This is a genomic window from Streptomyces sp. H27-D2 (assembly GCF_035828615.1).
In the GTDB taxonomy this organism is placed as follows: Bacteria; Actinomycetota; Actinomycetes; order Streptomycetales; family Streptomycetaceae; genus Streptomyces.
In genome coordinates, this window is sequence record NZ_JAYMZR010000007.1 from 1 (window position 1) to 55,530 (window position 55,530).

55 protein-coding genes, 1 tRNA gene and 3 pseudogenes (1 of these 59 only partly in view) are annotated in these 55,530 nt (G+C 69.9%); 36 read left to right on the plus strand and 23 right to left on the minus strand.

Annotated features, from left to right (window positions below):
• Positions 1-21 precede the first annotated feature (21 nt).
• The gene (locus QMK28_RS04560; protein ID WP_326435669.1) at positions 22-870 is read left to right on the plus strand and encodes a class II fructose-bisphosphate aldolase; all 849 of its coding nucleotides are present in this window, start codon (positions 22-24) and stop codon (positions 868-870) included.
• A gap of 200 nt (positions 871-1,070) precedes the next feature.
• Here the strand turns inward: QMK28_RS04560 and QMK28_RS04565 are convergent, their stop codons facing one another.
• Positions 1,071-2,087 (minus strand): CBM35 domain-containing protein, encoded by a 1,017-nt coding sequence (locus QMK28_RS04565; protein WP_326435670.1) that lies wholly within the window; start codon positions 2,085-2,087, stop codon positions 1,071-1,073.
• 312 nt (positions 2,088-2,399) lie between these two features.
• Positions 2,400-4,133, minus strand: coding sequence for a diguanylate cyclase CdgB (gene cdgB, locus QMK28_RS04570; protein WP_326435671.1), 1,734 nt, complete (start codon positions 4,131-4,133; stop codon positions 2,400-2,402).
• Between the two features lie 293 nt (positions 4,134-4,426).
• Here cdgB and QMK28_RS04575 point away from each other — a divergent pair, with 293 nt between their 5' ends.
• Positions 4,427-5,017 (plus strand): flavin reductase family protein, encoded by a 591-nt coding sequence (locus tag QMK28_RS04575; protein WP_443050535.1) that lies wholly within the window; start codon positions 4,427-4,429, stop codon positions 5,015-5,017.
• 49 nt (positions 5,018-5,066) lie between these two features.
• Here the strand turns inward: QMK28_RS04575 and arfB are convergent, their stop codons facing one another.
• A complete protein-coding gene (gene arfB, locus QMK28_RS04580; protein WP_326435672.1) occupies positions 5,067-5,504 on the minus strand; it encodes an alternative ribosome rescue aminoacyl-tRNA hydrolase ArfB in 438 nt (145 codons plus the stop codon).
• Positions 5,505-5,757: 253 nt separating this feature from the next.
• Between arfB and QMK28_RS04585 the strand changes: the two genes are divergently transcribed.
• Together QMK28_RS04585 and QMK28_RS04590 are read left to right on the plus strand one after the other, a co-directional pair.
• Positions 5,758-6,333 carry a TerD family protein gene (locus tag QMK28_RS04585; protein WP_326435673.1) on the plus strand — a complete coding sequence of 192 codons (576 nt, stop codon included), beginning with the start codon at positions 5,758-5,760 and terminating at the stop codon, positions 6,331-6,333.
• Between the two features lie 220 nt (positions 6,334-6,553).
• Positions 6,554-7,051, plus strand: a complete 498-nt coding sequence (locus tag QMK28_RS04590) for a pyridoxamine 5'-phosphate oxidase family protein (RefSeq protein WP_326435674.1) — start codon at positions 6,554-6,556, stop codon at positions 7,049-7,051.
• 139 nt (positions 7,052-7,190) lie between these two features.
• Here QMK28_RS04590 and QMK28_RS04595 read toward each other — a convergent pair whose 3' ends face one another.
• Positions 7,191-7,748, minus strand: a complete 558-nt coding sequence (locus QMK28_RS04595; protein ID WP_326435782.1) for a GlcG/HbpS family heme-binding protein — start codon at positions 7,746-7,748, stop codon at positions 7,191-7,193.
• Positions 7,749-8,188: 440 nt separating this feature from the next.
• Here QMK28_RS04595 and QMK28_RS04600 point away from each other — a divergent pair, with 440 nt between their 5' ends.
• The 3 genes from QMK28_RS04600 (at position 8,189) to QMK28_RS04610 (ending at position 11,119) form a co-directional block, all read left to right on the plus strand.
• Positions 8,189-9,667: a sensor histidine kinase gene (locus QMK28_RS04600; RefSeq protein ID WP_326435783.1), complete on the plus strand. Its 1,479-nt coding sequence runs from the start codon at positions 8,189-8,191 to the stop codon at positions 9,665-9,667.
• On the plus strand, positions 9,667-10,353 hold the full coding sequence (locus tag QMK28_RS04605; RefSeq protein WP_443050542.1) for a response regulator: 687 nt from the start codon (positions 9,667-9,669) through the stop codon (positions 10,351-10,353). Before QMK28_RS04600 ends, QMK28_RS04605 begins: the two co-directional genes overlap by 1 nt.
• A gap of 268 nt (positions 10,354-10,621) precedes the next feature.
• Entirely contained in the window at positions 10,622-11,119 is a 498-nt protein-coding gene (locus tag QMK28_RS04610; protein ID WP_326435784.1) for a hypothetical protein, read from the plus strand.
• Positions 11,120-11,249: 130 nt separating this feature from the next.
• On the opposite strand, the gene QMK28_RS04615 is transcribed toward QMK28_RS04610, so the two are convergent.
• Complete coding sequence (locus tag QMK28_RS04615; RefSeq protein ID WP_326435676.1) at positions 11,250-11,936, minus strand: pentapeptide repeat-containing protein; 687 nt, start codon at positions 11,934-11,936, stop codon at positions 11,250-11,252.
• Between the two features lie 311 nt (positions 11,937-12,247).
• Here QMK28_RS04615 and QMK28_RS04620 point away from each other — a divergent pair, with 311 nt between their 5' ends.
• Both QMK28_RS04620 and QMK28_RS04625 read left to right on the plus strand, forming a co-directional pair.
• Complete coding sequence (locus QMK28_RS04620; RefSeq protein WP_326435677.1) at positions 12,248-13,528, plus strand: FAD-dependent oxidoreductase; 1,281 nt, start codon at positions 12,248-12,250, stop codon at positions 13,526-13,528.
• A 359-nt stretch (positions 13,529-13,887) separates the two neighbouring features.
• Positions 13,888-14,199, plus strand: coding sequence for a hypothetical protein (locus tag QMK28_RS04625; RefSeq protein ID WP_326435678.1), 312 nt, complete (start codon positions 13,888-13,890; stop codon positions 14,197-14,199).
• An 89-nt stretch (positions 14,200-14,288) separates the two neighbouring features.
• Here QMK28_RS04625 and QMK28_RS04630 read toward each other — a convergent pair.
• Positions 14,289-14,362 (minus strand) — tRNA-Thr (locus tag QMK28_RS04630).
• A 364-nt stretch (positions 14,363-14,726) separates the two neighbouring features.
• Between QMK28_RS04630 and QMK28_RS04635 the strand changes: the two genes are divergently transcribed.
• The 3 genes from QMK28_RS04635 (at position 14,727) to QMK28_RS04645 (ending at position 17,461) form a co-directional block, all read left to right on the plus strand.
• On the plus strand, positions 14,727-15,866 hold the full coding sequence (locus tag QMK28_RS04635) for an ABC transporter ATP-binding protein (protein ID WP_326435679.1): 1,140 nt from the start codon (positions 14,727-14,729) through the stop codon (positions 15,864-15,866).
• A gap of 353 nt (positions 15,867-16,219) precedes the next feature.
• Positions 16,220-16,636, plus strand: coding sequence for a hypothetical protein (locus tag QMK28_RS04640; protein WP_326435680.1), 417 nt, complete (start codon positions 16,220-16,222; stop codon positions 16,634-16,636).
• A 72-nt stretch (positions 16,637-16,708) separates the two neighbouring features.
• Positions 16,709-17,461, plus strand: coding sequence for a nucleotidyltransferase family protein (locus tag QMK28_RS04645; protein ID WP_326435681.1), 753 nt, complete (start codon positions 16,709-16,711; stop codon positions 17,459-17,461).
• A gap of 751 nt (positions 17,462-18,212) precedes the next feature.
• Here the strand turns inward: QMK28_RS04645 and QMK28_RS04650 are convergent.
• The 6 genes from QMK28_RS04650 to QMK28_RS04675 all read right to left on the minus strand — a co-directional run bounded on the left by QMK28_RS04650 (position 18,213) and on the right by QMK28_RS04675 (position 25,023).
• Positions 18,213-20,006: a DoxX family protein gene (locus QMK28_RS04650; protein WP_326435682.1), complete on the minus strand. Its 1,794-nt coding sequence runs from the start codon at positions 20,004-20,006 to the stop codon at positions 18,213-18,215.
• Between the two features lie 239 nt (positions 20,007-20,245).
• Positions 20,246-21,205, minus strand: coding sequence for a 23S rRNA (guanosine(2251)-2'-O)-methyltransferase RlmB (gene rlmB, locus QMK28_RS04655; RefSeq protein ID WP_326435683.1), 960 nt, complete (start codon positions 21,203-21,205; stop codon positions 20,246-20,248).
• 136 nt (positions 21,206-21,341) lie between these two features.
• Positions 21,342-22,733, minus strand: coding sequence for a cysteine--tRNA ligase (cysS, locus tag QMK28_RS04660; RefSeq protein WP_326435684.1), 1,392 nt, complete (start codon positions 22,731-22,733; stop codon positions 21,342-21,344).
• 115 nt (positions 22,734-22,848) lie between these two features.
• A complete protein-coding gene (ispF, locus tag QMK28_RS04665; protein WP_326435685.1) occupies positions 22,849-23,367 on the minus strand; it encodes a 2-C-methyl-D-erythritol 2,4-cyclodiphosphate synthase in 519 nt (172 codons plus the stop codon).
• Positions 23,357-24,136 carry a 2-C-methyl-D-erythritol 4-phosphate cytidylyltransferase gene (ispD, locus tag QMK28_RS04670; RefSeq protein WP_326435686.1) on the minus strand — a complete coding sequence of 260 codons (780 nt, stop codon included), beginning with the start codon at positions 24,134-24,136 and terminating at the stop codon, positions 23,357-23,359. The genes ispF and ispD overlap by 11 nt, the downstream gene beginning before the upstream one ends.
• Before the next feature lie 404 nt (positions 24,137-24,540).
• Complete coding sequence (locus tag QMK28_RS04675; RefSeq protein ID WP_326435687.1) at positions 24,541-25,023, minus strand: CarD family transcriptional regulator; 483 nt, start codon at positions 25,021-25,023, stop codon at positions 24,541-24,543.
• 693 nt (positions 25,024-25,716) lie between these two features.
• Between QMK28_RS04675 and QMK28_RS04680 the strand changes: the two genes are divergently transcribed.
• Entirely contained in the window at positions 25,717-26,406 is a 690-nt protein-coding gene (locus tag QMK28_RS04680) for a DUF461 domain-containing protein (RefSeq protein WP_326435688.1), read from the plus strand.
• A gap of 225 nt (positions 26,407-26,631) precedes the next feature.
• On the opposite strand, the gene QMK28_RS04685 is transcribed toward QMK28_RS04680, so the two are convergent.
• Positions 26,632-27,315, minus strand: a complete 684-nt coding sequence (locus tag QMK28_RS04685) for a response regulator transcription factor (RefSeq protein WP_326435689.1) — start codon at positions 27,313-27,315, stop codon at positions 26,632-26,634.
• Positions 27,312-28,592, minus strand: a complete 1,281-nt coding sequence (locus tag QMK28_RS04690; RefSeq protein WP_326435690.1) for a sensor histidine kinase — start codon at positions 28,590-28,592, stop codon at positions 27,312-27,314. Before QMK28_RS04690 ends, QMK28_RS04685 begins: the two co-directional genes overlap by 4 nt.
• A 416-nt stretch (positions 28,593-29,008) precedes the next feature.
• Here QMK28_RS04690 and phoU point away from each other — a divergent pair, with 416 nt between their 5' ends.
• On the plus strand, positions 29,009-29,740 hold the full coding sequence (phoU, locus tag QMK28_RS04695; protein WP_326435691.1) for a phosphate signaling complex protein PhoU: 732 nt from the start codon (positions 29,009-29,011) through the stop codon (positions 29,738-29,740).
• Between the two features lie 833 nt (positions 29,741-30,573).
• On the opposite strand, the gene QMK28_RS04700 is transcribed toward phoU, so the two are convergent.
• Positions 30,574-31,329 carry a GntR family transcriptional regulator gene (locus QMK28_RS04700; protein ID WP_326435692.1) on the minus strand — a complete coding sequence of 252 codons (756 nt, stop codon included), beginning with the start codon at positions 31,327-31,329 and terminating at the stop codon, positions 30,574-30,576.
• Between the two features lie 80 nt (positions 31,330-31,409).
• On the opposite strand from QMK28_RS04700, the gene QMK28_RS04705 reads away from it, so the two are divergent.
• From QMK28_RS04705 to QMK28_RS04735, 7 genes and pseudogenes are all read left to right on the plus strand, one after another.
• A complete protein-coding gene (locus tag QMK28_RS04705) occupies positions 31,410-31,688 on the plus strand; it encodes a hypothetical protein (RefSeq protein ID WP_326435693.1) in 279 nt (92 codons plus the stop codon).
• A 13-nt stretch (positions 31,689-31,701) separates the two neighbouring features.
• Positions 31,702-31,854: a hypothetical protein gene (locus QMK28_RS04710; protein ID WP_326435694.1), complete on the plus strand. Its 153-nt coding sequence runs from the start codon at positions 31,702-31,704 to the stop codon at positions 31,852-31,854.
• A gap of 426 nt (positions 31,855-32,280) precedes the next feature.
• Positions 32,281-33,011: pseudogene (locus QMK28_RS04715) on the plus strand (GntR family transcriptional regulator).
• A complete protein-coding gene (locus tag QMK28_RS04720; RefSeq protein ID WP_326435695.1) occupies positions 33,008-33,322 on the plus strand; it encodes a hypothetical protein in 315 nt (104 codons plus the stop codon). The pseudogene QMK28_RS04715 and the gene QMK28_RS04720 overlap by 4 nt, the downstream one beginning before the upstream one ends.
• Positions 33,323-33,797: 475 nt before the next feature.
• The gene (locus QMK28_RS04725; RefSeq protein ID WP_326435696.1) at positions 33,798-34,874 is read left to right on the plus strand and encodes a DUF262 domain-containing protein; all 1,077 of its coding nucleotides are present in this window, start codon (positions 33,798-33,800) and stop codon (positions 34,872-34,874) included.
• Positions 34,871-35,623, plus strand: a complete 753-nt coding sequence (locus QMK28_RS04730) for an MAE_28990/MAE_18760 family HEPN-like nuclease (protein WP_326435697.1) — start codon at positions 34,871-34,873, stop codon at positions 35,621-35,623. Before QMK28_RS04725 ends, QMK28_RS04730 begins: the two co-directional genes overlap by 4 nt.
• Entirely contained in the window at positions 35,620-36,726 is a 1,107-nt protein-coding gene (locus tag QMK28_RS04735) for a DNA cytosine methyltransferase (protein ID WP_326435698.1), read from the plus strand. Before QMK28_RS04730 ends, QMK28_RS04735 begins: the two co-directional genes overlap by 4 nt.
• A 351-nt stretch (positions 36,727-37,077) precedes the next feature.
• On the opposite strand, the gene QMK28_RS04740 is transcribed toward QMK28_RS04735, so the two are convergent.
• Positions 37,078-37,545: an NUDIX hydrolase gene (locus QMK28_RS04740; RefSeq protein WP_326435699.1), complete on the minus strand. Its 468-nt coding sequence runs from the start codon at positions 37,543-37,545 to the stop codon at positions 37,078-37,080.
• Between the two features lie 18 nt (positions 37,546-37,563).
• Between QMK28_RS04740 and QMK28_RS04745 the strand changes: the two genes are divergently transcribed.
• The 11 genes and pseudogenes from QMK28_RS04745 (at position 37,564) to QMK28_RS04795 (ending at position 44,794) form a co-directional block, all read left to right on the plus strand.
• Positions 37,564-38,343, plus strand: coding sequence for a GntR family transcriptional regulator (locus tag QMK28_RS04745; RefSeq protein ID WP_326435700.1), 780 nt, complete (start codon positions 37,564-37,566; stop codon positions 38,341-38,343).
• Positions 38,344-38,482: 139 nt separating this feature from the next.
• Positions 38,483-38,839 (plus strand): SCO3933 family regulatory protein, encoded by a 357-nt coding sequence (locus QMK28_RS04750; protein ID WP_326435701.1) that lies wholly within the window; start codon positions 38,483-38,485, stop codon positions 38,837-38,839.
• A gap of 2 nt (positions 38,840-38,841) precedes the next feature.
• Positions 38,842-40,196, plus strand: a pseudogene (locus QMK28_RS04755) (FtsK/SpoIIIE domain-containing protein).
• A gap of 78 nt (positions 40,197-40,274) precedes the next feature.
• Positions 40,275-40,940 (plus strand): DUF2637 domain-containing protein, encoded by a 666-nt coding sequence (locus tag QMK28_RS04760; RefSeq protein WP_326435702.1) that lies wholly within the window; start codon positions 40,275-40,277, stop codon positions 40,938-40,940.
• Positions 40,941-40,960: 20 nt separating this feature from the next.
• Positions 40,961-41,155 (plus strand): hypothetical protein, encoded by a 195-nt coding sequence (locus tag QMK28_RS04765; protein ID WP_326435703.1) that lies wholly within the window; start codon positions 40,961-40,963, stop codon positions 41,153-41,155.
• A 6-nt stretch (positions 41,156-41,161) separates the two neighbouring features.
• Positions 41,162-41,353, plus strand: coding sequence for a mobile element transfer protein (locus tag QMK28_RS04770; RefSeq protein WP_326435704.1), 192 nt, complete (start codon positions 41,162-41,164; stop codon positions 41,351-41,353).
• 12 nt (positions 41,354-41,365) lie between these two features.
• The gene (locus tag QMK28_RS04775) at positions 41,366-41,521 is read left to right on the plus strand and encodes a hypothetical protein (RefSeq protein ID WP_326435705.1); all 156 of its coding nucleotides are present in this window, start codon (positions 41,366-41,368) and stop codon (positions 41,519-41,521) included.
• Between the two features lie 22 nt (positions 41,522-41,543).
• Positions 41,544-41,852 carry a SpdD-like protein gene (locus QMK28_RS04780; protein ID WP_326435706.1) on the plus strand — a complete coding sequence of 103 codons (309 nt, stop codon included), beginning with the start codon at positions 41,544-41,546 and terminating at the stop codon, positions 41,850-41,852.
• A 134-nt stretch (positions 41,853-41,986) separates the two neighbouring features.
• Positions 41,987-43,360, plus strand: a complete 1,374-nt coding sequence (gene repSA / locus QMK28_RS04785) for a replication initiator protein RepSA (RefSeq protein ID WP_326435707.1) — start codon at positions 41,987-41,989, stop codon at positions 43,358-43,360.
• Between the two features lie 2 nt (positions 43,361-43,362).
• A complete protein-coding gene (locus QMK28_RS04790; RefSeq protein ID WP_326435708.1) occupies positions 43,363-43,563 on the plus strand; it encodes a helix-turn-helix transcriptional regulator in 201 nt (66 codons plus the stop codon).
• A pseudogene (locus QMK28_RS04795) lies at positions 43,563-44,794 on the plus strand (tyrosine-type recombinase/integrase). The gene QMK28_RS04790 and the pseudogene QMK28_RS04795 overlap by 1 nt, the downstream one beginning before the upstream one ends.
• On the opposite strand, the gene QMK28_RS04800 reads toward QMK28_RS04795, so the two are convergent.
• Complete coding sequence (locus QMK28_RS04800) at positions 44,791-45,072, minus strand: hypothetical protein (RefSeq protein ID WP_326435709.1); 282 nt, start codon at positions 45,070-45,072, stop codon at positions 44,791-44,793. The pseudogene QMK28_RS04795 and the gene QMK28_RS04800 overlap by 4 nt on opposite strands.
• Before the next feature lie 244 nt (positions 45,073-45,316).
• Between QMK28_RS04800 and QMK28_RS04805 the strand changes: the two genes are divergently transcribed.
• A complete protein-coding gene (locus QMK28_RS04805) occupies positions 45,317-45,505 on the plus strand; it encodes a hypothetical protein (RefSeq protein WP_326435710.1) in 189 nt (62 codons plus the stop codon).
• Between the two features lie 86 nt (positions 45,506-45,591).
• On the opposite strand, the gene QMK28_RS04810 is transcribed toward QMK28_RS04805, so the two are convergent.
• On the minus strand, positions 45,592-46,353 hold the full coding sequence (locus QMK28_RS04810) for a phosphoglyceromutase (protein WP_326435711.1): 762 nt from the start codon (positions 46,351-46,353) through the stop codon (positions 45,592-45,594).
• A 129-nt stretch (positions 46,354-46,482) separates the two neighbouring features.
• Here QMK28_RS04810 and QMK28_RS04815 point away from each other — a divergent pair, with 129 nt between their 5' ends.
• Positions 46,483-47,886 carry an MDR family MFS transporter gene (locus QMK28_RS04815; protein WP_326435712.1) on the plus strand — a complete coding sequence of 468 codons (1,404 nt, stop codon included), beginning with the start codon at positions 46,483-46,485 and terminating at the stop codon, positions 47,884-47,886.
• A gap of 25 nt (positions 47,887-47,911) precedes the next feature.
• Here the strand turns inward: QMK28_RS04815 and QMK28_RS04820 are convergent, their stop codons facing one another.
• From QMK28_RS04820 to mshA, 3 genes are all read right to left on the minus strand, one after another.
• Positions 47,912-49,675: a glycoside hydrolase family 55 protein gene (locus tag QMK28_RS04820; RefSeq protein ID WP_326435713.1), complete on the minus strand. Its 1,764-nt coding sequence runs from the start codon at positions 49,673-49,675 to the stop codon at positions 47,912-47,914.
• Positions 49,676-49,836: 161 nt separating this feature from the next.
• Entirely contained in the window at positions 49,837-50,448 is a 612-nt protein-coding gene (locus QMK28_RS04825; protein WP_326435714.1) for a YbjN domain-containing protein, read from the minus strand.
• Positions 50,449-50,511: 63 nt separating this feature from the next.
• On the minus strand, positions 50,512-51,876 hold the full coding sequence (mshA, locus tag QMK28_RS04830; RefSeq protein WP_326435715.1) for a D-inositol-3-phosphate glycosyltransferase: 1,365 nt from the start codon (positions 51,874-51,876) through the stop codon (positions 50,512-50,514).
• 285 nt (positions 51,877-52,161) lie between these two features.
• Here mshA and QMK28_RS04835 point away from each other — a divergent pair, with 285 nt between their 5' ends.
• Positions 52,162-52,977, plus strand: coding sequence for a class I SAM-dependent methyltransferase (locus QMK28_RS04835; protein ID WP_326435716.1), 816 nt, complete (start codon positions 52,162-52,164; stop codon positions 52,975-52,977).
• Positions 52,978-52,993: 16 nt separating this feature from the next.
• On the opposite strand, the gene QMK28_RS04840 is transcribed toward QMK28_RS04835, so the two are convergent.
• Complete coding sequence (locus QMK28_RS04840) at positions 52,994-53,932, minus strand: helix-turn-helix domain-containing protein (RefSeq protein WP_326435717.1); 939 nt, start codon at positions 53,930-53,932, stop codon at positions 52,994-52,996.
• 292 nt (positions 53,933-54,224) lie between these two features.
• Here QMK28_RS04840 and QMK28_RS04845 point away from each other — a divergent pair, with 292 nt between their 5' ends.
• Positions 54,225-55,259, plus strand: coding sequence for an aldo/keto reductase (locus QMK28_RS04845; RefSeq protein WP_326435718.1), 1,035 nt, complete (start codon positions 54,225-54,227; stop codon positions 55,257-55,259).
• Between the two features lie 125 nt (positions 55,260-55,384).
• Here the strand turns inward: QMK28_RS04845 and QMK28_RS04850 are convergent, their stop codons facing one another.
• Positions 55,385-55,530 carry the 3' end of an NUDIX hydrolase gene (locus tag QMK28_RS04850; protein WP_326435719.1) on the minus strand. The gene runs 271 nt beyond the window's last position, so only the last 146 of its 417 coding nucleotides appear in the window; the start codon falls outside the window, past its right edge; its stop codon occupies positions 55,385-55,387.

Below are 55,530 nucleotides of genomic sequence, written 5' to 3' on the forward strand. Positions count from 1 at the left end.
ACCCAGAGGCAGAGGCCCCGCATGCCACTCGTCAGCACCGCCGAACTCATCACCGCCGCCCGTGAGGCGGGCCTCGGCATCGCCGCGTTCAACGTCATCACGCTGGAGCACGCCGAGGCGATCGCCGCCGCCGCCGAGCTGACCGGGCGTCCGGCGATCCTGCAGATCTCCGAGAACGCCGTGAAGTTCCACGGCGGACGGCTCGCCCCGATCGCCGCCGCGGCGGCGGCCGTCGCCGGTTCCTCCGACGCCCGGCTCGCGCTGCACCTGGACCACGTGGAGAGCTTCGACCTGCTGCGCGCGGCCCACCCGGCGGGGTTCAGCTCGGCGATGTTCGACGCCTCGAAGCTGTCCTACGGCGAGAACGTCAAGGCCACCGCCGAAGCCGCGCGCTGGGCGCACGAGCACGGCATCTGGCTGGAGGCCGAGCTGGGCAAGGTCGGCGGCAAGGAGGGCGAAGCGCCGCTGGACGCGCACACTCCGGGCGTACGGACCGACCCGGCCGAGGCAGCGGCCTACGTCGCCGACACGGGCGTGGACGCGCTCGCGGTCGCGGTGGGCAGCTCACACGCGATGACGGAGCGCACCGCCGCCCTCGACCACGCGCTGATCAGCGAACTCCGCGCCGCGGTGCCGGTGCCGCTGGTGCTGCACGGCTCGTCGGGCGTGCCGGACGAGGAGATCCGGCGGGCGATAGCGGCCGGCATGGTGAAGATCAACGTCGGCACGGCGCTGAACACGGCCTTCACAGGGGCGGTCCGCGCCTTCCTCGACGCGGAGCCTTCGGCGGTGGACCCGCGTAAGTACCTCGCGCCGGCGCGGGAGGCCATGGCGGAGACGGTCGCGCGGTTTCAGCGGGTGGTCGGGTAGGGCGGTGGTCGGGTAGGGCGGTGACCGGGTGTCCTCAATCTCCCCCAGACTCCGTCCGGGAGGTGCCCCCACCCCAGACTCCGTCCGGGAGGTGCCCCCACCCCAGACTCCGTCCGGGGTGCCCCAACAGGCTGAGTTTTCAGCCTGTTGGGCGCTTGCGTACCTGTTGGGCCTGCTTACCCGTTGAGCGACTGCGTACCTCAGGACCCGCCCGGCTTCTCCAGCCAAACCTGGTCAAGGTTCACATCACACTTGTTACCGGTCTCACACGACAGCTTGATCGTGTTGGTGCCCTTGTTGAGCTGGACGAGGGACCACGTGTTGGTCCAGCCCTTGTCCCACTCGCCCGCCTTCGCACCCGTGAAGTTCCCCATGTTCACCGGCTTGGTGTTGGGCTTCCCGTTGACCGACAGGGTGAGGTCGCCGTCCTTGCCCGGCACCCCGTAGGTGACGCGCATCTTGTACTGACCGGCCCGGTCGACGTCCGCGGACCAGATCGCCGCGCTGCCGACCGTGTTCAGGCCGCCGACGTACGTGCCGCCGTTGGCCTTCGCGCCGGGCACGTCCTTGCCGGTGGCCGCAGCGCCTTCGAGCCGCATGGTGGCCGCGTCCGCCTTGGGCAGCTTGCCCGCGGGGGCCTTGGTGGCCTTCGGGTCCTCGCTGGGCTTGTCCTTGACGCCGCCGGCGGGCCCACCGGACTGCTGCGCCTGGTCGTCCTTGCCGTTGTCGTCGGCGTTGGAGATCATCGCGATGCCGATCCCCACGACGACCACCGCGACGACCGACAGAGCGCCGATCAGCAGGCCCTTGCTGTTGGGCCCGCGCCCGCCGCCACGGCTGTTGCCGCCGTTGCCCGGCTGCCCGGGGCCGCCGGGCTGGGGTGCCGGACCGCCGTACTGCGCGTTGGCCTGCTGCTGCCCGTACTGCGGCGGCTGCTGGCCGTGGGTCTGGCCCTGCTGGGGGACCTGCTGGCCGTACGCGCCCTGGCCCTGCTGCTGCCCGTACTGCCGCTCGCCGACCCGGCTGACCTGGTTGTACGAGGTCCGGGGGACCCCGGGCTGGGGGGTCGAGGGTCCGGGATAGCCGTAGCCGCCCCTGCCGCCCGTGGCTCCGCCGCCCGTGGATCCGTCCTCGGGGGCGCCGCCCTCCTGGTGGTACAGATAGGCGAACGGATCGTCGTTCTCGGGCGTGCCCGTGCCGTTGTTGCCGGCGGTCATCCCCTGTCACTCCCCACTGCATCTGGCCTGCGCGCGAATGCGCTCAGACAGCTCCTATCAGGACCGGGTCGGCCCACGAACCGGATGTGCTGTCCGGACGGCCAAAATTCATGATCGATTCACTGTCGGCGATCCCGCCGATCGGGCGAGCCTACCGCGACAGGACCAGCGCCCGTGGCGACCGGGCTCCGGCTGATTCCGTGGGGAAGCCGCACGGAATCCACACGGAATCCGCAGCGGAGCCGTCGCGAATCCGCAGTCGATCTTCCGGGAACCCGGGCCGGGACCCCCAGCCCGCGGGCCGGGATCGCGCTAGCCCGCGCGCCGGTGCGCCTTCGATCTGGACCGCTTCTCGACGTACATCCGCTGGTCAGCCGATTGCAGCACCTCTTCGGCCGACATCCCGCAGCCCGCCCAGCCGATGCCGAAGCTCGCGCCGACCCGGACCGCCCTGCCGTCCACCCGGATCGGCGGGATGATCGCGTTGCGCAGCCGTACCGCCAGGTCCTGGGCGTCCGCCCGGCCGAGGCCGTCCGCCAGCACGACGAATTCGTCACCCCCGAGCCGCGCGACGGTGTCACCGTCCCGTACGCCGCCGGTGAGCCGCCGGGCGACCTCGATGAGAACCGCGTCACCCGTGTGGTGCCCGAACCTGTCGTTGATCGACTTGAAGCCGTCGAGGTCGCAGAAGAGCACCGCGAGGCCCTTCGCGCCGTCGTCCACGTCACCCTCGGGCGCGACGGTGTGCACATGCTCATACGCGGCGGACGCCGGCGGCGGCATGCCCGTGCTCTCGCCGCCGAAGGTGCCCGCGACCCCGAAGCCGTCGATGCCGTCCAGGCCGGAGAGCCCGTCCAGGCCGTCGACGCGGAAGCCGTGCTCGTCCGTCTCCAGCCCGGTCATGACCCCGTACGGCAGGGTCGCGTCGCCGCCCGCCTGAGCACCGTTCGGAGCGCCGTCGGGGCGGGCGCACAGCCGGCTGCTGAGCCGGGCGCGCAGCTCCGCGCTGTTCGGCAGGCCGGTGAGCGAGTCGTGGCTCGCGCGGTGCGCGAGCTGGAGTTCGTGCCGCTTGCGCTCCTCGATGTCCTCGACGTGGGTGAGCAGGAAGCGCGGCCCGTCTGCCGTGTCGGCGACGACGGAGTTGCGCAGCGAGACCCAGACGTACGAGCCGTCCCGGCGCGCGAGCCGCAGCTCGGCCCGGCCGCCCTCGGCGGAGGTGCGCAGCAGGGTGCCTATGTCCTCGGGGTGGACGAGGTCGGAGAAGGAGTAACGGCGCATTACGGAGGCGGGGCGGCCGAGCAGCCGGCACAGCGCGTCGTTGGTGCGGTGCAGCCGGCCGTGCTGGTCGCCGCCCATCTCGGCGATGGCCATGCCGCTGGGCGCGTACTCGAAGGCCTGGCGAAAGCTTTCCTCGCTGGCGCGCAGGGCCTGCTGGTCGCGTTCCAGCCGGACCAGGGCGCGCTGCATGTTCGCGCGTAGACGGGCGTTGCTGATCGCGATGGCGGCCTGGAAGGCGTACATCTGGAGCGCTTCCTGGCCCCAGGCGCCGGGGCGGCGGCCGTTGCTCGGCTTGTCGACGGTGAGCACGCCGAGCAGTTCACCGCCGGAGGCCCCCGAGGCGTACATGGGGGCGAGCAGCCGGTCCATCGGGTGCCACTCGTCGGCGAAGCGGGGCGCGGGGCCGGTGCTGTGCCACTGCGGGACGTCGTCACCGTCGAGCACCCAGCCCTCGGTGTGCGGGATGAAGCGCAGTTCGCCCCAGCCTTCGCCCATACCCAGGCGCCGTTCCCACGAATCGCGCGAGCCGACCCGGCCTGCCATCAGCGCCTCGGCGCCGGGGCTGCCGGCGACGGCCGCGACGACGAGGTCGCCGTCCGGCCGTACGAGGTTCACGGCGGACAGTTCGAACCCGAGACCGGCTATGACGCCGTCCGCGACGGTTTGCAAGGTGTCGGCAAGGCTCCGGGCTGTATTGAGGTCCGCGACCACCGCATGCAGCTGCCGAAGGGTCGCAAGGCGGACGTACGGCTCCGACTCGGTCTCCATCGCTCGCTGCTCCCCTGAGACCTCGACAGCACTCCTGGCTTCTTTATCGTCCGATTGCCACGGCCACTGAATCACAGCGAGCTGTTCACTCGGTACACAGGGTCAACAATTACTGCCCGCTGTGACTCAAGTCACATAAGGTGATGAACGGAGGTCTGGCGTTCGTGGGAGCGCTCCTGCACTTAATCAACGCAAATTCCGGCGACACGGGCGAACTCCGCCGTCAGACCTACGACGTACCTGGTCCCAGCGCCCGATGCGAACACCGGTGGCACGGCGTTAGCGTTCACGACGTGTTGCAGAAGACTCCCTCCCCACGCGAAGAGACCGCCCCCGAGCGGGCCGCCGCCACGGCCACCCGCAGGCTGCCCCATGCTGATGGGGTGAGCAACGACGAGTTCCGCGACGCGATGTCACGCCTGACCGCCGGCGTGGTGCTGGTGAGCGCGCACGATCCGGAGGACGGACCGCGCGGCGAGGACGTCGGAATGACCGCGACCGCGTTTCTCTCCGTATCCCTCGACCCGCCGCTCGTGATGGTGAGCGTTCGCAACGACTCGCGGATGGACGACCTGTTGGAGCGACAGCCGCTCTGGGCGGTTTCGGTACTGTCGGAGAGTCAGCGGCATGTCGCGGGACGCTTCGCGATGAAGGGCCGGATCAGCGACCGGCTGCTCTTCGCGGACCTCGCGTACCACCGCGGCGAGGCTTCCGGGGCGCCGCTGGTGGGCGGTTCGCTGTCGATCCTGGAGTGCAGGACCGAGCAACGGGTGGTGGCCGGGGATCACACGCTGGTCATCGGCCGGGTGCTCACGGCGTCGAACCCGAGCCCGGACGGCGAGCCGCTGGCGTACTTCAGGGGGAAGTACCGGCGGCTGGGGTGACGGGGGGCCGGGGGGGCGGGCGGCTGGACGGGGGCTCGGCCGGCCGCGCTCAGCCCCAGTCGCTGCCGTTGCGGCCGCGCTTGGTGTCGCTGCGGGCCTTCTTGTTGCGCAGCCTGCGCTCGTTGATGCCGCGCGGGATCTTCCGCTTCACCCGTGCCTTGGGCGGCGGCGCCGTCGCCTCGGTGAGCAGCGCGAGCAGCCGCACCGTCGCCGTCTCCCGGTTCCGCCACTGCGAGCGGTGCTCGGAGGAGCGTACGGACACCACCCCGCCGACCAGCCGGCCCGCGAGCCGCTCCAGAGCGCGGTCCTTCCAGACCTGCGGCAACGCTTCGGTCTTCGCGAGGTCGAAGCGGAGTTCGACCTGACTGTCGGTGGTGTTGACGTGCTGCCCGCCCGGTCCGGACGAGCGCGAGAAACGCCACATGAGCTCGGCCTCCGGGATGGAGACCGAACCGCGGATGACATAGGGCCCGGACATGGCCCCCATGATCCCGCCTGGGAGGGGTGCCCGTCACCCCCTTATTGGCGCGGCCCGCCCGAGGGGGGCTCGCCACTGCCCCGAGGCGGGCTCGCGCTGGGCTCGCATTGGTTGCACCCGTCCCGCACCGGGGTGAAGAAAGTCTCGGGTAAAGAAAGTAAAGAGACCAGGAACCCTGCCGTCCCCCATCGGCGTTATGGAGGGTGACGGTAGCTTCGTGCGCAGTACGAAGCCCGACACGACACTTAGAAGGGGACATCCCATGGCTGTAAGCCTGTCCAAGGGCGGCAACGTCTCGCTCACCAAGGAGGCCCCGGGCCTGACCGCCGTCACGGTCGGCCTCGGCTGGGACGTCCGCACCACCACTGGCACGGACTTCGACCTCGACGCGAGCGCCATCGCTGTCAACCCGAGCGGCCAGGTCTACTCCGACGGCCACTTCGTGTTCTTCAACAACAAGGCCACGCCGGACCAGACCATCGTGCACACCGGTGACAACAAGACCGGTGCCGGCGAGGGCGACGACGAGCAGATCAACGTCAACCTCGCGGGCCTGCCCGCCGACGTCGAGAAGATCGTCTTCCCGGTCTCCATCTACGACGCCGAAGCTCGCAGCCAGAACTTCGGCCAGGTGCGCAACGCCTACATCCGCATCCTCAACCAGGCCGGCGGCGCCGAGATCGCGCGCTACGACCTGAGCGAGGACGCCGCCACCGAGACCGCCATGGTCTTCGGCGAGCTGTACCGCAACGGTGCGGAGTGGAAGTTCCGCGCCGTGGGCCAGGGCTACGCCTCCGGCCTCACCGGCATCGCGTCGGACTTCGGCGTCAGCGTCTGAGTCGGTACGTGACACGGTGATACGTGACACGTGAGCGGTGATGCGCTGACGTAGCGGTACGAACGTCCGCGCATCCCACGCACACACGTGTACGGCTACACGTGTACGGCGGCGGCATCCTTTGGGTGCCGCCGCCGTCGTCTGCGGCGCGTGCGTCATCGCTGCCACGCCGCCGGGAAACCCGACAGAAGGTGTCGGGTATCAGCGGCAGCATGGAGACATGAAAACCAGCAGTTGGGCGGAGTTCGAGGTCGCGGAGCCCGCACTCGCCAAGACCGTTCAAGCACGCTTCCAGCAGTTCAAGCACCACGTCCTCGCCACGCTCCGCGCCGACGGCTCGCCTCGCGTCACCGGTCTGGAAGTGGACTTCCGCTTCGGCGAGATCTGGCTCGGCATGATGCCCAGCTCGCGCAAGGCCCTGGACCTGCGGCGCGACCCGCGCTGTTCGCTCCAGGCCAACCCCGGCCCGGACACCGACATGGCGGGCGGCGACGTCCGGCTCAGCGGCCGGGCCGTCGAGGTGACCGACCCGGAGGCGATCGCCCGCTTCGTCGAGGCGGTCAAGCCGCCGGAGCCGTTCCATCTGTTCCGGGTCGAACTGACCGAGGTGGTCCGCACACACGTCGACGGCATGGCCCTCGTCGTGACCGCCTGGCACCCCGACCGCCCGGTGACGACGACCCGCCGGGGAAGCGGCGACCCGGCGGCGGCCTCCTAGCGCACCAGCCGTCCAGAGCGGCGCGGGCGAGCGAGGGCGGGGCGGTACGGGCCCAGGCGGTGCGGGCCATGGGTGGTGCAGGCCATGGGTGGTGCAGGCCATGGGTGGTGCGGGCGGCAGGCATCCCGCACCCAGGCCGCTACTTGCCGAGCGCGGCGACCCCCGCCTTGGCGAACTTCTCGTCCAGGTCGCCGCTCGGCGCACCCGCGACGCCGATGCCCGCGACCGGCGCGCCCTTCGCCTGCACCGGAGCGCCGCCGGCCAGGAACAGCGTGCCGGGGATGTCCTTCAGGTTCGGGGTCTGGTCGAGCCGCTTGACCAGCTCCGAGGTCGGCGCGTTCCAGGACACGGCGGTGAACGCCTTCTTCTCGGCCGACTCCTGCGACTGCGGGCCGGAGCCGTCGCCCTTGAGCAGCACGCGGGTCACGCCGTTGCGGTCGACGACGGCGACGGAGACCTTCTGGCCGTCCTTCGCGGCGGCGTCGAGCGTGGCCCGCGCGGCCTTGGTCGCGGCGTCGACGGTCAGGCCGGTGGACTGGGTGAGGTTCTTGTCGCTCGCGTCGGCCTTGACAGCGGTCCGCTGCTCGGCAGCCGGGGCGGCGGCGGTGGCGGAGACGGCTCCGAAGGTACCCGCGCCCAGAACAGCCACTGCGGCGGCACCGGTCAGGACACGAGCGCGGACGGACAGGGCGGACAGGACGGGCAGCTTCTTGATGTTCTTCACGGTGATGGCTCCTCGCCGGGTTCCGGGTGATGGTCGGCCGGTTCGTTCGTCCTGCCGATCTGTCTCCATCCTCAGCTCGCCCCAGGCCCTGCGGGGTCCTCGGACCGGCCCCTCCGGCCAGGCATGATGGTTGACAAGGGCGTCAACCGATCAGCTGATGCGGGGTGCGATCCGCGCGGGTTAGGACTGACAGGAGCAACCAGCGCAGCGAGGAGACGAGCGGCAAGACGGAGGAGACGTACGTGCAGAGCGGAAGACCGCGAGGGGGTCCGACGGGGCGGCCTGGGCAGTCCGAGGAGAGCCGTGAGCAGCCGCAGGAGATCGGGGCTGTGACCGCTGGGGCCGAGAACGCCGGGCCCATAGCCGCCACATCCGCAGCCGCCGACCCCGACGCCCGGTGGCTGGGCCCAGTGATGCACGCCGCGTTCTTCCTGCTCCTGGGCGCCTCCCTCGCCCGCTTCCTGCTCCGGCATCCGGGCGAGGCCCGCACGCCGTGGATCATCGCGCTGAGCATCACGCTGGCGCTGCTGTACGTACTCGGCCCGGCGCTCGGCCCGTCACCCGGCCGGGACCTCGCGCCGGGTCGCGTCCAGCGTCGCCGTACGAGGCCGACCGTCGCGCTCGGCGGGTGGCTCGGCGCCGTGGTGGCTGTGTGGATGGTGCTGGTGGTGCTCGCGCCGAGCTTCGCGTGGTGCGCCGTGCCGCTGTTCTACACGGGGCTGCGCACACTGCCGCCGCGTGCGGCGATCGCGCTGGTCACCGTGCTCACCGCGTTCGTGGTCGTCGCCCAGCTCCGGCTCGCCACCGGCTTCGACCCCAACCTGCTGCTCGCGCCGCCCGCCGTCGCCGCCATCGCCACCGCCGTCTTCGTCCATATGCAACGCCAGGCCGCCCGGCAGCGCCGGCTGATCGACGACCTGATCCGCACCCGCCGCGAACTGGCCGCCACCGAACGCCGCGAGGGGACGCTCGCCGAGCGGCAGCGGCTCTCGATGGAGATCCACGACACGGTGGCCCAGGGCCTGTCCAGCCAGCAGATGCTGTTGCAAGCGGCGGACCGCACCTGGGAGTCGGACCCGTCGGCGGCCCGTCGGCACGTCCGTACGGCGACCGACATCGCCGCACGCGGGCTCGCCCAGGCCCGCCGCTTCGTGCACGACCTGGCACCGCCGGAGTTCGACGGCGGGGTGCCGTTGGAGGACGCGTTGCGCGGGCTCGCCGGACGGGAGTCCCGCGAGTCCCCTGCCGAGGGCCGGACGGGCGGCGGGCCGGCGCTCGCGGTGCGGTTCCACCGGGAGGGGGCCGCCATCGCGCTCCCCCAGCGGGTGCGGTCCGCGCTGCTGCGCATCGCACAGGGCGCGCTCGCGAACGTACGGGAGCACGCGGGGGCGTCGACGGCCGCGCTCACCCTCACGTACCTCGACGATCAGGTCGTCCTCGACATCGCGGACGACGGCTGCGGCTTCACCCCGGACAGCGCGTACGGCAGCGGCGCCGGGGCCGGCCCCGGCGCCGGGGCCGTACGTGGGCATGGGCTGCCCGCGATGCGGGCCCGGGTCCGGCAGCTGGGCGGCACGCTGACCGTCGAGTCCGCACCCGGCGAGGGCGCCGTGCTGTCGGCGGCGGTGCCGCTCGCGGAGGCGCAGGCGGTGCGGACCGAGCAGGCCACCCGACCCGTGCACCCCGTACAGCCGCCGCAACCCGCCCAGCCCACACCATCCACCCAGCCCACACCATCCACCCGACCCGTACAGCCGCCACACCCCGTACAGGCCCCCCAGCCCGGCGATCCACTGCCTGCCGCCCCTGCCCCGGAGCGGTCCGCCACCCCCGAGAACCCCGAGAACCCCGCAGACGGTCGTCAAGGCCACGACCACGAGGAGCCCAGATGATGTCGCCCACCCCGGCTGCCGGCCCGGAAGGCACCCACAGCGGGCAAGGCACACCCGGCGGGGAGCCGGTCCGCATCCTGCTCTGCGACGACCACGCCGTCGTACGGGCGGGGCTGCTCGCGCTGCTCGGCAGCGCGCCCGGGATCGAGGTGGTGGGCGAGGCGGGCAACGGCGAGGAGGCGGTCGCGACGGCGGAGAAACTGCGGCCGGACGTGGTCCTGATGGACCTCCAGCTCGGCGCGGGCATCGACGGCATCGAGGCCACCCGCCGGATCGCCGCGATGCGGGACGGCCCGTACGTCCTCGTACTGACCACGTACGACACCGACGCGGACATCACCCGCGCCATCGAGGCGGGAGCCACCGGCTACCTCCTCAAGGCGGAGCAGCCCGAGGAGCTGTTCGCCGCGATCCGGGCCGCCGCCCAGGGCCGCACCGCGCTGTCCCCGCCCGTCGCGAGCCGCGTCATGGCACAGATGCGCAACCCGCGCCCCACCCTCACCGAGCGGGAGACGGACATCCTGGGGCAGCTGTCGCAGGGGCTGGGCAACCGGGAGATCGCGCGTGCGCTGTTCATCAGCGAGGCCACGGTCAAGACCCACCTGGGCAGGATCTACGACAAGCTCGCCGTCGACACCCGGGCGGGCGCGGTCGCGGTCGCGAAGGAGCGGCGGTTGCTGCCGTAGGGGGATGCGGCCGTAGCGGGATGCTGCGGTTCAGCGGGGAGGGGTGCGCGGGCAGCAGCCCGGAATCTCGCGTTGGCCGGCCTCCGCCGTGGGCCGGGCCTGAGCGGAGCCGGGTCCTATGCCGGGCCGCAGGGCCATCGCCGACACCGCCCGCCGAGCCGGGCACCGAGCCCGGCGGTCCGGCCGGCGGACCGCCGACCACCGAACGCGGTCATCGCCCGCCGAACGCGGTCATCGCAAGGACAGCTCCCATGACACCATCGACAGCGTGATCGACCTCGGCTACTCGCTCTCCCGCCGCTTCCCGGACCCGACCCAGACGGACTACCGGACGACGGACGTGCGCACTCTGCGCCACGACCTCTTCTGCGGCGACGTCTACATCGCCGACACCAAGGCGGACCGGGAGCTGTCCACAGCCTGGGGATGGGTGCCGGTGCTCGACTTCGCGTGGGCGATGTGCGACATCGTCGAGCAGCTCGACAAGGACCCGCGCGGCAACCGCTCGCACCGGCCGCAGCACGCCGAGCTGGACTTCACCGAGTCGTCGGACTGCCTGCTCTTCGACCGCCGCTTCGGCTTCGTGGACATCACCGCCGACTGGCAGTACACCGACGAGCCGCCGCTGACCTTCCAGCACGGCGCGCTGCGCCGCGAGGCCCGCGATTTCCTGCACGATCTGATCGCCGACCTCACGGACCTGCACGACGGGCTGGAGGACAACCCGGTGCTGTGGGAACTCCAGGCGCGCTTCCCCCGCATCTGAAGCGCATCTGAAGCCGCTCCCCCGGCCGCCGACCTTCCGGCACCGCTCCCCCGGCCGCCGACCTTCCGGCGCCGCTCCCCCGGCCGCCGATCTTCCGACAGCCGCTCCCCCGGCCGCTCAAGCCCCGCCCTCAAGCCCCGTTCTCCACCACCCGCACTCCGATCTGCGCCGCGAAAGCCGGTGCCAGGTCGATGAGCTGGGACGGGCTGATCACCGCTCCCGCCAGCTGGTCCACGCCCCGCGCGATGTCGAGCTGGGCCGCGTGGCGCAGGTCCACGTCCGTTATGCGCGTGTTGCTGAAATCCGCCTGCCGCAGCGTGCAGTCCACGAAGGAGACCCGCTCCATCGTGGCTCCGGCGAAGTCCGGTTCCACCAGGACGCAGCTCTCAAAGACCACGTCCTTGAGCTTCGCCTGCCGCAGGTTCAAGAAGTCGATCTTCCCGCCGCGCACCACGACGCGCTCCAGCACCGCCCCGTGCAACTGCACCCCGCCGAGCCGCGCGTCCAGCAGCTCCACATCGCGCAGGGCCGCCTCCGCCAGGTTCGTGCCGACGCCCCGTACGCCCTCCAGCACCGAATCGACGAACCGGGCCCGGCTCAGCCGGGTCTCGTCGAGCGCGCAGCGGTAGAGGCCGCAGTCCATGAACCGGGCGCCGCGTCCCTCCTGGCCGACGAAGTCGAGGTCCGTGAACTCCAGCCCGTCGTAGTCCCCCGACGCCTCCAGCCCGCCGCCCTCGTACGCCGTCAGCTGCGGCAGCCTCACCTCCGGCCGCCGGGGTGCCCGCACCGTGTTCGCGCCCTGCTTCGCCTTCGCCATCGCCATCGCTTTCCGTACTTCGTACTTCACTCAGCCGCCGGCTTCACTCAGCCGCACCGACGCCCCGGCACGACCGCCGCCCGTCGGGCCGTCATCTCTCGATCACGTCCATCGTGAAGCACGGGTCTGACAACACGGGTCTGGCAACGCCGCCCCAGCGCCCGGCGAGCCCGTCCCCGCCCCGCCCCCACCCCCGCCATGTCACATTCCCGAGCCGCCCCCCGTCGTGACGTATACGCGGCAGATACGCGGCAGACACGCAGCAGATACGCGACTGATAACCGCCACCACCCGGCCAAGGAGATCCGAACATGCAGCGCATCACCATCATCGGCGGCGGCTTCGCCGGACTCACCGCAGCGATCACTTCCGCCGAGGCCGGTGTCGAAGTGACCCTGTACGAGGCGCACCACACGCTGGGCGGCAGAGCCCGCACCGCCGACGCCCCCTACCGGACGAACGAGGGGCCGCACGCCCTCTACTCGCGCGGCCCGCACTGGACCTGGCTCAAGCAGCGCGACCTGCTCGGCCCCATGGCGAAGCTCCCGCCGCTGGCGGCCTCCCGCTTCCGTTTCCACCGCGACGGCCGGCTGCGCAGGACGCCGCCGCTCGGCCTGCTCCGGCTCACGCGCCGCCGGAACGCCCCCGTGGACGTGGACTTCACCACCTGGGCGAGCGCCGAGGTCGGCGAAGCCGCAGCCCGTGCGGCGGCGCACTTCATCGCCGCCGCGCTGTTCCACCACGACCCCGGACTGCTCTCGGCCGCCTTCGTCCAGGAGCGGCTGCGGCGCGGCACGACGCTGCCGCCGGAGGCGCGGTACCCGCGCGGCGGCTGGAGCTCCGTCATCGCGCGGATGGCCGCCCGCGCCCGCGAGTCGGGCGTACGGATCGAGACGGACGCCCGTATCACCGCCCTTCCGGAAACGGACGGCCCACTGATCGTCGCCACCTCCCTGGCCGCCGCCCGCAAGCTGCTCGGCGACCTGCGGCTGACCTGGGGCAGCAGCCGTACGGTCCTGCTCGACCTGGCCGTACGGACCCGGCGCGGCGACCCCTTCGTCATCTCCGACCTCGACACACCGGGCTGGCTGGAGCGCTTCACCACGCAGGACCCGTCCCTCGCCCCGGCCGGCGAGCAGCTGCTCCAGGGGCAGTTCCCGATCGGCCCCGGTCAGCGCAAGGCGGACGGCGTCGCGCGCGCCGAGCACCTTCTCGACCTCGGCTACCCGGACTGGCGGAACCGGCTGACCTGGCGGCGCGAGTCGCTGGCCACCGGCCGTACGGGTGCCGTGGACATGCCCGGCACCTCCTGGCGCGACCGCCCGGCGATCGACCGGGGCGACGGCGTGTACCTCGCGGGCGACCAGGTCGCGGCGCCCGGCGTACTCAGTGAGGTGTCGTTCAACAGCGCGCTGGGGGCGAGCGCGCTGGCGCTCTCGCGGATGGCTGCACGGGAGCCGGTGACGGCGCGGACAGCGACAGCGACACGGGCAGCAGCGCCGGTGTCGGCGTCGGCACGGGAAGCGCGACTGGCCGCCCGGCAGTCCCGCCCACTCGCCCCTCCCACCCCCCTTAACTTCAACCAAACTTGAGGTTGAAGACTCGGAGACGCGCTCAGCGCGGGCGTCGGGCAGGAGTGGCTCGGCCGCCGCGTCGTCGCCCACTTGGGCATGGGGCCCGGCGGCTACGCCGAACCGGCCGTCGTGGCGGTCGAGAAGTCGTGGCGGTCGAGAAGCTGCACGCGCTCCCCGACGGGCCGGCCTCCGTCCCGATGACGTGTGGGCTCGCGCGGACTTGGGCCCGCGCTGGGCCGGAACTGGGCCGGAACTGGGCCGGAACTGGGCCGACTTGGGCCGGACTTACATGAACCCGCCTGGCCTCGGGACGGACTCCCCTGGACTTGGAACAGGCATCTTGGTGGCATGCCCCCGCGCCCGCCACCATGGGGCGGGTGAGAACCCTGGGTATCGACCTCGCCGCAGGCCCCCGGACGACGGCCGCAGCCGTGATCGTCTGGGGCGGCCCGACCTCCACCGTCCATCCGCCGCAAGTGCCCTGCACGGATGAGGACCTGCTCGGACTCCTCCTCGGCCCGGAGCCCGGCGACCAGGCCGGCGTGGACTGCCCCTTCGGCTGGCCGATCCCGTTCGTGGCAGCGATGACGGCCCACGCACACCACAGGCCGTGGCCCGGCCGGGGCGAGACCAGCGCGAACCACCGCGCCACACTGCGTCACCGCCGCACCGACATAGTGGCGCCCTGAACGCCCCCGCTCACGCAAAAGGCCCCGGACACGGGGTCCGGGGCCTGCGGAGACGAGGCAAACCCCGTCCCACCTGCTGTGTTTCTCTGAGCCTCCTGTCGGATTCGAACCGACGACCTTCGCTTTACAAGAGCGGTGCTCTGGCCAGCTGAGCTAAGGAGGCGTGCCCGAGGAGTGTACCCGGCGTGCGGGGGTGGGTCCGGAGGTGGTCGGGCCGGTGGTGGTCGGGCCGGTGGTGGCCTGGCGGGTGGTGGCCTGGCGGGTGGTCGGGCAGGCGGGTGGTCGGGCAGCGGACCGGCTACGGCGCCCCGGCATCGACCCCGGCCGCAGACCGGCACACGTCCGCCGGTCCCCTCCCCCACCCCTCCCGAATTTCGTGGGCTGCGGGCTACTGACACAGCGCCCCGCCCCAGGTAGCGTCACAGCCAGCCCACGCTAGTGGACTAGACCTTCCCCGGCCGGTGGTCGGGGCCTCACCTTTACTCGGATCGTCCGGCACGTTCCTGCCGGTGAAGGGACACATCGTCATGGCCACTGTCTCGTTCGACAAGGCGACCAGGATCTACCCCGGGGGCGACAAGCCCGCCGTCGACCAGTTGGAGCTGCACGTCGCGGATGGGGAATTCCTCGTGCTGGTCGGCCCGTCCGGCTGCGGAAAGTCCACCTCGCTCCGGATGCTCGCGGGGCTGGAGGACGTCAACGGCGGCGCGATCCGCATCGGTGACCGCGATGTCACGCACCTGCCGCCGAAGGACCGGGACATCGCCATGGTGTTCCAGAACTACGCGCTCTACCCGCACATGAGCGTCGCCGACAACATGGGCTTCGCGCTCAAGATCGCCGGCGTCAACAAGAGCGAGATCCGGCAGAAGGTCGAGGACGCGGCGAAGATCCTCGACCTCACCGACTACCTGGGGCGCAAGCCCAAGGCGCTCTCCGGCGGTCAGCGCCAGCGGGTCGCGATGGGCCGCGCGATCGTGCGTGAGCCGCAGGTGTTCCTGATGGACGAGCCGCTGTCGAACCTCGACGCCAAACTCCGCGTCTCGACCCGCACCCAGATCGCGAGCCTGCAGCGCCGGCTCGGCATCACCACCGTGTACGTCACCCACGACCAGGTCGAGGCCATGACCATGGGCGACCGGGTCGCCGTCCTCAAGGACGGGCTGCTCCAGCAGGTCGACTCGCCGCGCAACATGTACGACCGCCCGGTCAACCTCTTCGTCGCGGGCTTCATCGGCTCGCCGGCCATGAACCTCGTCGAGGTGCCGATCACCGACGGCGGCGTGAAGTTCGGCAACAGCGTCGTCCCGATCTCCCGCGAGGCGCTCTCGGCCGCCGCCGACAAGGGTGACCGCACGGTCACCGTCGGCGTCCGCCCCGAGCACTTCGACCTGGTCGACGGTGAAGGCTCCGCCGCCGCGAAGTCGTTGTCCAAGGAGGTCAGCGACGCGCCGGCCGGTCTGGCCGTCACTGTCAACGTCGTCGAGGAGCTCGGCGCGGACGGTTACGTCTACGGCACCGCCGAACTCGACGGCAAGTCGCAGGACCTCGTCGTCCGCGTGCACGGCCGTCAGGTCCCGGAGAAGGGCGCCGTGCTGCACGTCGTGCCCCGCGCCGGCGAGACCCACGCGTTCTCCACCTCCACCGGCGAGCGGCTCGTCGACTAGCAGCCTCGTCGACTAGCGGCCGCATCGACTAGCAGCACGCCCCGCGCGGCGCCACCCCCTCCGAGTCCCACGAACGAGGGACGGATCGGTCGGGTGGTTCACCCGCGAGCGCCGCGCCGGCTCCGCCGCACCCCGTACGCCCCAGCGCCGCACCCCGCGTTCAGCGGTGTGCGGCGCTGCCGCGACGGGCCAGGCCGTATCGGGCGCTGTCGATGAATACCCGCACACACCCGGAACAGAGCAGTCTTTTCGATCCTTGTACGTCAACATCACAAACAGTCCGATGGGCCGAACATCCCTCGACCGGGTGACTAAATGTCTCCAAATCATCACTCCTCGCTACGATCGCGGACGTGAACCAGGTAGCCCGCCGTATCGGCAGAACTCTCGCCCTCGTCCTCCCCGTCGTCCTCGTCCTCTCCGGGACGCTCGCGGTCACCCGCGTGCCCTGGGCGGCCGCACCCTCCGAATCGCGGGTACTCACCGCGTCCGCGGAGAAGGCCAGCACCCAGGCCAAGTCCCGCGCTCCGCAGGATCTCCTGCGCGACCGGCTGCTCGTCGAACTCCAGGAGAAGAACCCGGGCGTCGCGCTCACCCACCTCCAGCAGGCGACCACCCGCCACCCCTCGCTGGCCAAGCACTGCGTCTCCATCGCGCGGGCGCTGGGCCGGGCCGCGGTCGCCAAGTACGGTGCCGCGCACCGCGCCCAGGCGTTCTCCCGACCGGTGTGCGACACCTCGTTCGCGTACGGAGTCGCCTCGACCCTGTAGCCCGCGACCGTAATCATCAGCAGCCCACCGCGCAGCGTTCCGTCCCGCGGGTCACCACATAGGGTGCACACCATGACAGGTGACCCGCGCGCGCCCACGCCCCACGCGCCCCCTTCACACCCCACCCAAGCCGTAGTGCTGGCCGGCGGCCAGGGATCGCGGCTCCGCCCGTACACCGATGACCGGCCCAAGCCGATGGTCGAGATTCCCGGAACCGGAATTCCGATCATCGGCCACCAACTCGCCTGGCTGGCCGCCGAAGGCGTCACCGACGCCGTGGTCTCCTGCGGTCATTTGGCCGAAGTCCTCCAGGACTGGCTCGCCGCCGCGGACCTGCCGCTGCGCGTCAGCACCGTCGTCGAGGACGAGCCGCTCGGCCGCGGCGGCGGCCTCAAGCACGCCGCCGCTTCGCTGCCCCGCCCCGACCAGCCCTGGTACGCCACCAACGGCGACATCTGGACCCGCTTCTCGCTGCGCGACATGGCCGACTTCCACCAGGAACGCGGCGCCGAGGCGACCCTCGCGCTCGCCCGCCCCCGCATCCCCTGGGGCGCGGTGGAGACCGACGAGTTCGGCCATGTGCTCGACTTCATCGAGTCGCCCCCCTCTCCCTATCTGATCAACGCCGGCGTCTACGTCTTCTCCGCCGCCTTCACGGCCCTGCTCCCGGACTTCGGCGACCACGAACGCACCACATTCCCCCGCCTGGCCCGCGAACGCCGCCTGGCCGGCTTCCCGCTGCCGCACGGGGCGTACTGGCGCGCGATCGACACGGCGAAGGACCTCACCGAGGCGGCGAAAGAGCTGGCGGCACAGGGGCGTTGAGCGCGGGCGCGGGCGCGGGCGCGGGCGCGGCCGCTTGAGCGCGGGCGGGCGCGGTGCGGTGGCGTTGTGGGTTCGCCGGGTGCGGCGACCACGCCCCGTGCGGCAGATGTACGCGCGGTGCGGTGGCGTTCTGCGGCGCGACGGACGCGGTCGCCTGCGGCGGGCCGGGGCGGACGGACGGCACATAAGCAACCCGGCCCCTCGCTCGGCCCCGCCCTGCCACGCGCCGTGCCGTGCCGTGTCGCAGCGCCGTGATGGCCCGGCAGGCTCCGTGGCGACCTTCCGATGCCTCTTCGTGGCTTCTGCGTGGCGTTACGGGCCCCTTCGAGGCACCCAGGGCTGTTACTTACCCGGCCGTGGGCGCGGGGATGAGCGCGCGGGCCCGCGTGCGGCGCTCTGAGCGCCGCCCAGGCCCTCGCCGAGCCTGTCCCCGGCGGTAGTTGGGCCCCGGCGCCGGCGTGCGCCACTCGGCACGACCAGGGTGTCCCAATCGCCTGGGGGCACCTCCCGGCCGAAGGCTGGGGGAAAGCTGGGGGAAAGCTGATTTCAACCTCGCACGCGTACCCGAACGCGAAGCCGCCCCACGGCACTTGACCGTGGGGCGGCTTCGCGTACGTACGTCTTGCGTATGAGGCAGATCCCGGCCGGCTGCCACGGCCCCTGACTGCCAAGGCCCCCGGCCGCCGGGCCACTTGTCGGCCCGGCAGCCCGGCAACCCCGGCAACCCCGCAGCCCAGCGGCCGGCGCCCCGTCAGCCCAGCAGCCCGCCCAACGCACCGCGGCTGCTGGAGCCCTCGCCGTTGCCGCCGCCCGTGCTGCCGCCGCCGGTGGAGCCGCCGCCGGCCGTGCCGCCACCTCCGCTGCTGGTGGGGGGCGGGGCCGCCGGGCGGACCGGGGCCTGTTGTTGCGGGACGGACTGCTGCGGGGCCTGTGTCGTCTGGCCCTGGTCCTGGCCCTGGGTCTGGCCCTGGGTCTGGCCCTGGGTCTGCTGGGACTGGCTCGGCTGCTGCTGGTCGCCGCCGACGCGGCCCGTCTCCCGTGCCGTTCCCGGCGCGGCGGGGGTCGAGGCGGAGGGCTTGGCGGAGCGCCGGGCGGCCGGGGAGCCCGGCCGCCCGGCGGTGGGGCCCTGCGAGGAGCGTTCCGAGCCCGAACGCTGCGGCATCGGGGAGCCCGGCAGATTGTTCGTCGGCGCCTCGCCGCGTCCCGGTACCTGCACGGTCCGCGAGGACCGCACCGCGCCGCCCAGCATCGAGCCGAGCAGCAGCGTCAGACCGACCACGACAGCCGCCATGACCATGCCGCGCCGCAGCACCCGGCGGCGCAGCTCCCGCAGTTCGGAGCGCGGGCCGAGCCGCCGCCAGGCCTCGCCCGCGAGCCGGGCGTCCAGCGAGTAGACCGGCGCACCCGCGATGACGAGCGGGCTCCAGGCTGCGAGGTAGATGATGTCAGGCGCGTCGTAGGCCGGTACGGTCCGCCAGCTCACCGTCATGATCAGCGCGGCGGAGAGCAGCGCCCCGAAGGAGGCCGCGAGCCGCTGCCACAGTCCGAAGACCGTCAGCACGCCGACCACGACCTGGAGGAAGGCCACGGTGAGCCCGGCGCCGACCGGGTGCCCCAGCGCGAAGTCGCGCAGCGGGGCGGCGGCGGCCCAGGGCTCCAGCGAGACCAGCCACTTGACCATCGAGCCGCGCTCGCCGCCGTCGAAGTAGACGGGGTCGCACAGCTTGCCCATGCCGGCGTAGATCGAGATGAAGCCGAGGAAGACGCGCAGCGGGAGCAGCACGACCCCGAGGTTCATCCGGCGGCCCGGGTAGTAGGCGTGCCGGACCGAGTCGCTGTTGCGCCGGCGGCGCGGCGCGGCCTCCTCGGACGCGTCGGATTCGTCGTCGTAGCGGTCGTCGCCGTACCGGTCGTCGCCGTACCGGTCGTCGCCGTACCGGTCGCCGTCGTACCGGTCGCCGTCGTACCGGTCGCCGTCGTACCGGTCGCCGTCGTAGGCGCCGACCGCGGGCCGGACGCCGCGCAGGAGTTCGCCGTCGGGAGGCCCGCCGGTGCCGGCTCTGCGTTGGCCGATGACGGTCGGAGGCAGTTCGCCGGCGGCGATCCGGGGAATCACCTGAGTGGAACCCCCGTCACCGCCCGAACTCCCGTGCCCGCCGTTGCCCGCGAGGGCGACGGCCGCTGTGTTCGCGCTGGATTTCCTTACCGCCTGCAGGAGTTCGGTCGCCGCCGGGTCCCCGGGCTCGGTCCGGCCGCTCCACACGACGGGAGCACGGCGCCGCTGGGACGCCCCCCGCCGGAGGCCGATGGCACCTGGGATCGCCGCGATCTGCGCGGTGTCCACCAGCGAGCGGGCGACAGCGGGCCCGGCGAACTTCCGCGCCACGCGGGGGCTCCGGGCCAGCTGCACGCGGAAACTCGCGTGATTGACAATGACTTGCGCGGGATCGCACGGCACCTTGACCGAGCTCAGGACCGGTTCGTCGTCGAAGCCGGGCGAGCTTCCCCCCGAAGGCGTGCGGGGTGTTCTGGTGTCCACGCTCATCTAACCGAGTGACTCTCGATTAAGACACTGCCTTGACCGAGACGATCTGTCCGAGACCCGTCAAGATCATCGGGGCGCGTCGCGGACGGGTGCGACGCCGGCCCCGGAGGCCACCCGAGCCCCGGTGCGCACAGCGCCGGCCGGGCTGAGATTCAGCCCGGCCGGCGCTTGAGGACAGCCCGGACAGCTTGACCAGCTCGAACAGCTCGCGGACAGACAGCGCGGGTCACAGCGGCGGCCTAGACCCGGCGGCGAGCCGCCTCGTACAGCACGACGCCCGCCGCGACACCCGCGTTGAGCGACTCGGAGCCGCCCGGCATCGGGATGCGGACGCGTACGTCGCAGGTCTCGCCGACCAGGCGGGAGAGGCCCTTGCCCTCGCTGCCGATCACGATCACGACCGGGCCGTCGAACGCGGCGACCTCGCCGATCTCCGTCTCGCCGTCGGCGGCCAGGCCGACGACCGTCATACCGGCCTTCTGGTAGGCCTCGATCACGCGCGTCATGTTGGCGGCGCGGGCGACCGGCACGCGGGCCGCCGCTCCGGCCGAGGTCTTCCAGGCGCTGGCCGTCATGCCGGCGGCGCGCCGCTCGGGCACCACGACGCCGTGACCGCCGAAGGCGGCGACGGAGCGGACGATCGCGCCCAGGTTGCGCGGGTCGGTGATGCCGTCCAGCACGACGATGAGCGGGACCTCGCCCTTGTCGTAGGCGGAGGTGACGAGGTCGTCCGGGTGGGCGTAGTCGTACGGCGGCACCTGGAGCACGAGGCCCTGGTGGTGGAGGCCGTTCGTCATCCGGTCCAGCTCGGGCCGCGGCGCCTCCATGAGGTTCAGGCCGCGCTCGGTGGCGAGCTGGATCGCCTCGCGCACCCGCTCGTCGTTGTCGATGTACTGCTGGACGTACAGGGTGTTCGCCGGAACGCCCTCGCGCAGCGCCTCGAAGACCGAGTTACGTCCCACGACGAGCTCGTTGGTGCCCTTGGGGCCGCCGCGGCGCGGGGCCGGACGGCGGACGGTGTCCTGCTGCGCCCTGGCCTTGGCGTTCGCGATGCGCGCCTTGGAGTGGCCCTTGCGTTCGGAGGCGTGCGGCGTCGGCCCCTTGCCTTCGAGGGAGCGGCGCCGGTTGCCGCCGCTGCCGACCTGCATGCCCTTCTTGTTGGACGTGCGGCGGTTTCTGCGCTGGCTGTTCCCGGCCATGGGTCCGTCACCTATTTCTTACTGCTCAACAAACACGTACGTATGAGAAAGTCTGCCGCGCCACGGGCGCGGGCGCCCGGCCGGAGCGCCGGCCGGGTTCCCGGACGAGCGATCGGCCGGGCCGTCGAGCGAGCCCTCAGCCCAGTGACCAACGCGGTCCCGCCGGGGTGTCCTCGATTTCGAGGCCCGACTGCTGCAATTGGTCCCGGATGGCGTCCGCGGTCGCGTAATCCTTGCGTCCACGGGCCGCCTGGCGCTGCTCCAGTACGAGCCGGACGAGCGAATCCACCACTCCGTGGAGGTCGCCGCCGCGTTCCGTACCCGCCCAGTGTTCGTCGAGCGGATCGAGGCCCAGTACTCCGAGCATCGCACGGACCTCGGCCAGCCGGGCAACCGCGGCTTCCTTGTCGTCGGCCGCGAGGGCGGAATTTCCCTGCCGGACCGCGGCGTGCACGATCGCCAGCGCCTGCGGAACGCCCAGGTCGTCGTCCATCACCTCGGCGAAGGCGGGCGGCACCTCGGCGGCCGGATCGACCGTCTTGCCGGCCTTCTCGACGACGCGCTGGACGAAGCCCTCGATGCGGGCGAAGGCGGACTCCGCCTCGCGCAGTGCTTCCTCGCTGTACTCGATCATGGAGCGGTAGTGCGGGGTGCCCAGGTAGTAGCGCAGCACGATGGGGCGCCAGCGCTTGACCATCTCGGAGACCAGCACCGAGTTGCCGAGCGACTTGCTCATCTTCTCGCCGCTCAGCGTCACCCAGGCGTTGTGCGTCCAGTACGCGGCGAAGTCGTCGCCGTAGCCCTTGGCCTGCGCGATCTCGTTCTCGTGGTGCGGGAAGACGAGGTCGACGCCGCCGCCGTGGATGTCGAACGCCGCGCCCAGGTACTTGTGGGCCATCGCCGAGCACTCCAGGTGCCAGCCGGGCCTGCCGCGGCCCCACGGGGTCTCCCAGCTGGGCTCGCCGGCCTTGACGGCCTTCCACATCGCGAAGTCGCGCTGGTCGCGCTTGCCGGTCTCGCCCTCGCCGGCGGGCTGGCGGAGATTGTCCAGCTCCTGGTTGCTGAGCGCGAGGTAGTCCGGGTACGAACGCACGTCGAAGTAGACGTTGCCGTCGGCGGCGTACGCGTGGCCCCGCTCGATGAGCCCGCGCATCATCTCGATCATCTCGGGAATGTGACCGGTCGCACGCGGCTCGTACGTCGCCGGGAGGCAGCCGAGGAGGTCGTACGCGGTGTTGAAGGCGCGCTCGTTGCGGTAACCGATCGACCACCACGGCTCGCCGCTCTCGGCGGCCTTCGCGATGATCTTGTCGTCGATGTCCGTGACATTGCGGATGAAGGTCACGCCATAGCCGCGGTACTCGAACCAGCGGCGCATGATGTCGAAGTTCAGGCCGGAGCGGATGTGGCCGATATGCGGTGCGGCCTGCACGGTCGCGCCACACAGGTAGATCGAGACACAGCCCGGGACGAGGGGGGCGAAGTCACGGGTCTGCCGGGTACCGGTGTCGTACAGGCGAATGGTCACCCGACAAGGGTAGTCGGCCGACAGCAGTGCCCCGCGACCCTTTCGGTCACGGGACACTGGAGTGTGCTGTCAGGTGCGCCACGCGGCGCGACGTCCGGCAACCTCAAGTCCAGCCTCAGCGCAGCGCCCGCCGCAGCACCAGCGCCGTGGCCAGCGCGGCCAGGCCCTCGCCGCGGCCGGTCAGCCCGAGGCCGTCCGTCGTGGTGCCGGAGACCGAGACGCGCGCGCCGATCGCCTCGGACAGTGTCTTCTGCGCCTCTTCCCGCCGCTTGCCGATCTTCGGCCGTACGCCGATGACCTGGATCGCGACATTGCCGATCTCGAAGCCCGCGGCCCGCACGATGCGTGCCGCCTCGGTCAGCAGCGCGACCCCGGACGCGCCGGCCCACTCGGGCCGGTCGGTGCCGAAGTGGGCGCCGAGGTCGCCGACGCCCGCGGCGGAGAACAGCGCGTCACACGCGGCGTGCGCGGCGACGTCCCCGTCCGAGTGGCCGGCGAGGCCGTACTCGACGCCGTCGGCGGCCTCCCAGCGCAGGCCCGCGCACCACAGTTCGCGGCCCTGCTCGAAGGCGTGCACATCGGTGCCGATGCCGACCAGCGGCATCATGACCGGCTCGTTCTCGTCAGAACCCATCGTTGGCCCTCCTGCGGGCGAGTACCGCCTCGGCGAGGACCATGTCCAGCGGCCTGGTCACCTTGAACGCTTCCTCGTGGCCCGGCACGACCACGACCTGGACGCCGAGCCGCTCGACCATGCCGGCGTCGTCCGTCGCGCCCTGGCCCTCCAGGGCGACCGCGTGGTGCGCCCGGTCGAGCGTGGCCCGGTCGAAGCCCTGCGGGGTCTGTACGGCGCGCAGCACCGCGCGCTCGGGGGTGCCCACGACCGGCTCGGGCTCGCCGTCGGTGCGCGGCTCGACCTGCTTGACGGTGTCCGCGAGCGGCAGCGCCGGTACGACGGCGGGTGCGCCGCCGCGTACGGCCGCGATGACGGAGTCCACGGTGTCCACCGGGACCAGCGGGCGGGCCGCGTCGTGGACGAGCACAGTGGTGACGTCCGCGGGCAGCGCCGCCAGACCCAGCCGTACGGACTCCTGACGGGTCTCGCCGCCCGGCACCACGAGCACGTCGGCGGCCTCGGCCATGGGCAGCGGGTAGTCGTCGAGGAGCGTGCGGACCTCGGCGGCGCCGTCGGGCGGGGCGACCACGACGACCAGGGACACGGCGCGGGCGCGGGCCATCGCGCGGACCGCGTGCACCAGCATCGGGGTGCCGTTCAGCGCGCGCAGCGCCTTGGGGGCGCCGGGGCCGAGCCGCAGCCCGCGGCCGGCCGCGGGGATGACGGCGGCGGTCCGCGCGGGGCGCGCGGCGGGCCCGGTGGCGGAGTCGGATACGTCTGGGGACATTGCGTTGGCGTTCAGGTTTGCTTCCTCGGCCGACATGGGTATGGCCTCAGCGTGCCGGGCACGACCGCCCCGACCGGCCCCTTCCGTGACGACTGGTCGAGTTCCGGGTCCGGCACACCGATCCACACCGATCGATCCACACCGATCGCGGTGTGGGGATACGGGTATACAGCGTACGGAGGCAGACGTACGAATGCCGCAGCGCCCGGCGAGGTCGCTGTGCTCATCGGGGGCGAGTCCCCGAATTCCCAGCTGCGTCACTCGGGCGCTGCGGCGTTCGTGCGTGTCTTGTACTTTTCGGCTCTTGGCTTTTCGGCCAAGCCTTCAGCCAATGCGCCAAGCTTTCGGTCATGCGTTTCAGTCGTACGGGCTGTACGTGTCACGCGTGCCGTACAGGTCGTGCGTCAGGACGCGAGAACCTCGTCGAGCAGAGCCTCGGCCTTGTCCTCGTTGGTGTTCTCCGCGAGAGCAAGCTCGCTCACCAGAATCTGTCGTGCCTTGGCGAGCATGCGCTTCTCGCCTGCGGAGAGACCCCGCTCGCGCTCACGACGCCACAGGTCGCGAACGACCTCAGCGACCTTGATCACGTCACCGGAGGCGAGCTTTTCGAGATTTGCCTTGTAGCGGCGGGACCAGTTGGTCGGCTCTTCCGCGTACGGCGCGCGCAGCACCTCGAAGACCCGCTCCAGCCCCTCCTGGCCGACCACATCGCGTACGCCGACGAACTCCGCATTGTCCGCCGGTACACGCACCGTCAAGTCGCCCTGGGCGACTTTGAGCACCAAGTAGGTCTTGTCCACGCCTTTGATCTGGCGAGTTTCGATAGCCTCGATCAGCGCGGCCCCGTGATGGGGATAGACCACGGTGTCGCCAACCTTGAACGTCATGTGACAGGTACCCCTTCCGTGGCTATCCAGAGTAACACGGGAACGGGTTCTTCTGAATGGCGTTTTCGCAGGTCAGGGCGCATCTCGGGGCTTGACAACAGCGGCCGGAACGTGCTGCGCGGGCTCTCCGGAAGCGGGTATTCGCAGGTCGGAGGTGCTGTGGAGGCGAGGCGAAACGCGTACGGTACACGTGCTTCCGAGACCCTGCGACAGGCCCTAAGTCCCGGTTTGCCGGGATCCGCATGGCGGACTTCCCGTACTCCGTTCGGTGTCCTTCGGGTGTTGTCCGGGTGCGTGTCCGCGTGATGTCGGCCCGATTCTTGAATTGATCACCGTGGCCCGGATCACCAGCGCGATCAATTCTGTGATCGTCATGCATTCCTTACGGATAATCCCCCGGACGGACGCACCCTCGATATTCAGCCGTACTCGGTCAGCCGCACTCCGCTCGCACCGGTGCGGACGGCCGTGCGGCAGCCGCGCGCCGGCCGCGTCGCCGGCCGCCGGAAGTCGCTCGGCGGCCCGGGGGGGCGGGTCGGGTGCGGCAGCCGTACAACGGCTCGGTAACCTAAGGCCCGCTGACACACCCTTGGTGCGGCTGGTGCGGCTTCAACACCAGCCGTCGCCGCACATCCACCCGCGACCGGGCGCACAGTTCGGCCGCCGTAGCTCGTCCTAGGAGATACCGCAGCCGTGAGCAGCAGCCTTCGACGCGGTGCCCTCGCCGCCACCGTCCTCGCGCTTTCGATCGCTTCTCTCTCCGCGTGCGCGGCCGGGAACGACGCCCAGACGCTGCAGGTCAAGCCGGACAACGCCGAGGCCACCGTCGGCGACATCAAGATCCAGAACGCCACGGTGATCACTGAGCCCGACGGCGAGACCGGCCCCGCCGTGGTCACGGGGACCGTCTTCAACAACGGCGCCAAGGCGCAGACGCTCGACGCCATCGAGGTGGAGGGCGCCCGCTCGCGGGTCAAGCTCACCTCCGCGAAGGGCAAGGGACCGATCGTCGTCCCGGCCGGCGGTTCGGTGCTGATCGGCGGCAAGAACAACGCGAGCGCGCTGCTGGCCGACGGCAAGCTGTCCGCCAAGGACGGCAACGCGCAGCCGATCGTCTTCGACTTCAGCAGCACGGGCCGGGTCAAGATGCGGGCCTTCGTGGTCCCCGCGACGAGCTACTTCGAGAAGTACGGGCCGAGCAAGGTGCCGCAGCCGTCGCGGACCGCGACCCCCTCGGGCTCCGCGACGCCGTCCGGCTCGGGTACGCCGACCGGCTCGGCGAGCACGGACGCCAATGCGGCCGGAGCCGATGGCACAACCGCTGACAACGCCAACGCCGATGCCGTCAACGGCGCCGAGGCGGGTGCCACCAGCTCCCCGTAGTCCGGGAGCCCCGGCGGGGGCCCGGCACGGCCGGCGGGACGTCCAGCGCGCGCTGAGGCGGCTTCCCGGAGCCGTGGCGAGCGCGGCGCCGGCAGCCGGGCGGCCAGTAGCCGAGTACACAGCCGAACGCCCGCCGCCCCCCTGATGAGGGAGGCGGCGGGCGTTCGGCTGTCGCGCTTTCACGCAGCGGTTCTCTCAACGCGGCGGTTCTTGCGCAGCAGCGGTTTACGGCTCGAACTTGTAGCCCAGCCCGCGGACCGTGACCAGGTAGCGCGGGGCTCCCGGGTCGGGCTCGATCTTGGCGCGCAGCCGCTTGACGTGGACGTCCAGCGTCTTGGTGTCGCCCACGTAGTCGGCGCCCCAGACCCGGTCGATGAGCTGCATCCGGGTCAGCACCCGGCCGGCGTTCCGCAGCAGCATCTCCAGCAGGTCGAACTCCTTGAGCGGGAGGTCCACCTTGCCGCCGGAGACCGTGACCACATGGCGGTCGACGTCCATCCGTACCGGCCCGGCCTCCAGGGCCGCCAGGGTGGCCTCCTCGGGCTCGCCGCCGCGGCGGCGCAGCACGGCCCGGATGCGGGCCACCAGCTCGCGGGACGAGAAGGGCTTGGTCACATAGTCGTCGGCTCCTATCTCCAGGCCGACGACCTTGTCGATCTCACTGTCCTTGGCGGTCACCATGATCACCGGGACATTGGATTTGAGCCGCAGCTGCCGGCAGACCTCGGTGCCGGGCAGGCCCGGCAGCATGAGGTCGAGCAGCACCAGATCGGCGCCATTGCGGTCGAACTCGTCCAGCCCGTCGGGCCCCGTCGCCGCGATGGCGACCTCAAAGCCCTCCTTGCGGAGCATGTACGACAACGCGTCGCTGAACGATTCCTCGTCCTCGACGACGAGCACTCGGGTCACGGAAGGACCTCCGGGGCTGGAAGTGGTGCGTTGGTGAGGGTGTCGTACGGGAGGTCCTCGTCGTCGAGGCCTCCGGTTGATCGTTCGGAGGGTGCGATCAGTGCGCCGCCGCGGTCCCGTTCCCGGCCGCGGGCGGCTTCCGGGAGCCGGAGGGTGAAGGTGGAGCCTTGGCCTTCGGAGCTCCAGACGGTGACTTCCCCGCCGTGCGAGGCCGCCACGTGCTTGACGATGGCGAGCCCCAGGCCGGTGCCGCCGGTGGCGCGGGAGCGCGCCGGGTCCACCCGGTAGAAGCGCTCGAAGATGCGCTCGCGGTCCTTCTCGGAGATGCCCAGGCCCTGGTCGGTGACAGCGATCTCGATCAGATCGCCGCCGGAGGCTGGGATGCGCCGGCCGGCTATGCCGACCCGGGTGCGGGCCGGGCTGTAGTTGACCGCGTTCTCGACGAGGTTGCCGAGGGCGGCGGCGAGCTGGCCGCGGTTGCCCCAGATCCGCAGGTCGGAGGCGCCGCCGACGGCCATGGTGATCTGTTTGGTGCCGGCCTGCTGGCGGCAGCGGTCGATGGCCTCGGCGACCAGGGTGTCGACCCTGACCGGTTCGGCGTCCTCCAGCGGGTCGTCGTTCTGCACCCGCGAGAGGTCGATGAGTTCCTGCACGAGGTTGGTCAGCCTGGTCGCCTCTATCTGCATCCGGCCCGCGAAGCGGGTGACCGCCTCCGGGTCCTCGGACGCGTCCATCACGGCTTCGGAGAGCAGTGAGAGCGCGCCCACCGGGGTCTTGAGCTCATGGCTGACGTTCGCGACGAAGTCGCGGCGTACAGCCTCGATGCGGCGGGCCTCGGTGAGGTCCTCGACCAGCAGCAGGACCAGCCTGGAGCCGAGCGGGGCGACTCTGGCGGAGACCGCGAGGGCTTCGCCGCGGCCGGTGCCGCGCCGTGGGAGGTCGAGTTCGATCTGCCGTATCTCGCCGTCCCGCCGGGTGTCCCGCGCCAGCTGGAGCATCGGTTCGACGGCGAGTTTCCCGCCGCGCACCAGCCCCAGGGCGTACGCCGCCGAGCTGGCCTTGACCACCGAGTCCGCTTCGTCGAGGACCACGGCGGAGGACCGCAGGACGGACAGGACCGTGTCCACGCCTGGCGGCAGCACCGCGTCGGTGTGCAGCGAGCTGCGGGTCGGCTTGGCCTGGTCGCGCTCGCTCCAGCGGAACGCGAGTACGGCGATGACGCCGGTGCAGAGACCGGCTATCGCTGCTACTGCGGCGATTGCCGCGTCCACGTTCATGTCCCCAGGTTATGCGCCTGACGGGACACATCCACAGCCGTCCGGGTGCGCTCTCGAACAGACGTTGCCGAGAGTTCACTGTGACGTCGGTACCGGTTCACCCCGCGCACCCGGTAAAGCGGCGCACGCCGGGGGCGCGGACCGGGCAGCGCGCAACCGCCGGAGTGTGCGTTACCGAGAGTTCACCGTGATGTCGGGACTGGTTCATACGGGTGGTCGGCGCAGGACGCGTTTCGGACACACCGTGGGAGCGTGGGGCAACGACCCACGGATTGAGTACGGAACAAGTACTGAGCCGAGTACATGAGCCATGTACATGAGCCGAGTACTGAGCACGGCACAAGCAGCACCGAACAAGCAAGCAGCACGGAACACGTACGGACAGCACTGCCAGTCGAAGCGAGAGAAGGTCTGTGATGCGGGACGCGTACCACGAGGAGCTGGATTCGATCGGCGAAGGTCTGGTCGAGATGGCCCGGCTCGTCGGCTCCGCGATCGGCCGCGCCACCACGGCGATGCTCGACGCCGACCTCAAGCTGGCCGAAAGCGTGATCGCGGCGGACCAGAAGGTCGACGACCTGCAGCACGACCTGGAGGCACGAGCCATAGCCCTGCTGGCCCGGCAGCAGCCGGTCGCCACCGATCTGCGGATCGTGGTCACCTCACTGCGGATGAGCGCCGACCTGGAGCGCTCCGGCGACCTCGCGCAGCACGTCGCGAAGCTCGCCCGGCTGCGCTTCCCGGCCAAGGCCGTGCCGCACGACCTGCACGCCACCATCCTGGAGATGGGGCAGCTGGCGCAGCGGCTGATGGCCAAGTCCGCCGAGGTGATCATCACCAAGGACGTCGACCTCGCGCTCCAGCTGGAGCACGACGACGACGAGATGGATCTGCTGCACCGCACGCTCTTCCAGCACCTGATGGACGACCGCTGGAAGCACGGCATCGAGACGGCCGTCGACGTGACGCTGCTCGGGCGCTACTACGAGCGGTTCGCGGACCACGCGGTGTCGGTCGCCAAGCGCGTCGTCTACCTGGTCACCGGCGAGCACGCGGACCAGTTGGTCGCCGGCGGTCCGCAGGCAGCGCAGGCTGCGCAGTCCGCGCAGGCAAAGGGCGAGGGCGCGGCCAAGGCGGAGGAGGCGTAGCGGCGGGCTGGGCTGAGCCGGGCCGGCGAGGTCGTGAGGCTGCGGCCATGAGGCTGGGGTCATAGGGCCGGCGCAGTGCGGGACGGTTGGGCGCGGCGAGGGTGACGCGGTGGAGCGGCGTGGGGCCGCGTGCCTCCGCGCGCCGTTGACGCGCCCGCCCGGGGTGGGCAATGAGTGGGTAAGGAAGCCGACCACCTCCAAGGAGGTACCTCATGGCGGATCACCCCATTCCAACCACCACCCGCGATCAGCCGTCCACCGACCGGCCCGCGCTGCCCCTGCTGGGCGCGTGCGGGTGCGGCCCGGCGTGCGGCTGCGGATGTCAGTCCGGCGGGCCGTGCGGTTGCGGCGGCGGCTGCGGCTGATCACCGATTTCGGGCGTGGCCCACCGCGCGTTGTCGTGCGGTGAGCGGCGCTTGGTGACGCCGCGCGGTGAATGGCGCTCGCGCGGTGAACGCGGTGCAAGGTGCAAGGTGCATGCGAAGGGCCCCGGCCGGCGATCCCGGTCGGGGCCCTTCGTGCGTGAGGCGCGTGTCGTACGTGAGGCGCGTGTGCCGCGTGCGGTGACGCTCGGTGCGTGTCGTACGTGTGCTGCGTGTGCTGCGTGTGCTGCGTGTGCTGCGTGTGGTGACGCTCGGTGCGTGTGGCGCGTGCGGTGCGGGGTCCTACTTCTTCTTGCCCTGGTTCTTGCGAGAGATCTTGGCGAGCTGGGTTTTTGCTGGTGAGGATGCTGATCGACAGCCGGTGAGTGGTCGTCATTGGTCGCTGTCGGGTACTGCTGAGCAACCTCGGACGGCCCACAGACGGCCCAGCCGTCGACTGTCGGCGGGGCGCTATCGGCCGATGGGAATCTCGTAGACGATCTCGCACAGAGCTGCAGGGAGGACGATGTCCGCCGTTTCCACGGGCTGCCCCTGGTCGCTGTAGTACGTCCGCCTGATGTGCGTGACAAGGGCGGCCTTCTGGATCCCGAGGAGTGATGCCTCCTCGGCAGTCGCGAGCCGCGGTTCCGGCCGCTCCACGGCATGGCTGACCGTGATGCCGATTTCGGCCATGCGGTTGACCACGCCGACTCCGGCGTGTGGCCCGCCCTCTGGGAGGACGACCAGGGTTCCAGCGGTGAGCTCGTACGGCTCCCAGCTCGTCGACAGCTGCACCGGCCTGCCGTCGGCGAGGAACTCGTACACGGTACGGACGCACCGGTCCCCCTCAGCGATGCCGAGCCGCGACGCGATCTCACCGGGCGCCGGCACCTTCGCCTCGGTCCGGCTCTCCCAATCCCCCTGCTTGCCCAAGGCGTTCATGTCCGCGCGGAACGGGGAACCACCGGGCTGCTCGCGAGCAGAGGAACGGACCACACGCACTCGACTTCGAGGAGCGGAGACGTACGTCCCGGACCCGGCGCGGCCTTCCAGCACTCCTTGGGAGATCAGTAGCTCCTGAGCCCGCCGGACCACGTTCTCGCCGACGCCGCACTCTTCGGCGATCTGGGCACGTGAGGGGAGCCGGTCTCCAGGCGTCCACTCATGCTCCGCGATACGTCGCCGGAGCTTGTCGGCAAGGCGGAGATACGGCGGCTGCTCAGACATATAGAAAAAACTAGTCCACTAGCTCTAATCTAGTTAACTAGCTTCACCCAACGTGATCAACCGACAACGGAGGCCGGTCTGTGCCTGCTTCGGAAGCAAGTGCAGAAGGCATCGCAGCGCGGTTGTCCGCCGTTGGACTCGCCCCTCGCATGCAGCAGCACGCCCACTTCACCTCGATCGAAGCGGAGGTACCGGAATCGCTCCCCGCGGAGTCATGGCGGGAGGTCTTGGAAGCAGTAGCGGAGGCCGACCGATTCGGACTCCTCGCCAACAGCTTGAACGGCCGCACCTTGTGGGCCGCCGTACGCACAGCGGCTCCCGCGACGGATGACGTCCGGGGACCTGGCCGTCAGAGATAGGAGCTGATTCAACGTGTTCAACCGAACCCGCCACGCCGTCTCGTGCACCGACGAGAGGGGCTTCCCGACGATGGGGAGCCACCGCTCCCCGGAGCCCGCCCGGCCGGCGTTCGCGTCGCACCATCACTTCGGCTGCGAACGGCTCGCGACGGCGGAGGTCGTCTGATGCCTCCTCGTCAGCAATCTCCCGGCACGCACACACACGCCGATCGTTACCGGTCGAGTTCGTGCCTCATCGGTACGCACTGGGAGTGCACGCAGTCCGGCCCGACTGCGGCACCGATCGGCATCCCCGTGGTCTACGAGGCCTGCACTTGCGCCTGCCACGCGACGGCTGCCGACCTCGACCTCCGGATGGAGGTGCCGCGGTGAAGAGCTGGGCTCCAGGTGGCGCGGTGGCCAACCCCGTCGAGATCACCGCTTTTAGCGTGCAGCGCGGTGACGTCATCCAGATCGGAAGTCACCCGTATCGCGTGGCCGATCTCTTCCAACTCCCAGGCGGAGCAAAGCGCCTGCGCTTCGAGTCAGGCGAGCTGCTCACCATGCACTCCCGAACTCGGCTCGTAGCCCTACGGGTGATGAGGAGGTGGTGATGGGATCCGTGCCTTCTCGCCGTCACGCCATCGCTGACGACATTCGGGACCAGATTTTGACCGGCCGGATCAAGGCAGGCGAACGCCTCGCCTCTGAGTCGCGGCTCGCCTCCCACTACACGGTCAGCACCGCGACCCTGCGGAACGCACTCTCGGTTCTCCAGGCTGAAGGGCTCGTCGAGAAGATTCACGGCAAGGGCAACTTCGCTCGCTATCCACGCCGCAGGATCACTTACGTCGGCGGTGGCCACCCACTCCAGACAAAGACCTCGGACGAGTCAGCCTACACGTCAGCGTCCGCACGACCAACCTTGAGGCGCACGGCCAACTCCTCGGCCTACTGAAGGTGCCGGCAAGCAGCCCACTGACCGAATTCCTCTGCCTGAGCCACGAGGGAGAGTCGCCACACAGCCTGTCTCGCATCTATGTCCCCCGCGACCTCGCTCCGCCTGACAAGTCGCCCTGCTGCAAGACCATTGAGGCGCAGTTGGCGGAACTCCGCCCGCCGCTGGCCGAGATCCGGGAGAGAGTCAGCGCCCGTCCTCCGACACCCGAGGAAGCAGCCGCTCTTCGGATCAGCTCGGCCCTGGCCGTGCTCGCGATTACACGCGTGGTGGCTGACGGCACGGGCCGCGTCGTGGAGGCGGCACTCCTGGTGCTCCCCGGCGATCGCGCGGATGCGTTCTTCACCACCGACCACGTGACCGGAGAGAAGAGGCGGGGAGGATGACGACCCAACATGAGCTGAGGCTTCTCCCCTGGACAGGGCCTGACGGGAAACCCTGCTACTTGAGCACTGACGACAGCAATGGCCACCTATCCCGCCTGGCCGACAACACCGAAGCCATCCAGTTGGGTATGGCAGCCGAACTCCTGGGGCACGCCGATCAAGTGCTAGCCAGTAAGGAAGCGGAACTGAACGAGTTGCGGCTACTGACGGTGGCCATGAGTGGGGCGCTGCGTGACGCGCTCCGGGTAGCGACCAGCCGCGGCTATCGCCTTCCCCAGACAGTCGCATCAGACTGCGAGGAAGTTTTCTAGGCCGCCGCAGCCGCCAGCGACCTTTGAATAGCGGCTAGGCAGCGATCGGAAGAGAGGCCCCCGGAATTAGCCTCGGACTCCTCCATCGTCGCGCCAGGCCGAGCCGGCACCTGCAGCAGCGTAGGGGATGCCCAAGGGCACACGGCTTCGGAGGCCCCATGCGACTCGCTAGGCCTTACGGGCATCCTCTTCCGCCTCGCCCGTCCACGAATAGGCCACGGCCTGCGAGGTGGTGGTTCACGACCCGGACCCCGGCGGGCGCACCACACGTGGGGACCTCAACGATCGCACCGGCGATGCTGTCGTTGAACTCACAGCTCGTCAGCAACTGCATCGCGGCCGTCTCCGACGCAGGTGGGACCACGACCTGGCGGACAGAGGCTGAGAACCTACAAGATGGCGAGACAGCACATGGCATGATCGTGTATAGGTCGGCCAATGAACTTGGCTCAGGGCTCTGCATAGGTGGGGACGAATGGTGACGAACGGTGATCTACTGATCGGTCCGGATGACCAGGCTGCCGCTGAACAGCAAATCGTGGAACAGTCCAAGCGCATCGACTTCTACATCACTGAATACACGGTCGAAATTCTGGCCAATAAAATGCGGGCTAAGGAATACGTCGTTCCCCGCTATCAGCGAGCCTTCACATGGGAGGCTGAGCGTAAATCCAAGTTCATCGAGTCTGTAATCATGGGGCTACCGATCCCGTTTGTGTTCTTCTGGGAGATGGAAGACGGAAAACTCGAAATCGTAGACGGGTCTCAACGACTTCGCACCCTAGAAGAGTTCATCCTTGGGAACTTCCAACTCGGGGAACTCGATCAACTCTCACATATTTCCGGGTTCAGGTTCGCAGATCTTCCCGAATCACGGCAACGGAAGATTAAAAATAAGTCGATTCGCGGGATTGTTCTGAACGAGCACGCCGACGAGGCCGCTCGACTGGATATGTTCGAGCGAATCAACACGGGAAGCAAAATCGCAAACAAGGCCGAAGTTAGGCGCGGAGCGCTTGCCGGTCCGTTCCTCGACCTAGTTATGGAGTTGGCCGAAGACCCTCTCCTTGTCTCACTTGCCCCCATGAGCAAGAAACAAAAGGACGAACGGGGTTACGATGAACTTGTAACTCGGTTCTTTGCGTACGGTGACGGCCTCGGGGATTACAGAGATCGCCCGTCTGACTTTATTTTCAAATACGCCAAAAGAATGAATTTGGCTTTTGCCACGGACCCAACCCTGGCCATCTCTTACGCCCGCAGATTTCGGGAGACACTGGAGTTCGTTCAGAGGGTCTTCCCGTACGGGTTCCGCAAGTCCTCTAACGGAAATGCGACACCCCGAGCCCGATACGAGTCCATCGCCCTTGGCTCCTACTCCGCCATCCAGGAACGCCCTGAGATTGTGAACTTTGGACGCGAGCGCTTCAATGTAGAGAGCTGGCTTCGAAGTGATGAGTTTGTCGGCATCACGGGGTCCGACGGGGCGAATGCACGCGCACGGCTTGAAGGCCGCATCGGTTTTGTGCGAAGCCGCCTGGTCGCCGCATGAGCACTGCAGATCTTCTGCCGTTCTTCGAGGAGCGGTTTGGTGAAGTTGACTCCTATATCGACCTCCTCGAGAAGGTCGAGGAGGCGACTCAGAACGGAATTCCCCGCATCGCTGTATCAGAATATAGGATCACGGCCAAGCAGCAGAAAATCCTATATAGCAGCGTCTATCTACAGCTGTACAACCTCGTCGAAGCCACGATGGCTAGATGCGTATCCGAGTTAACTGACGCGACCTCAACTGTAGGTAGGTGGCAGCCTCATCAACTCAATGACCAGCTCATGAGTGAATGGGTGAGGTCCACAGCGCGCACTCACGCCGATATGTCCGCAGAGAATCGGCTGAAGCATGCACTCGAGATGAGCGCTCACATCGTGCAGCAACTTCCAATCAAGCCTTTCGTTATAGATGTCGGTGGCGGAGGGAACTGGGACGATCAGGTAATCTACAAGATGGCCGAGCGGTTGGGCTGCCCGCTGTCGCTAACCTCGCCCACCCAGGCAAGCGTCAAGCGGAAGAAGCGTGACGGCCTGGGCCCTTTGCAGCTAGTCAAGAACCGCAGGAACGGCCTGGCACACGGTTCGATCTCTTTCGTAGACTGCGCGGATGGCGTACTGGCGAGCGAGCTACGAGAAACATCACGGAGCGTGGAGTCATACTTACGCGAAGTGATCACATGCTTTAAGAATTACATCGACTCCTATGATTTCCTCCGACCCGACAGCAGGCCAAGCGGTGATACGGCATGAGTGACGCCCCCCCTACTATTTCAGCGGTAGATCTGTTCTGTGGTGTCGGGGGACTTACTCACGGACTAGTGCGCAGCGGTATTAATGTCACAGCTGGAGTTGATCTAGACCCGCATTGCCGCTATCCGTTCGAGGCAAACAACGCTGCACCATTCATCGAGCGGGACGTGAAGGACCTTGACGCGGCCAGTCTCAAGCCGTATCTGGATCAAGGTAAGTACTCGCTGCTTGCCGGATGTGCACCGTGTCAGCCATTTTCTACGTACAGTCAGGGCGGTAGAAGTAAGAAGCGGGGTATGGACTGGCGGCTAGTCCATCACTTCGGCTCTCTCGTGTCTGATCTGCAGCCAGATCTTGTGACTATGGAAAATGTAGTTCAGCTGACTGATCACGAAGTCTTTTCAGAGTTTCTGGATTCCCTGAAAGGCTATGCTGTGAGCTGGACAAAGGTCGAATGCACGAAGCTCGGGGTTCCGCAATCACGAAAAAGGCTTGTTCTTCTGGCGTCAAAGCTCGGCGGGCACGGGCTGGATCTCGCTTCACAGTTCGGCGAAATTCCTCGCACGGTTCGAGAGGAAATCGGGAAACTGCCGCGTATTAGCGCTGGGGAACAACATCCCAGGGACCCTCTGCACACCGCTTCGTCCCTCAGCGAAACCAACATGAAGCGGATTAAGGCCTCGAAGCCCGGAGGCACTTGGCGCGACTGGGATCCGGATCTCATTGCGGCGTGCCACCGGAAAGCAACTGGCTCAACCTATCCCAGTGTCTATGGGCGGATGGAATGGGATGCGCCGGCTCCCACCATCACCACTCAATGCTTCGGGTATGGTAATGGGCGCTTTGGGCACCCCACCCAAGACCGTGCAATCTCTCTCCGAGAGGCTGCAATGCTGCAAACCTTCCCCAGGAATTACAAGTTCCTCAAGCGAGGTGAACAAGTCACTTTCAGCCGCCTAGGACGGATGATCGGAAACGCTGTTCCAGTTCGCCTTGGAGAGGTCATCGGGAAGTGCCTCGTGGACCACGTTCGCGCCTACGAGAACGGCACAACGGATGCGATGCCCATCGCCGTTCCGGAGCAGTTGGGTCGCCTGTTCTAGGCCGCTGGCTTGTTTCGTGGCCCAGGCTGGCGCACAGGTCGGTGGAGCGGCTTTGGGCTGGAGCTGCTTTGGGGCGAGTGATCATGGCCCCTTACGCTGGCCGCGATTCGGGCAGCACCTAGCCTGCCCGCAACAGCCCGAATCGGGGCCATGATCTTAGAGGCTCGCCCCAAAGTGGCTGCCTAAAGCCGTGGAGCCGACCGCCCCAGCCACAGAGGGGTTCCCCACCTTCTACCCGCAGCACGCAGCGCGCCGCCGGGCGCGGCCAGCCGGGGCGGAGACAGAGGCAGGCCGCGCCGCAAGGCGGCGCGCTCCCGCGCTGTGCGCGGGCTTGATGAAGTAGGGAAAGTTCTATCGGACCGGCGTCAGGCGCTTGCCATCATGGCTTCGCACGTGAGGGCCGCTCCCGTCGAGTGCGTCCAGAAGCCGGATCGCGTAGACCTCGGACATCCACTCCGTGACCTCTTCGGGCGTGAGCCAGCCGACCGCGGTTGATTCGCTGGACGTTCGCTCCGTGCCGCCGGCGGGCTTGCATCGGAAGACCAGGGCCACAATGCCGCGCGTCGTGTTCTTGTAGACCCCGGTGAGCTCGTCCACCTCGACGTGGATGCCCGTCTCCTCCAGGACCTCGCGCTGAACGCCCGCTTCGGGAGCCTCGTCGAGTTCGAGTACGCCGCCGGGGAGCTCCCAAGTGCCGTTGTCGGCACGGCGGATCGCCAGGAGTCGCCCGTCCTCGCGCACAACCACTCCGGCTACGGACACGGAGTGGAGTGGCGTTGACGTGCCTTCCTGCGCACTGTTACTCATGTACAGGAGCATAGGAGGAAGAGAAGGACTATGGAAACAGCAGTAGGAGGTGGGAGGTCCGTACCTCGGTACGTACAGATCGCCGAGGAGATCGTTCAGCAGATCCGCGCCGGAATCCTCAAGCCCGGCGACATGGTGCCCAGCGAATCGGAGCTCGTGGAGCGTTACGGCGTCGCGGGCGGCACCATTCGGAAGGCCATGGTGGAGGTCCGCGCGAGTGACCTCGTGGAGACCCGCCAGGGCAAGGGATCCATGGTCAAGTCCCGGCCGCCGGTACGGCACCGGTCCTCGGACCGCTTCAAGCGCTCCCACCGGCAGGGCGGCAAGGCCGCGTACCTCGCCGAGTCGGAGCAGTCCGGTGCGAAGGCCGACGTCAGCGTTCTCTACATCGGCCCGATGGACGCTCCGAAGGACATCGCAGAGCGGCTCGGCGTTCCGGTCGGCACTCAGGTGCTCGCCCGGCGACGGCTCTACTTCCGGAACGAGACCCCGGTCGAGACGGCCACGTCGTATCTCCCGTGGGAGGTCGCGAAGGACATCCCCGAACTGTTCGCGAAGAACCCCGGTGGCGGTGGCATCTACGCCCGACTCGAAGACCACGGACACGAGTTCACGGAGTTCGTCGAGACGCTGCAAGCCCGGCTGGCGACCAAGGCGGAAGCATCCGAACTGGCCCTGAGCCCCGGTGCTTCGGTAGTTCATCTGGTGCGTGAAGCGCGGACTACCGAGGATCGTGTCGTCGAGGTCTGCGACACCCTCATGGCCGCTGACCAGTTCGTTTTCAGCTACCGGATTCCGGCGACCGACTGACGCTCTCTCAACTCCTCACACCCCGCCGCGACTTCTTCGTCTCGGCGGGTTGACTCATGTATAGGAGTGATGCACTCTTCTTCATATAACTCATATACATGAGTGATGGAGTGCAGCATCTCTAGAGGAGTGATCTTTCGTGCGTACGATCCCCGTCGACACCTCCGCCGCGTCCGTGATGGTCGCCAAGACCCCGCAGATCAAGATCAAGGACCGCCGTACCGGCGAGATCGCCATGGACATCGAGAGCGGCGCGAAGCTCATGACCGTGGACGTGATGTTCGCGGCGAACGACGAGGTGGAGATCCTTTCGGTCACCGTCCCCGAGCCGGGCATCTCCGGCGAGCTGATGATGGGCACGCCCGTCGCCGTCACCGGGCTGATCGCCCGCCCGTGGGAGAACGAGTTCAACGGGCAGAAGCGGCACGGCATCGCCTTCCGCGCGGTGGCGGTCACCTCGCTCGTCGCTGGTGCCGAGAAGTCCAAGGCGGCCTGATCGTGGACTGGTTCCTGGTCACGCTGCTGCTGGTCGTCGTCACCGCAGTGATCCTGCGGTGGCGGCGTCCCGCCTGGTACTGGATGACCTTCGGGGTCACCTTCGCCGTGCTGCGGGTCGCGGTCCGGTACGCATCGGTCATGGACGCCTGCGGCCTCACGGTTCCGCCCTCGCGCTGGCGTCTCTCCCTCGCCAGGATGGCCAATCGTCCCGTCCCCGAGTCCCGGGCCCCGCGCATCCTCCGGCTCCGGCCGACCCGTACCGGGCTGGTCCTGCGTCTCAAGCTCCGCCCCGGCCAGGACGCGTTCGACGTCGCTTCGGCCACCGATCGACTTCGGCACTCCTTCGGGATGTACGGAGTCACCTCCCGCGAACTCCGGTCGGGGGTCGTCGAGTTACGGATGACTGGTTACGACGTCCTCCGGCGGGTGCAGATGCCCGCCAAGACCGACTGCGCTCCGCTGCGTATCCCTGTCGCACTGCGCGAGGACGGGTCCGTCCACTACCGCGACTACCGGGCAGTGCCTCACGGACTGACGCTCGGCGCGACCGAATCGGGTAAGTCCGTCTATCAGCGCAACCTGGTCGCCGGTCTCGCGGCTCACGACGTCGCCCTCGTCGGGATCGACTGCAAACAGGGCGTCGAGCTCTTCCCGCTGGCCCGGCGCTTCTCCGCCCTCGCCGACAACCCGGACACTGCGCTCGAACTCCTCGAAGCGCTCGTGCAACACATCGGAGACGTCTACCAACTCATACGCGCCGCCCAGCGCATCACCGTTGATGTTCCGGACGCCGACATCGCCGCGGACCTCTGGGATCTGCCGACCGACATGCGCCCGACTCCGGTCGTGGTCCTGGTCGACGAGGTGGCCGAGCTGGCGCTGTTCGCTACCAAGGACGAGGAGAAGCGCCGGGACCGGATCATCACCGCCCTGGTCCGCCTCGCCCAGCTCGGCCGTGCCGCCGGGATCTACCTGGAGATCTGCGGCCAGCGCTTCGGCTCCGGGCTCGGCAAGGGCATCACGATGCTCCGGGCCCAGCTCACCGGCCGTACCGCCCACCGCGTCAACGACGAGTCCAGCGCCAACATGGCCTTCGGAGACATCGCCCCGGACGCCGTGCTCGCCGCAATCCAGATTCCCACCGATGTCCCCGGCATCGCGGTCTCGGGTGTTCGACCGGCGGATGGACCCGCATCCGAGCGCCGCACACCTCACTGCGCCAGGCCGTGAACATCTGTAACCGGCACGCCGACCGCACCCCGGACCTGCCTGTCCTCGCGGCCTTCCGGCCCGCCGTCGCTCCTCTGGCCTCGGCCACTGCGGCCCCCACCAAGGGTGCGCCCGCCACCGCTTGACCTTCCCCGCACTCCGGCCGGCGTGACCGCCTCGCGCCAGGTCCTTACCCGCCCCATGCCGAAAAGGAGAAGTCCGCGATGGCCCGTCCTACCGTCCGCGTGGACGCCGTACTCATCCAAGCCGTGATCGCTGGCGCGCTGTCCTTCGCCCACCTTCACGACCTCGCCGCCGCTGCCGGTCAGGACGGCTGGAAGGCATGGGCCTACCCGATCAGCGTTGATCTGCTCCTGGTCGCCGCCTGGCGTCGGCTGCGGAAGGACGGCCCGTCCCGGCTCGCCTGGTGCTGGTTCGTGATCGCGCTCGTCGCCTCGCTCGGCGCCAACGTCGCCACCGCCGGGTTTCTCGACCTCCAGCATCCCCCGGCCTGGTTGCGCTTCGGTGTCGCCGGATGGCCCGCGCTCGCCCTCCTCGGCGGCACGCTCCTCGCCCACACGGCGCACACGGCAGAGGATCGGACGCCCGTTCCACCGGCACCCGTCGCCGCTCCCCCGGTGCCGGATCCCGTCCCTGACGAACAGGCTCCGGAGCTGGAAACCACACCGGCCCCCGCAGCTGAGGAAGCTCCGGCCCTGCCTCCCGCCGACGCCTCCCCGCCCGTCCCGGCCGCGCTTGTCGACCACGCCCGGAAGGTCGCCGACGACCACCGCACCCGTACCGGCTCAACGATCGACACCGACACCTTGCGCGCCCGGCTCGGGGTCCCGCCCCAGCTCGCCGCCGCCATCGCCGCCCAGCTCGTCTGATCTGAAAGGACCGATCCAGCGTGGTCTTCCCCCGTAACACCGACGAGATCACCGCCGCCGAATATCTCGACTCCGCTCGCCAGATGGCCATCTCCGGCCGCGATTTCCTGGCTCACCTCCTCGCCGAGGAAGCGGCCTCCCGCACCCCCGATCCGGTGGTCGCCACGGCAATCCGCGCCCGCTTTCCCGACCCCAACGCCACCCGAGAGGACTGAGGCCCTATGCCGTCCCGCGACCACTTCCACTCCGTGATGCGGATCGGACCGGTGCAGATCGGCACCTACCGCGACCGCCACGGCCGCACCAAGCACGCCGCCGTGTGCACCGCCGACCGCTGCGGCTGGTCGTCCGACTTCACCAGCCGGTCCGCCGCCCAGCTCGCCGCCCGCACCCACCGCTGCAAGGTCCGCTGAAGGAGACACCCCGTGGACGTCCCGCTCTGGCTCGCCCTGATCGCCGTCGGCTGGCTCGGCGTGAAGCTCATCCGCCCGCCCTGGTGGCTCGTACTCGTGCTGCTGCTCGGCGGCTACCTCCTCGCCGACAGCCTCTTGTCCCCCGTGATCGACACCGCCGTCAAGTAGGCCCGACCGAAGGAGAACCGCCATGCTCCGCCCGAAGATCCCCACCAACCCGATGCCGACCGGAATCGTCACGGGCACGGTCCGGACCGACGTCCCCGCCGTGCTCCACCAGACCCCTGCCCCGGTGCCGGCCACCGCGGCTCCTGCCCGTCCCACGGTCCAGCTCACACCTGGTGCCGTCGTCGCCGTCATCGGGGGCGGTACGGCCGTGGTCCTGGTCGTCGGCGCGGTCCTGGTCTCCATGCTCCTGGCGGTCGCCGTCACCGCCGCGTCGCTCGCCATCAGCGCGCTGGTCGTCCGCTCGCTCGTGGCGTCGCAGAACCACCGCTGACCGGCCTCCGGGCGGCCTCGATACCGCCAAGCATCCACCGCCCGGAAGCCGTGCCCCTCTCCGAACCACAGCTACAGATCCGGAAGGAAGCACCATCATGACCGACCGCACCGCGCGTCGCCGGGAGAGTGCACATGCCTGAGCCGGTGCTCGACGGGGTCACCCTCGGTGACCTGCTGAGGGTGGCCTCGGCCCCCGACTTCGACCGCTGGGAAGACCAGGTCCGCCGTACCGGTGGCTGCGCCGACCCGATCCACCTGATCGGCTGGACCTTCACCAAGGACAAGGCCACCGGCGCGACCCTGCACCACTACTCCACCGAGGCCGAGCCCGGCGGCCGTCTCCGCCTCGCCTGCGGCAACCGCCGCGCCTCCCGCTGCCCGTCCTGCGCCTGGACGTACGCTGGAGACACCTACCACCTGATTCGTGCGGGCCTGGCCGGAGACGACCGTCGCGAGGTCCCCGCCACCGTGCGGGATCACCCCCGCGTCTTCGCCACCCTCACCGCTCCGTCCTTCGGCGCGGTCCACAATCGGCCCGACCTTGGCACCTGCCGCTGCGGCGGCCGGCACTCCGCCGATGCCCCCGAACTCGGCACCGCCCTGGACCCGGAGACGTACGACTACGCCGGATCGGTCCTGTTCAACAACCACGCGGGCGGCCTCTGGATGCGGTTCACCACCCGCCTGCGCCGGGAGATCGCGGCCCGCGCCGGACTCACACAGGCCGAACTCAAGGAGTCGGCCCGGCTGTCGTACGGCAAGGTCGCGGAGTTCCAGAAGCGCGGGGCGATCCACTTCCACGCTGTGATGAGGATCGACGGGCCGGACGGACCGGGCACGCCGCCCCCGTACTGGGCCACCGTCGACCTGCTCACCGACTCGATCCACGCTGCCGCCCGGCACAACTACACCTCGGCGTCCGCTCCCGCCGTCGACGACCAGCCCGCCCGTACCTTCCGCAGGGGCACACAGCTCGACGTCCGTCCGGTCACCGCCTTCGGCGACGGCTCCGACCTCACCGAACAGGCTGTGGCGTCCTACGTCGCGAAGTACGCGACCAAGGCGGCGGAGAACACCGGCGCCCTTGATCGCCGCATCGGCGAACTCGCCGAACTCGACCGCCACGGCGTCCCCGACCACGCCCGACGCCTCATCGCCGCGTGCCACCTCCTCGATCCGCTCTACCCCGAACGTCGGCTGTGGGCCTGGGTACACATGCTCGGGTTCCGCGGTCACTTCTCCTCGAAGTCCCGCCGTTACTCGGTCACCCTCGGCGCGCTCCGCCAGGCCCGCGCCGACTTCCGCGCCGCGCAGGAACAGCAGTCCCTCGGCCTGGAGGACCGCGTCCCGGACACCGTGCTCGTCCTCACCGACTGGCAGTACGCCGGGCACGGCCACTCCCCCGGCGAATCCGTCCTCGCCGCGACGATCGCCCGGGGTCTCCAGCTCAACCGCGAGACCGCCCGCGAAGCCATGGCAGAGCTGGCCGACGAGAGGGAGGGATGACCATGGCACTCACTCTGCCGAGCCGCTACCTGACTCCTGACGACCTGGTCGAGATGTTCGAGCTGCCCAGTGTCGAGACGGTCTACCAGTGGCGCCGCAAGCGCACCGGTCCCCGCGGTTTCCGTGTCGGCCGTCACCTTCGCTTCGACCCCGACGACGTACGGGCCTGGGTCGATTCCCTCCGGGGCGAGGTGGCTGCCTGATGGCCGGACACATCCAGGACCGCTGGTTCCTGACCGAGACCGGACCGGACGGCAAGCCTCGCAAGGTGAAGTCGGACCGCTACGGCTCCGGGTCCCGCTACCGCGCCCGCTACGTCGGTCCGGACGGCACGGAGAAGTCCAAGAGCTTCCCCGACCGACAGAAGCGGCTCGCTGAGCGTGGCTGGCCCACACCGAAGCGGACATGGCGCGGGGCCAGTACATCGATCCTCGCGCCGCCCGGACCACCTTCCAGCAGTACGCGGAAAGTTGGGTGAGCACACAGGGAGCCGACCCGAACACGCAAGCATCGATGGAGTCGCAGCTCCGGCTACACGCGTTCCCGTACCTGGGTACGCGTCCGCTGGGCTCCTTCCAGCCCTCGCACGTGCGGGACTGGATTCAGCAGCTTCAGGCGAACGGTGTCCGTGGTTCGTACGCCCGGACGATCTATTCCAACGTGCGGGCGGCGCTGAGTGCGCCCGTGGACGACGGGCACCTTCCCCGGAACCCGTGCGCCGCCCGCTCGGTCCGGCCGCCGACGGTGGACACGAAGCGCGTCACGTCGTGGACGCCGGAACGTCTCTTCGCCGTGCGCGCGGGCATGCCCAACCGGTACCAATCGATGGTCGACCTGGGTGGCGGCTGCGGCGTGCGGCAGGGCGAGATCCTGGGTGTCGCGGTGGACGCGATCGACTTCGACTCGGACACACTGCACGTCGTCCAGCAACTCAAGCTGAGCCGCAGCAAGCCCGTCTTCGCGCCGCCCAAGGGCGGCAAGCTCCGGGACGTACCACTCCCCGGCCCCGTTGCGGACTCGCTGCGGGCCCACATGAAGCAGTTCCCGCCGGTCGAGATCACGTTGCCGTGGAAGGTCGCGGGAGGGCCGTTGGTGACCAAGCGGCTCATCTTCACGGGCCCGCGCGGTGGCCACGTCTGGCGGACCTCTCTCAACGAGGAAGCGTGGAAACCGGCTCTGGCCTCGGTGGGAGTCATCCCGGTGCCCGCGGCCGGCGCTTCGTACGCCGAGTCACGCGAGAACGGGATGCACGCGATGCGGCACTTCTACGCGTCGGTGCTGCTGGACGCCGGGGAGAACATCAAGGCGCTGGCTGAGTACCTCGGTCACTCGGACCCGGGTCTGACGCTGCGGGTGTACGCGCATCTGATGCCGTCCAGCCAGGAGCGCACCCGCAAGGCGATCAACGCGATCTTCGGATCGCAAAGTTTCTAGCTACCGACCACTAGCGCCAAGGGTGGCAGAGCCGGATCCCCACACTCCAGGTTCCATTTCAAAGCTCTGCCATCTTCACTACAAGTCTCACTACAGGGTTCACTACAAAGTTCACTTTCGGCTTCACTATCGGGATAGCTATCGGCTTCACTTTCGGCATCACTATCGGGATAGCTATCGGGATAGCTATCGGCTTCACTTTCGGCATCACTATCGGGATAGCTATCGGGATAGCTATCGGCTTCACTTTCGGCATCACTATCGGGTTCCCAGGTCACACCCCATGCCGTGAGCGACGTAGCCAGGCGACTACCGCGATCAACCGCCCCCAAAGGTCAACGCCCGACCAATCGGCTGGACACCTCCGAAACACTCGTCTGGAGTTCCACTGCGGACTTGTTCATTTCCCCATTAGGCCACTAAGGTCCACTACACCATCGCGGGGAACAAGAGGGGCCGCCCACGGGAATGGGCGGCCCCTCACTCCGTCGGCACAATATTTCCACTCTTACAGGAGAACTCATGGAACCAACGGAGAACGCCATGGTGCCACGCCCTGGTCTACGTATCGACCTTCTCCCGCGTGAGCTGCACGTCGGCATCATCGGCGTCGGAGGCGCGACTCTGGCCCTCTGGGTCGGAGCCGAACTGCTCGCCGTCCTCCCGTTGGCCTTCCTGGTGTCGGTCCGTGTGAGGATCCGCCGCATCTGAGCGCGACGGCTCACAGACGGCCCAGCGCAGCAAACAGCCCCCCACCTCGCGGCAAACCCGCAGGTGGGGGGCTTCCTCAGCTCTGCTTACTTCTTCTTGCCCTGGTTCTTGACGGCCTCGATGGCGGCCTTCGCCGCGTCCGGGTCGAGGTAGGTGCCGCCGCGCTTGATCGGCTGGAAGTCCGCGTCCAGCTCGTAGGCGAGCGGGATGCCGGTCGGGATGTTCAGGCCGGTGATCTCCTCGTCGGAGATGCCGTCGAGGTGCTTGACCAGACCGCGCAGGCTGTTGCCGTGCGCGGCGACCAGGACCGTGCGGCCCGCGAGCAGGTCCGGGAGGATGCCGTCGTACCAGTACGGCAGCATGCGCTCGACGACGTCCTTGAGGCACTCGGTGCGCGGGCGCAGCTCGCGCGGGATCGTCGCGTAGCGCGGGTCGTCGCTCTGCGAGAACTCGCTGCCGTCCGCGAGCTCCGGCGGCGGGGTGTCGTAGGAGCGGCGCCACAGCATGAACTGCTCCTGGCCGAACTCCGCGAGGGTCTGCGCCTTGTCCTTGCCCTGGAGCGCGCCGTAGTGGCGCTCGTTGAGCCGCCAGGAGCGGTGGACCGGGATCCAGGCGCGGTCCGCGGAGTCCAGCGCGAGGTTGGCGGTGCGGATGGCGCGCTTCTGGAGTGAGGTGTGCAGCACGTCGGGGAGAAGCCCGGCGTCGCGCAGCAGTTCGCCGCCGCGGACGGCCTCCTTCTCGCCCTTCTCCGTCAGGTTGACGTCAACCCAGCCGGTGAAGAGGTTCTTGGCGTTCCAGTCGCTCTCGCCGTGACGGAGCAGGATCAACTTGTACGGTGCTTCGGCCATGGTTCCGAGCCTAATCGAAATCATGTGATGCCCCGCGCCGCGTCCACCGTAAGCTGTGCAGCCCGTATGCAACACTTACCCCCGATGGCGCGCACCCGCGCCTGCCGGGGGGCTGTTTTGTCTGTTTCCGTGTCCTTGTCCGCCCTGGGGCGCGGTGCCAGGGCGAGCGTCTCGGGCCTGCCGCCGACGTTCTGGTGGCTGTGGACCAGCACCCTGATCAACCGTCTCGGCGCTTTCGTCGCCGCCTTCCTGGCCCTCTATCTGACGGTCGAGCGCGGCTACTCGGCCTCGTACGCGGGCCTGGTCGCGGCGCTGTACGGGCTCGGCGGCGCGGTGTCCTCGGTGGCCGCCGGGGTGCTCGCCGACCGGCTGGGGCGGCGGCCCACGCTGCTCGTCGCGCAGGTCTCGACGGCCCTGTCGGTGGCGCTGCTCGGCTTCATGGAACACCCGGCGGCCATCGCGGCGGTCGCCTGCCTGGTCGGTGCGACGAGCAACGCGTCCCGCCCGGCGGTGCAGGCGATGATGGCGGACATCGTCGCGCCCGAGGACCGGGTGCGCGCCTTCTCGCTCAACTTCTGGGCCATCAACCTCGGGGTCGCCGTCTCGTCGACGGTGGCCGGACTGATCGCCGCGCACGGCTACTTGATCCTGTTCCTCGGCGAGGCGGCGCTGACGCTGGCCTGCGCGGTCGTGGTCTACGTGAAGCTGCCGGAGTCCCGGCCGGCGCGAGAGCCGGCGGGGGCGGCGGGGGCCGCGGGGGCCGCGGGCGGCGCGGGCGGCGCGGAGTCGGTCTCGTTGCGCACGGTGCTGCGGGACCGCCGGTTCATGGCCGTCGTCGGGCTCAATCTGCTGCTCGCCATGCTCTTCCTGCAGGGCTTCGTCGCGCTGCCGGTCGCGATGGGCCAAAGCGGCTTCTCCACCTCCGACTTCGGGCTGGTGATCGCCTCCAACGCCGCGCTGATCGTGGTCCTGCAAATCCCGGTGACCCGGTTCATCGAGCACCGCAACCCCGCGAAGCTCCTGATCATCTCCGCGCTGCTGACCGGCTACGGCTTCGGGCTCACCGCGTTCGCCGGGTCGGTGGGGCTGTACGTGGTGGCGGTCGTGGTCTGGACGCTGGGCGAGATCATCAACTCCCCCACCCAGATGGGTCTGGTGGTCCGGCTCTCGCCGACGCACGGACGCGGGCGCTACCAGGGGATGTACGCGCTGTCGTGGTCGATCGCCGCGCTGGCCTCGCCGCTGCTGGGCGGGTTCGTCATCGACCACTACGGGGCGGACACGCTGTGGGCGATCAGCGCGGTGATCGGGACGGTCGCGGGGGGCGGGTACTGGCTGCTGCTGCGCGCCGTCAACCGGGACGACGCGCGGCAGCGGGAGGCCGAGCCGATGTGGGGCGCTGAGCCGGAGTGGGACGGCCCGGATCAGCGGGACGCCGGGCCGGAGCGGGACGCCTCGGATCAGCGGGACGCCGCGCCGGAGCGGGACGCCTCGCCGCAGGAAGACTGCCCGCAGCGACACGGCCCTCCGTAGCGGGCCGTGCCCGGTGAGCCGGCTGTCAGCCGTGCAGCCGCCGCTGCGCCTCGTACAGGTTCGCCGGCCTGACCGACTCCGGCCTCCCGTACGCCTCCAGGCGGGAGTTGAGCGGCCCGGTGAAGTCCGGCTTGTCGATCTGGCCGAACTCGCCGACCTCGCTGATGCCGGCCGTCGCGCTGTACGGGGCGATCTCGTCGATCTTGATACAGCCGGCGCGGGCGTTGCGGACCGTGACGTTCCAGTGTGCGAAGCGCGCCCCGTAGAGCGGGCCGGCCGAGGCGTCGCCGCCGTGCGAGCCGTCGTTGAGCACCGAGATCTCGGTGCGGACGTTCGCGAACGGCAGGCCGCGGTGGGTGTCGAAGGTCCCCATGTCCATCCGGCCGCGCGACCAGACGTTGTAGCTCGACAGCCCCTCGACGTTGATGCCGTGCAACTGCGTCCCGGCGGGGGCGGGGACCGTTCGGGCGTCGATCGCGAAGTCCTCGAAGAGGTTGTCGTGCGAGCCCTCGCGACAGCAGTACGGGTGGTGGCCGCCCCGGCCCGAGACCCGGGTGCGGCGCAGCGTGCAGCCCTTGGCGGCGACGAGCAGGAAGCCGTTGTCCGCGTTGACGGTGCGCACGTCGTCCACCCAGCAGTCCCAGGCGCACTGCAACGCGACGCCGTTGAAGCCCTTGTCGAGCAGGTGCGGGGACTGCGGCGTCTCGACCATTTCGAGGGTCAGGCCCTCGACTCCCGAGCCGGTCAGCGGGGCGACCAGGGTGGTCAGGCGGGGCTGCCACTCGGGGCGCGCGTCGAGTGGCAGGGGGCGGTCGAGGGTGACCTCACGCCCCCGTACGGCGGTGATCCGCACCGGCCATTCGTAGGGCACGTACGAGGTGAGCTTGGTCTTGTCGGACCAGGTGTAGGCGGTGGCGCCGGGGCCGTCGCCGCTCATGTGCCGGAGCAGGGTGTGGTCGGCGTCGTCGGCGAGCCGGAGCAGCACGCGGTCGTCGCGGCGGAGCGCGGCCGAGTCCGCGACGGTGATCGTACGGTCGCCCCGGCGCGCGGGGGCCGCGAGGGCGGTCAGGGTGCGCCACTCGTCCCGCGCATTGCCCGTCCAGCCTTCAAAGGGCCACGCCTTGGCCTTGATCGCGGTGGTCAGCGACGCGAAGCGGTCCTTCGGGCAGAGCCAGATCAGGCCGCCGGCCCAGGACCAGCTCGACTTGTCGCCGCCGTAGCGGCTGCCGTACGGGCCGATCAGCTCGGTGAGGCTGCGGGTCGCGAGCAGGGTGGTGCGGGCGCTGCCCGCGCCGCGGAGCACGACGTTGTCGTGGCCGATGCGGATGATGTCGTCGATCCGGTACCTGCCGGGCGGCACCAGCACCGTGCCGCCGCCGCGGTTGCCCGCCGCCGCGATGGCGCGGTTGATGGCGGGCGCGGCGTCGGCCGAGCCGTCGGGCTTCGCGCCGTAGTCCAGGACGTTGGCGACGGTCGCGGAGCGCGGGGTGCTGACGCCGCCGCCGCGGTAGCCCGCGCGGGCTACGTAGGGGATCTGGGGGTGGGTGTACGGGGTGCGCTCGAACTCGCGCCAGAGGGGGGAGGTCGCGCGGGGGGTTGCACGGGGGGTTGCACGGGGGGTTGCGGCAGCGCCGGTCGTGGAGGTGCCGGTCGTGGAGGCCGCGGCGGGTCCGCCGCGTAGCGCTGCGGCTCCGGCCGCTACGGCTAGCGCGCCGCTGAGGAGGCCGCGCCGGTCGATTCCGCGTGGGGCGCCTGCCATGGAGCTGCCTGCCATGGAAGTGTCTGCCATGAGCTGCCCTTCATGGATGTGAACGATGTTCATATCTGCGACGGGTGAGAGCGTGCCATGGCGCGGGAGCGCGCGGGAAGGGGTCGGTTGTGAGCAATACGAGTAGCGGTGGCGAGTAGGAAAGGGAGGTGGTGCGCTGGGGGTGGGGTGGGGCGAACCCGTCAGCCGGTGGTGCGGGGGGCCTCGCGGCCCGCAGCGCCCGCATCGCTCGTATCGTCCGCAGCGCCCGCCTGGCCGTCACGGCCCTCACGAGTCAGATTCGTGAACGCTGCCAAGTTGCGCGTCGACTCCCCGCGCGAGGTCCGCCACGCGTACTCCTTGCGGATCGCCGTGGCGAAGCCCATCTCCAGGAGGGTGTTGAAGCTCCCGTCGGCGTTCTCCAGGACCGTGCCGAACAGCCGGTCCAGCTCGTCCGGGGTGATCACCGCGAGCGGCAGCTTGCCGACGAGGTAGATGTCGCCGAGCCGGTCGATCGCGTAAGCGACCCCGTAGAGGCGGGTGTTGCGCTCCAGCAGCCAGCGGTGGACGCCCGCGTCGTTCTCGTCGGGGTGGCGGACCACGAACGCGTTGATCGAGAGACTGTGCCGGCCGACGACCAGCGAGCAGGTCGTGGACAGCTTGCGGGTGCCGGGCAGCTTCACGACGTACGAGCCGTCGGAGGGGCTCTCCCACTCCAGCTCGGAGTCCTTGAGCGTCTGCTCGATGACCTGCCGTGCGTCGGCCTGTACTCGTGCGGCAGCCTGTACCCGTACGTCAGCCTGTGCGTCAGCCATGGTGCGATCGTAGGTGACGGCGGTGTTCGTGCCGTACCCGTACCTCAGCCGCCACTCCGAGCGTCAGCCATGGTGCGACCGCAGGTGACGGCGGTGTTCGTGCATCGCGGCTGTGTACACGTCCGAGGTCGCCGAGGCCGCCGTGTCCCAGCCGAAGGACTGCGCGTGCTGTGCCGCCGCCGCGCCCATCCGGTCGGTGAGCGCGGGGTCGTCGGCGAAGCGGCGCAGCATCCCGGCGTAGTCGACGGGGTTGTGCCCGGACACCAGGAAGCCGCTGACGCCGTCCTTCACGGCCACCGGCAGACCGCCGACGGCCGCCGCGACGACCGGCGTGCCGCACGCCTGCGCCTCTATCGCGACCAGCCCGAAGGACTCGCTGTACGAGGGCATGACCAGCACGGACGCCGCGCGGTACCAGTCAGCGAGCTGCTCCTGACCGACCGGCGGGCGGAAGCGGACGACGTCCGATACGCCGAGCCGGGCGGCCAGCTTGTGCAGTCCCTCCGGCTTGGCGAGGCCGCTGCCGCTGGGCCCGCCGACGATCGGCACCACGAGCCGCCCGCGCAGCCCAGGGGCCTGTTCCAGCAGTTCGGCGACGGCGCGCAGCAGCACGTCGGGGGCCTTGAGCGGCTGGATGCGGCCGGCGAACAACGGGATCAGCGCGTCGGCCGGCAGCCCGAGGCGGGCCCGCGCGGCGGCGCGGCCGTCGGCGGGGCGGAAGCGGTCCAGGTTCACGCCGGGGTGCACGACCGCGACCTTGCCGGGGTCGGCCTCGTAGTGCCGGACCAGCTCGTCGGCCTCCTCGGAGGTGTTCGCGATGAGGCGGTCGGCGGCCCGTACGATCTGCGTCTCACCGATCACCCGGGCGGCGGGCTCGGGGGTGTCGCCCTCGGCGAGCGCGGCGTTCTTGACCTTCGCCATGGTGTGCATCGCGTGCACCAGCGGCACCCCCCAGCGCTCGGCGGCGAGCCAGCCGACGTGCCCGGAGAGCCAGTAGTGCGAGTGCACGAGGTCGTAGTGGCCGGGACGGTTGCCCGCCCACGCCTGCATCACCCCGTGGGTGAAGGCGCAGAGCTGCGCGGGCAGCTCCTCCTTGGCCAGACCCTCGTACGGGCCCGCGTCCACATGCCGTACGAGGACGCCGGGCGCGAGTTCCACCGAGGGCGGCAGGTCGCCGGTCGTGGCGCGGGTGAAGATCTCCACCTCGATGTTGATCGCGGCGAGCTTCTTGGCCAGCTCGACGATGTAGACGTTCATGCCGCCCGCGTCGCCCGTGCCGGGCTGGTGCAGGGGCGAGGTGTGGACGCTGAGCATCGCGATGCGGCGCGGACGCCGCGGACCTCCGGGCAGCCGCAGCCTCGGCGGCCCCACGAGCGTGCCGTGGGTGCGGCCGCGGAGCCCACCCAACCGGGACACGTACTGGCTCACGGTGCGTGGCCTCCTTCATGGGGTGCCTACAGGACGTGCGTGCAGGACGTGCGTACAGGACGTGCGTACAGGGCGCTACAGGCGTGCTTCATCTGCAGGCGCCTTCATCTAGCAGGCGCCCTTCGTCTCTGAACCGACAAACACCGGATGGTTGCCTACCATTTCCACTTTGCCAAAACGTGACGGACGGGTTTTGGGTTGAGTCGGGCGGGGCGAGGCCGGGGGTGGGGAGTGAGGCTCGGGGTGGGGAGCTCGGGTGGCCGCGGCCCGCATACGCTCAGCGGTATGGCCGCGCACACCACCCCGCCCACCCGCCCCGTCGGGACGGCGACCCGCGGCACCACCAACCCCAACCGGCTGCGCCGCATGGACCGCTGGATCGCGGCCACGCACCGCGCCGCGCTGCGCCGTTCCGCCGACCCGGTCGCCGTCGACCTGGGCTACGGGGCCGCGCCCTGGACGGCCGTCGAACTGCTCGGGCGGCTGCGCACCGTACGCCCGGACACGCGGGTCGTCGGGGTGGAGATCGACCCGGCCCGCGTCGCGGCGGCCGAGCGGTACGTCCGCGAGGGGCTCAGCTTCGCGCACGGCGGCTTCGAAGTGCCGCTGGCCGCCGGTCGGAGGCCCACGCTGATCCGCGCGGCGAACGTGCTGCGCCAGTACGACGAGGCCGAGGTCGGTGACGTATGGGCCCGGCTGTGCGCGCGGCTCGCCCCCGACGGCCTGCTCGTCGAGGGGACGTGCGACGAGATCGGGCGACGGCACGTATGGGTCGCACTCGGCCCGGAGGGGGCGCGCACGGTCACGTTCGCAACCCGGCTCGGCTCCCTCACGCGCCCCTCGGACCTGGCCGAACGGCTGCCCAAGGCGCTCATCCACCGCAACGTCCCGGGCGAGCCCGTGCACGCGTTCCTGCGCGACTTCGACCGCGCCTGGGCCGCCGCCTCGCCGTACGCGTCACTCGGCGCCCGGCAGCGCTGGATGCGCTCGGTCCAGTCGCTCGCCGCCGACTGGCCGCTCGCGGACGGCCCGACGCGCTGGCGGCAGGGCGAGGTCACGGTGCGGTGGGCGGCGCTGGCCCCGCGCGGGGCGGTCACATAGCCGGTCACACAGCAGGTCACGCAGCGGGGATCGGCGCCGCCAGCCGGCTCAGCGCCCGCGCCGTCGCCGATCCCCGCTCGGCCGTGTACGTGCACAGCACCTGGTCAGGGTCGGTCGGCAGGCGGAACGTCTCGTACGAGACGACGAGTTCGCCGACCACGGGGTGCAGGATCCGCTTGATCCCGTTGCACCGCTCCCGTACGCCCTGGGCCTGCCACAGCCGGCGGAATTCGGCGCTCCGATCGTGCAGTTCGCCGACGACTTCGCAGGTCCGCGGATCGTCCGCGTGCCGTCCCGCGTCGGCTCGGAGATTGGCCACCGTCTCCGCCGCGAGCCGCTCCCAGTCCGGGTGCAGTTCCTTGGCGGCCGGGTCGAAGAAGAGCAGCAGGGCCGAGTTGCGGCGGCGGTCCGGTACCGCGTCCAGGTCGAAGGAGACGCGGGCGGCGAGGGTGTTCCAGGCCAGGATGTCGAGGCACCGCCCGTAGATGAAGGCGGGGACGGTGGTGTCCAGTGCGTCGAGGACCTGGCGGATCTCCGGGCGTACGCGCTGTACCGGTTCGCGGCCGCAGATGTCGCCGGGGCCGCCCGCGCCGTCGGTTCCGTCGGCCGCGCGGGCTCCGTCAGCTTCGGCTCCGGCTCCGGTCCCGCAGGCGCTGTGCGTACCGGCCCCCCGCCTCCGCCCGGAGACATTGTGCAGATAGTTGACTTCATCGGGGGACAGCCGCAGCGCCCGCCCGACCGCCGCGAGCACCGAGTCCGAGATCGCGGGGGCGCGGCCCTGCTCGATCCGGGTGTAGTAATCGACGCTGATCCCGGCCAGCTGCGCGACCTCCTCCCGGCGCAGCCCGCGCACCCGCCGACGGATGAGGCCCTCCGGCAGCCCCAGCTCGGCCGGGTCGAGCGCCGCGCGGCGCCCCTTCAGGAAGGACTTGATCTCCAGTTCGGCATGCACCATCGGCCCATTATCGGCGGCTCGCCGAGAGGCGGCGGGGTCGAGGGGGAAGGGGGACTGGTGGACCCAGGTTCGACCGGGCCTGGTGCGCGGCTCGGACGGGGCGGAGAGTGGCCCTCGCAAGGTCACGGCGCACGGCGGACGGCGCGAGCCCCAGCGCATGGGCCACGGCGCATGGGCCACGGCGTGCGGGCCACGGCGTGCGCCGGTGTTGTGCGCCGCCGCACAACACCGCCGCACAACACCGGCGCTCACAGCCATGAAGACAGCAGGACGACAGCAGAAGGCGGAACCCATGCAGCGCAGAATCCTCGGCGGCACCGGCATCTCGGTCAGCGACCACGCGCTCGGCACGATGATGCTCGGCGCCTGGGGCAACCCCGATCACGACGAGGGCGTACGGATCGTGCACCGCGCCCTCGACGCGGGCATCAACTTCATCGACACCGCCGACATCTACGCGTCCGGCGAGTCGGAGGAGATCGTCGGCAAGGCGCTGAAGGGCCGCCGCGACGACGTCGTACTGGCCACGAAGGCGTACAACCGGATGGGCAAGGACGCCAACCACGGCGGCAGCTCACGCCGTTGGATCACTCGCGCCATCGAGGACAGCCTGCGCCGCCTCGGCACCGACTACATCGACCTCTACCAGGTGCACCGCGCCGACCCGAACACCGACATCGACGAGACCCTCTCCGTCCTGTCCGACCTCGTGCGGGCCGGCAAGGTCCGGGCGATCGGCACCTCCACCTTCCCGGCCGAGCTGCTCGTCGAGGCGCACTGGGTCGCGGAGCGGCGCGGCCACATCCGGTTCCGTACCGAGCAGCCGCCGTACTCGATCCTCGCGCGCGGCGTCGAGGCCGCGGTGCTGCCGACCGCACAGCGCTACGGGATGGGCGTGCTGACCTGGGGGCCGCTGGCGGCGGGCTGGCTGTCGGGCCGCTACACGCAGTCCACCCAGGCGTCCGACATCGATCTGAGCGGCGGCCGGACCGCCATGGAGCGGCACAAGTTCGACCCGTCGCTGCCGGACAACGCGCGCAAACTGGCGGCGGTCGGGGAGTTGACGAAGCTCGCGGGGGACGCCGGGCTCACGCTCGCGCACCTGGCGATCGCGTTCGTACGGTCCCACCCGGCCGTCACCTCGGCGCTGATCGGGCCGCGCACGCTCGCGCAGCTCGACGACCTGCTGGCCGGTACGGAGACCGTGCTCAGCGCGGACGTCCTGGACCGGATCGACGAGATCGTGCCGCCCGGCACGGACCTGAACAGGGCCGACAGCTACTACGAGGCTCCGGCTGTGGCCGACAAGGCGCTGCGGCGGCGGTGACGGGCGCGCGGGCATGAGGGGGGCGTGAACGCATGGGGTGAGCGCGGGGCGTGCGCGGCTCCGCGCACGCGGTGCCGGCCGCTGCCGCATCCCGTCAACCGGCTCGGCCGGATGCGGCCCCCGCCTCACGCCAAGTGCAGAGCGTTGAGCAGCGCGTCCACCAGCGCCTTGTCACGGTCGTGGGTGAGCCGGTGGCGGGCCGCGGTCGGGGACAGCCAGAGCACTCGGTCCACCTCCCGGTTGGGCACGAAGGCCCCGCCCGTGGACTCCG

Bases quoted from the DNA above. Each gene is read 5' to 3' on its own strand.
- cdgB (WP_326435671.1), bottom strand. From the start codon at position 4,133: ATGGAGACCGAGTCGGAGCCGTACGTCCGCCTTGCGACCCTTCGGCAG.
- rlmB (WP_326435683.1), bottom strand. From the start codon at position 21,205: ATGGCCGGGAACAGCCAGCGCAGAAACCGCCGCACGTCCAACAAGAAG.
- QMK28_RS04810 (WP_326435711.1), bottom strand. From the start codon at position 46,353: ATGGCCGAAGCACCGTACAAGTTGATCCTGCTCCGTCACGGCGAGAGC.
- QMK28_RS04675 (WP_326435687.1), bottom strand. From the start codon at position 25,023: ATGACGTTCAAGGTTGGCGACACCGTGGTCTATCCCCATCACGGGGCC.
- QMK28_RS04820 (WP_326435713.1), bottom strand. From the start codon at position 49,675: ATGGCAGACACTTCCATGGCAGGCAGCTCCATGGCAGGCGCCCCACGC.
- phoU (WP_326435691.1), top strand. From the start codon at position 29,009: ATGCGGGACGCGTACCACGAGGAGCTGGATTCGATCGGCGAAGGTCTG.
- QMK28_RS04615 (WP_326435676.1), bottom strand. From the start codon at position 11,936: ATGGCGAAGGCGAAGCAGGGCGCGAACACGGTGCGGGCACCCCGGCGG.
- QMK28_RS04605 (WP_443050542.1), top strand. From the start codon at position 9,667: ATGTCGCCCACCCCGGCTGCCGGCCCGGAAGGCACCCACAGCGGGCAA.
- QMK28_RS04825 (WP_326435714.1), bottom strand. From the start codon at position 50,448: ATGGCTGACGCACAGGCTGACGTACGGGTACAGGCTGCCGCACGAGTA.
- QMK28_RS04565 (WP_326435670.1), bottom strand. From the start codon at position 2,087: ATGACCGCCGGCAACAACGGCACGGGCACGCCCGAGAACGACGATCCG.
- QMK28_RS04805 (WP_326435710.1), top strand. From the start codon at position 45,317: ATGGAACCAACGGAGAACGCCATGGTGCCACGCCCTGGTCTACGTATC.
- repSA (WP_326435707.1), top strand. From the start codon at position 41,987: ATGCCTGAGCCGGTGCTCGACGGGGTCACCCTCGGTGACCTGCTGAGG.
- QMK28_RS04730 (WP_326435697.1), top strand. From the start codon at position 34,871: ATGAGCACTGCAGATCTTCTGCCGTTCTTCGAGGAGCGGTTTGGTGAA.
- QMK28_RS04590 (WP_326435674.1), top strand. From the start codon at position 6,554: ATGAAAACCAGCAGTTGGGCGGAGTTCGAGGTCGCGGAGCCCGCACTC.
- QMK28_RS04600 (WP_326435783.1), top strand. From the start codon at position 8,189: ATGCACGCCGCGTTCTTCCTGCTCCTGGGCGCCTCCCTCGCCCGCTTC.
- QMK28_RS04620 (WP_326435677.1), top strand. From the start codon at position 12,248: ATGCAGCGCATCACCATCATCGGCGGCGGCTTCGCCGGACTCACCGCA.
- QMK28_RS04770 (WP_326435704.1), top strand. From the start codon at position 41,162: ATGCCGTCCCGCGACCACTTCCACTCCGTGATGCGGATCGGACCGGTG.
- QMK28_RS04720 (WP_326435695.1), top strand. From the start codon at position 33,008: ATGACGACCCAACATGAGCTGAGGCTTCTCCCCTGGACAGGGCCTGAC.
- QMK28_RS04735 (WP_326435698.1), top strand. From the start codon at position 35,620: ATGAGTGACGCCCCCCCTACTATTTCAGCGGTAGATCTGTTCTGTGGT.
- QMK28_RS04700 (WP_326435692.1), bottom strand. From the start codon at position 31,329: ATGTCTGAGCAGCCGCCGTATCTCCGCCTTGCCGACAAGCTCCGGCGA.
- ispD (WP_326435686.1), bottom strand. From the start codon at position 24,136: ATGTCCCCAGACGTATCCGACTCCGCCACCGGGCCCGCCGCGCGCCCC.
- QMK28_RS04740 (WP_326435699.1), bottom strand. From the start codon at position 37,545: ATGCTCCTGTACATGAGTAACAGTGCGCAGGAAGGCACGTCAACGCCA.
- QMK28_RS04845 (WP_326435718.1), top strand. From the start codon at position 54,225: ATGCAGCGCAGAATCCTCGGCGGCACCGGCATCTCGGTCAGCGACCAC.
- QMK28_RS04745 (WP_326435700.1), top strand. From the start codon at position 37,564: ATGGAAACAGCAGTAGGAGGTGGGAGGTCCGTACCTCGGTACGTACAG.
- QMK28_RS04760 (WP_326435702.1), top strand. From the start codon at position 40,275: ATGGCCCGTCCTACCGTCCGCGTGGACGCCGTACTCATCCAAGCCGTG.
- QMK28_RS04725 (WP_326435696.1), top strand. From the start codon at position 33,798: ATGGTGACGAACGGTGATCTACTGATCGGTCCGGATGACCAGGCTGCC.
- QMK28_RS04650 (WP_326435682.1), bottom strand. From the start codon at position 20,006: ATGAGCGTGGACACCAGAACACCCCGCACGCCTTCGGGGGGAAGCTCG.
- ispF (WP_326435685.1), bottom strand. From the start codon at position 23,367: ATGGGTTCTGACGAGAACGAGCCGGTCATGATGCCGCTGGTCGGCATC.
- QMK28_RS04780 (WP_326435706.1), top strand. From the start codon at position 41,544: ATGCTCCGCCCGAAGATCCCCACCAACCCGATGCCGACCGGAATCGTC.
- QMK28_RS04560 (WP_326435669.1), top strand. From the start codon at position 22: ATGCCACTCGTCAGCACCGCCGAACTCATCACCGCCGCCCGTGAGGCG.
- QMK28_RS04635 (WP_326435679.1), top strand. From the start codon at position 14,727: ATGGCCACTGTCTCGTTCGACAAGGCGACCAGGATCTACCCCGGGGGC.
- QMK28_RS04835 (WP_326435716.1), top strand. From the start codon at position 52,162: ATGGCCGCGCACACCACCCCGCCCACCCGCCCCGTCGGGACGGCGACC.
- QMK28_RS04690 (WP_326435690.1), bottom strand. From the start codon at position 28,592: ATGAACGTGGACGCGGCAATCGCCGCAGTAGCAGCGATAGCCGGTCTC.
- QMK28_RS04840 (WP_326435717.1), bottom strand. From the start codon at position 53,932: ATGGTGCATGCCGAACTGGAGATCAAGTCCTTCCTGAAGGGGCGCCGC.
- QMK28_RS04585 (WP_326435673.1), top strand. From the start codon at position 5,758: ATGGCTGTAAGCCTGTCCAAGGGCGGCAACGTCTCGCTCACCAAGGAG.
- QMK28_RS04645 (WP_326435681.1), top strand. From the start codon at position 16,709: ATGACAGGTGACCCGCGCGCGCCCACGCCCCACGCGCCCCCTTCACAC.
- arfB (WP_326435672.1), bottom strand. From the start codon at position 5,504: ATGGGGGCCATGTCCGGGCCCTATGTCATCCGCGGTTCGGTCTCCATC.
- QMK28_RS04790 (WP_326435708.1), top strand. From the start codon at position 43,363: ATGGCACTCACTCTGCCGAGCCGCTACCTGACTCCTGACGACCTGGTC.